This window comes from uncultured Oscillibacter sp. (assembly GCF_947654275.1).
Classification (GTDB): Bacteria; Bacillota; Clostridia; order Oscillospirales; family Oscillospiraceae; genus Oscillibacter.
This window is the reverse complement of record NZ_CANTJS010000018.1, coordinates 1-55156: the sequence shown is the minus strand read 5'-3', so window position 1 is coordinate 55156 and position 55156 is coordinate 1. Positions and strand designations below refer to the sequence as shown.

At 62.3% G+C, this 55156-nt stretch carries 58 protein-coding genes, 2 tRNA genes and 1 other annotated feature; of the genes, 30 read left to right on the top strand and 30 right to left on the bottom strand.

Translation table 11 applies throughout. The features are described 5' to 3' along the window. The first annotated feature begins 293 nt into the window (after positions 1-293). Together Q0063_RS06775 and glyA are read left to right on the top strand one after the other, a co-directional pair. A complete protein-coding gene (locus Q0063_RS06775) occupies positions 294-4220 on the top strand; it encodes a UvrD-helicase domain-containing protein (protein ID WP_297871213.1) in 3927 nt (1308 codons plus the stop codon). A 224-nt stretch (positions 4221-4444) separates the two neighbouring features. After that, positions 4445-5623, top strand: a complete 1179-nt coding sequence (glyA, locus tag Q0063_RS06770) for a serine hydroxymethyltransferase (protein ID WP_297871212.1) — start codon at positions 4445-4447, stop codon at positions 5621-5623. A gap of 241 nt (positions 5624-5864) precedes the next feature. Here glyA and Q0063_RS06765 read toward each other — a convergent pair. From Q0063_RS06765 to rpsF, 4 genes are all read right to left on the bottom strand, one after another. Further along, positions 5865-5938, bottom strand: a tRNA-Gly gene (locus tag Q0063_RS06765). 252 nt (positions 5939-6190) lie between these two features. Continuing rightward, positions 6191-6442: a 30S ribosomal protein S18 gene (rpsR, locus tag Q0063_RS06760; protein ID WP_297871211.1), complete on the bottom strand. Its 252-nt coding sequence runs from the start codon at positions 6440-6442 to the stop codon at positions 6191-6193. Between the two features lie 128 nt (positions 6443-6570). Beyond that, positions 6571-7035, bottom strand: coding sequence for a single-stranded DNA-binding protein (locus Q0063_RS06755; RefSeq protein ID WP_297871210.1), 465 nt, complete (start codon positions 7033-7035; stop codon positions 6571-6573). 12 nt (positions 7036-7047) lie between these two features. Beyond that, positions 7048-7344: a 30S ribosomal protein S6 gene (gene rpsF / locus Q0063_RS06750; protein WP_297871209.1), complete on the bottom strand. Its 297-nt coding sequence runs from the start codon at positions 7342-7344 to the stop codon at positions 7048-7050. A 363-nt stretch (positions 7345-7707) separates the two neighbouring features. On the opposite strand from rpsF, the gene Q0063_RS06745 reads away from it, so the two are divergent. The 4 genes from Q0063_RS06745 (at position 7708) to Q0063_RS06730 (ending at position 10839) form a co-directional block, all read left to right on the top strand. After that, a complete protein-coding gene (locus tag Q0063_RS06745) occupies positions 7708-8952 on the top strand; it encodes a glycerate kinase (protein WP_297871208.1) in 1245 nt (414 codons plus the stop codon). A gap of 402 nt (positions 8953-9354) precedes the next feature. Then, positions 9355-9428, top strand: a tRNA-Gln gene (locus Q0063_RS06740). Positions 9429-9685: 257 nt separating this feature from the next. Continuing rightward, the gene (locus Q0063_RS06735; protein ID WP_297871207.1) at positions 9686-10222 is read left to right on the top strand and encodes an O-acetyl-ADP-ribose deacetylase; all 537 of its coding nucleotides are present in this window, start codon (positions 9686-9688) and stop codon (positions 10220-10222) included. Next, positions 10219-10839, top strand: a complete 621-nt coding sequence (locus Q0063_RS06730; protein WP_297871206.1) for an alpha/beta fold hydrolase — start codon at positions 10219-10221, stop codon at positions 10837-10839. Before Q0063_RS06735 ends, Q0063_RS06730 begins: the two co-directional genes overlap by 4 nt. Before the next feature lie 259 nt (positions 10840-11098). Here the strand turns inward: Q0063_RS06730 and atpC are convergent, their stop codons facing one another. From atpC to sfsA, 8 genes are all read right to left on the bottom strand, one after another. Beyond that, entirely contained in the window at positions 11099-11509 is a 411-nt protein-coding gene (gene atpC / locus Q0063_RS06725) for an ATP synthase F1 subunit epsilon (RefSeq protein ID WP_297871205.1), read from the bottom strand. Beyond that, positions 11509-12912 (bottom strand): F0F1 ATP synthase subunit beta, encoded by a 1404-nt coding sequence (gene atpD / locus Q0063_RS06720; RefSeq protein WP_297871204.1) that lies wholly within the window; start codon positions 12910-12912, stop codon positions 11509-11511. The genes atpC and atpD overlap by 1 nt, the downstream gene beginning before the upstream one ends. A 6-nt stretch (positions 12913-12918) precedes the next feature. Then, positions 12919-13809: an ATP synthase F1 subunit gamma gene (atpG, locus tag Q0063_RS06715; RefSeq protein ID WP_297871203.1), complete on the bottom strand. Its 891-nt coding sequence runs from the start codon at positions 13807-13809 to the stop codon at positions 12919-12921. 1 nt (position 13810) lies between these two features. Next, positions 13811-15571: a F0F1 ATP synthase subunit alpha gene (gene atpA, locus Q0063_RS06710; protein WP_297871202.1), complete on the bottom strand. Its 1761-nt coding sequence runs from the start codon at positions 15569-15571 to the stop codon at positions 13811-13813. Further along, entirely contained in the window at positions 15558-16046 is a 489-nt protein-coding gene (locus tag Q0063_RS06705) for an ATP synthase F0 subunit B (protein ID WP_297871201.1), read from the bottom strand. Before Q0063_RS06705 ends, atpA begins: the two co-directional genes overlap by 14 nt. A 14-nt stretch (positions 16047-16060) precedes the next feature. Continuing rightward, entirely contained in the window at positions 16061-16282 is a 222-nt protein-coding gene (locus Q0063_RS14720) for an ATP synthase F0 subunit C (RefSeq protein ID WP_367180345.1), read from the bottom strand. Between the two features lie 188 nt (positions 16283-16470). Next, a complete protein-coding gene (locus tag Q0063_RS06695) occupies positions 16471-17268 on the bottom strand; it encodes a F0F1 ATP synthase subunit A (RefSeq protein WP_297871199.1) in 798 nt (265 codons plus the stop codon). Positions 17269-17653: 385 nt separating this feature from the next. Then, complete coding sequence (gene sfsA, locus Q0063_RS06690; RefSeq protein ID WP_297871198.1) at positions 17654-18334, bottom strand: DNA/RNA nuclease SfsA; 681 nt, start codon at positions 18332-18334, stop codon at positions 17654-17656. Between the two features lie 268 nt (positions 18335-18602). On the opposite strand from sfsA, the gene Q0063_RS06685 reads away from it, so the two are divergent. The 13 genes from Q0063_RS06685 (at position 18603) to Q0063_RS06625 (ending at position 28077) form a co-directional block, all read left to right on the top strand. Beyond that, positions 18603-18863, top strand: coding sequence for an OadG family protein (locus tag Q0063_RS06685; RefSeq protein WP_297871197.1), 261 nt, complete (start codon positions 18603-18605; stop codon positions 18861-18863). 37 nt (positions 18864-18900) lie between these two features. Further along, a complete protein-coding gene (locus Q0063_RS06680; RefSeq protein ID WP_297871196.1) occupies positions 18901-19242 on the top strand; it encodes an acetyl-CoA carboxylase biotin carboxyl carrier protein subunit in 342 nt (113 codons plus the stop codon). A gap of 18 nt (positions 19243-19260) precedes the next feature. Continuing rightward, positions 19261-20523, top strand: coding sequence for a sodium ion-translocating decarboxylase subunit beta (locus Q0063_RS06675; protein WP_297871195.1), 1263 nt, complete (start codon positions 19261-19263; stop codon positions 20521-20523). A 21-nt stretch (positions 20524-20544) separates the two neighbouring features. Next, on the top strand, positions 20545-22005 hold the full coding sequence (locus tag Q0063_RS06670; protein WP_297871194.1) for a pyruvate carboxylase subunit B: 1461 nt from the start codon (positions 20545-20547) through the stop codon (positions 22003-22005). 159 nt (positions 22006-22164) lie between these two features. Then, the gene (locus Q0063_RS06665) at positions 22165-22530 is read left to right on the top strand and encodes a hypothetical protein (RefSeq protein ID WP_297871193.1); all 366 of its coding nucleotides are present in this window, start codon (positions 22165-22167) and stop codon (positions 22528-22530) included. A 207-nt stretch (positions 22531-22737) separates the two neighbouring features. Beyond that, positions 22738-23142 (top strand): DUF4259 domain-containing protein, encoded by a 405-nt coding sequence (locus tag Q0063_RS06660; protein WP_297871192.1) that lies wholly within the window; start codon positions 22738-22740, stop codon positions 23140-23142. Between the two features lie 366 nt (positions 23143-23508). Then, a complete protein-coding gene (gene epsC / locus Q0063_RS06655) occupies positions 23509-24168 on the top strand; it encodes a serine O-acetyltransferase EpsC (protein ID WP_297871191.1) in 660 nt (219 codons plus the stop codon). A 34-nt stretch (positions 24169-24202) separates the two neighbouring features. Further along, entirely contained in the window at positions 24203-24583 is a 381-nt protein-coding gene (locus Q0063_RS06650) for a VOC family protein (protein ID WP_297871190.1), read from the top strand. Between the two features lie 24 nt (positions 24584-24607). After that, complete coding sequence (locus Q0063_RS06645) at positions 24608-25255, top strand: hypothetical protein (protein ID WP_297871189.1); 648 nt, start codon at positions 24608-24610, stop codon at positions 25253-25255. Between the two features lie 83 nt (positions 25256-25338). Beyond that, a complete protein-coding gene (cysS, locus tag Q0063_RS06640) occupies positions 25339-26781 on the top strand; it encodes a cysteine--tRNA ligase (protein WP_297871188.1) in 1443 nt (480 codons plus the stop codon). Positions 26782-27000: 219 nt separating this feature from the next. Then, positions 27001-27234 (top strand): helix-turn-helix transcriptional regulator, encoded by a 234-nt coding sequence (locus Q0063_RS06635; RefSeq protein WP_297871187.1) that lies wholly within the window; start codon positions 27001-27003, stop codon positions 27232-27234. Next, on the top strand, positions 27218-27640 hold the full coding sequence (locus Q0063_RS06630; RefSeq protein ID WP_297871186.1) for a hypothetical protein: 423 nt from the start codon (positions 27218-27220) through the stop codon (positions 27638-27640). Before Q0063_RS06635 ends, Q0063_RS06630 begins: the two co-directional genes overlap by 17 nt. Before the next feature lie 17 nt (positions 27641-27657). Further along, on the top strand, positions 27658-28077 hold the full coding sequence (locus Q0063_RS06625) for a hypothetical protein (protein WP_297871185.1): 420 nt from the start codon (positions 27658-27660) through the stop codon (positions 28075-28077). 73 nt (positions 28078-28150) lie between these two features. Here the strand turns inward: Q0063_RS06625 and Q0063_RS06620 are convergent, their stop codons facing one another. After that, positions 28151-28681: a hypothetical protein gene (locus Q0063_RS06620; RefSeq protein WP_297871184.1), complete on the bottom strand. Its 531-nt coding sequence runs from the start codon at positions 28679-28681 to the stop codon at positions 28151-28153. Between the two features lie 157 nt (positions 28682-28838). On the opposite strand from Q0063_RS06620, the gene Q0063_RS06615 reads away from it, so the two are divergent. Further along, positions 28839-29045: a helix-turn-helix domain-containing protein gene (locus Q0063_RS06615; RefSeq protein ID WP_297871183.1), complete on the top strand. Its 207-nt coding sequence runs from the start codon at positions 28839-28841 to the stop codon at positions 29043-29045. 49 nt (positions 29046-29094) lie between these two features. On the opposite strand, the gene Q0063_RS06610 is transcribed toward Q0063_RS06615, so the two are convergent. The 8 genes from Q0063_RS06610 to Q0063_RS06575 all read right to left on the bottom strand — a co-directional run bounded on the left by Q0063_RS06610 (position 29095) and on the right by Q0063_RS06575 (position 38105). Continuing rightward, positions 29095-30606 (bottom strand): IMP dehydrogenase, encoded by a 1512-nt coding sequence (locus Q0063_RS06610; protein WP_297871216.1) that lies wholly within the window; start codon positions 30604-30606, stop codon positions 29095-29097. Between the two features lie 134 nt (positions 30607-30740). Beyond that, on the bottom strand, positions 30741-31916 hold the full coding sequence (locus tag Q0063_RS06605; RefSeq protein WP_297871182.1) for an SMI1/KNR4 family protein: 1176 nt from the start codon (positions 31914-31916) through the stop codon (positions 30741-30743). A 7-nt stretch (positions 31917-31923) separates the two neighbouring features. After that, entirely contained in the window at positions 31924-33045 is a 1122-nt protein-coding gene (locus tag Q0063_RS06600; protein WP_297871181.1) for a DUF2185 domain-containing protein, read from the bottom strand. Between the two features lie 30 nt (positions 33046-33075). After that, entirely contained in the window at positions 33076-33801 is a 726-nt protein-coding gene (locus Q0063_RS06595; protein WP_297871180.1) for a GntR family transcriptional regulator, read from the bottom strand. Between the two features lie 170 nt (positions 33802-33971). Continuing rightward, positions 33972-35057 (bottom strand): G5 and 3D domain-containing protein, encoded by a 1086-nt coding sequence (locus Q0063_RS06590; RefSeq protein WP_297871179.1) that lies wholly within the window; start codon positions 35055-35057, stop codon positions 33972-33974. 656 nt (positions 35058-35713) lie between these two features. Continuing rightward, positions 35714-36436 (bottom strand): amino acid ABC transporter ATP-binding protein, encoded by a 723-nt coding sequence (locus Q0063_RS06585; RefSeq protein WP_297871178.1) that lies wholly within the window; start codon positions 36434-36436, stop codon positions 35714-35716. Beyond that, complete coding sequence (locus Q0063_RS06580) at positions 36423-37154, bottom strand: amino acid ABC transporter permease (protein ID WP_297871177.1); 732 nt, start codon at positions 37152-37154, stop codon at positions 36423-36425. The genes Q0063_RS06585 and Q0063_RS06580 overlap by 14 nt, the downstream gene beginning before the upstream one ends. A gap of 87 nt (positions 37155-37241) precedes the next feature. Then, positions 37242-38105, bottom strand: a complete 864-nt coding sequence (locus Q0063_RS06575) for a transporter substrate-binding domain-containing protein (protein WP_297871176.1) — start codon at positions 38103-38105, stop codon at positions 37242-37244. Between the two features lie 373 nt (positions 38106-38478). After that, positions 38479-38823 (top strand) — a binding site (T-box leader). A 139-nt stretch (positions 38824-38962) separates the two neighbouring features. Here Q0063_RS06575 and Q0063_RS06570 point away from each other — a divergent pair. From Q0063_RS06570 to Q0063_RS06560, 3 genes are all read left to right on the top strand, one after another. After that, positions 38963-39628 (top strand): methionine synthase, encoded by a 666-nt coding sequence (locus Q0063_RS06570; protein WP_297871175.1) that lies wholly within the window; start codon positions 38963-38965, stop codon positions 39626-39628. A gap of 43 nt (positions 39629-39671) precedes the next feature. Further along, positions 39672-42056: a homocysteine S-methyltransferase family protein gene (locus tag Q0063_RS06565; RefSeq protein ID WP_297871215.1), complete on the top strand. Its 2385-nt coding sequence runs from the start codon at positions 39672-39674 to the stop codon at positions 42054-42056. A gap of 171 nt (positions 42057-42227) precedes the next feature. Further along, positions 42228-44012 carry a bifunctional homocysteine S-methyltransferase/methylenetetrahydrofolate reductase gene (locus Q0063_RS06560; RefSeq protein WP_297871174.1) on the top strand — a complete coding sequence of 595 codons (1785 nt, stop codon included), beginning with the start codon at positions 42228-42230 and terminating at the stop codon, positions 44010-44012. Between the two features lie 71 nt (positions 44013-44083). Here the strand turns inward: Q0063_RS06560 and Q0063_RS06555 are convergent, their stop codons facing one another. The 6 genes from Q0063_RS06555 to Q0063_RS06530 all read right to left on the bottom strand — a co-directional run bounded on the left by Q0063_RS06555 (position 44084) and on the right by Q0063_RS06530 (position 46998). Continuing rightward, positions 44084-44593, bottom strand: a complete 510-nt coding sequence (locus Q0063_RS06555) for a hypothetical protein (protein ID WP_297871173.1) — start codon at positions 44591-44593, stop codon at positions 44084-44086. After that, positions 44568-44981 (bottom strand): hypothetical protein, encoded by a 414-nt coding sequence (locus tag Q0063_RS06550; RefSeq protein ID WP_297871172.1) that lies wholly within the window; start codon positions 44979-44981, stop codon positions 44568-44570. The genes Q0063_RS06555 and Q0063_RS06550 overlap by 26 nt, the downstream gene beginning before the upstream one ends. 362 nt (positions 44982-45343) lie before the next feature. Continuing rightward, positions 45344-45748 carry a 30S ribosomal protein S9 gene (gene rpsI / locus Q0063_RS06545; protein ID WP_297871171.1) on the bottom strand — a complete coding sequence of 135 codons (405 nt, stop codon included), beginning with the start codon at positions 45746-45748 and terminating at the stop codon, positions 45344-45346. Positions 45749-45762: 14 nt separating this feature from the next. Next, the gene (rplM, locus tag Q0063_RS06540; protein WP_297871170.1) at positions 45763-46194 is read right to left on the bottom strand and encodes a 50S ribosomal protein L13; all 432 of its coding nucleotides are present in this window, start codon (positions 46192-46194) and stop codon (positions 45763-45765) included. Between the two features lie 277 nt (positions 46195-46471). Further along, positions 46472-46735, bottom strand: a complete 264-nt coding sequence (locus Q0063_RS06535) for a pro-sigmaK processing inhibitor BofA family protein (RefSeq protein WP_297871169.1) — start codon at positions 46733-46735, stop codon at positions 46472-46474. Continuing rightward, positions 46726-46998, bottom strand: coding sequence for a DUF2508 family protein (locus Q0063_RS06530; RefSeq protein WP_297871168.1), 273 nt, complete (start codon positions 46996-46998; stop codon positions 46726-46728). Before Q0063_RS06530 ends, Q0063_RS06535 begins: the two co-directional genes overlap by 10 nt. A gap of 89 nt (positions 46999-47087) precedes the next feature. On the opposite strand from Q0063_RS06530, the gene Q0063_RS06525 reads away from it, so the two are divergent. The 4 genes from Q0063_RS06525 to Q0063_RS06510 all read left to right on the top strand — a co-directional run bounded on the left by Q0063_RS06525 (position 47088) and on the right by Q0063_RS06510 (position 49760). Beyond that, the gene (locus Q0063_RS06525; protein ID WP_297871214.1) at positions 47088-47531 is read left to right on the top strand and encodes a nucleoside deaminase; all 444 of its coding nucleotides are present in this window, start codon (positions 47088-47090) and stop codon (positions 47529-47531) included. A 752-nt stretch (positions 47532-48283) separates the two neighbouring features. Next, the gene (locus Q0063_RS06520; protein WP_297871167.1) at positions 48284-48589 is read left to right on the top strand and encodes an STAS domain-containing protein; all 306 of its coding nucleotides are present in this window, start codon (positions 48284-48286) and stop codon (positions 48587-48589) included. Positions 48590-48609: 20 nt separating this feature from the next. Then, positions 48610-49059, top strand: a complete 450-nt coding sequence (gene spoIIAB, locus Q0063_RS06515; protein ID WP_297871166.1) for an anti-sigma F factor — start codon at positions 48610-48612, stop codon at positions 49057-49059. Next, a complete protein-coding gene (locus Q0063_RS06510; RefSeq protein WP_297871165.1) occupies positions 49056-49760 on the top strand; it encodes a sigma-70 family RNA polymerase sigma factor in 705 nt (234 codons plus the stop codon). Before spoIIAB ends, Q0063_RS06510 begins: the two co-directional genes overlap by 4 nt. On the opposite strand, the gene Q0063_RS06505 is transcribed toward Q0063_RS06510, so the two are convergent. From Q0063_RS06505 to Q0063_RS06495, 3 genes are all read right to left on the bottom strand, one after another. Then, complete coding sequence (locus tag Q0063_RS06505) at positions 49648-50538, bottom strand: TIGR03915 family putative DNA repair protein (RefSeq protein ID WP_297871164.1); 891 nt, start codon at positions 50536-50538, stop codon at positions 49648-49650. The two genes, Q0063_RS06510 and Q0063_RS06505, sit on opposite strands and share 113 nt — an antisense overlap. A 701-nt stretch (positions 50539-51239) precedes the next feature. Beyond that, the gene (locus Q0063_RS06500) at positions 51240-52505 is read right to left on the bottom strand and encodes a putative DNA modification/repair radical SAM protein (protein ID WP_297871163.1); all 1266 of its coding nucleotides are present in this window, start codon (positions 52503-52505) and stop codon (positions 51240-51242) included. After that, entirely contained in the window at positions 52484-52711 is a 228-nt protein-coding gene (locus Q0063_RS06495; RefSeq protein WP_297871162.1) for a hypothetical protein, read from the bottom strand. Before Q0063_RS06495 ends, Q0063_RS06500 begins: the two co-directional genes overlap by 22 nt. Before the next feature lie 177 nt (positions 52712-52888). On the opposite strand from Q0063_RS06495, the gene dusB reads away from it, so the two are divergent. The 3 genes from dusB to Q0063_RS06480 all read left to right on the top strand — a co-directional run. Continuing rightward, positions 52889-53890, top strand: coding sequence for a tRNA dihydrouridine synthase DusB (dusB, locus tag Q0063_RS06490; RefSeq protein ID WP_297871161.1), 1002 nt, complete (start codon positions 52889-52891; stop codon positions 53888-53890). After that, a complete protein-coding gene (locus tag Q0063_RS06485; protein ID WP_297871160.1) occupies positions 53884-54513 on the top strand; it encodes an RNA polymerase sigma factor in 630 nt (209 codons plus the stop codon). Before dusB ends, Q0063_RS06485 begins: the two co-directional genes overlap by 7 nt. Beyond that, a partial coding sequence (locus Q0063_RS06480; RefSeq protein ID WP_297871159.1) for an anti-sigma factor occupies positions 54510-55156 on the top strand: 647 nt, incomplete at its 3' end. The genes Q0063_RS06485 and Q0063_RS06480, both read left to right, overlap by 4 nt.

The window sequence follows — 55156 nt, the reverse complement described above, 5'->3', positions numbered from 1 at the left end:
CGGGAAGGGGCGCGGGAAGGGGCGCGGGAAGGGGCGCGGGAAGGGGCGCGGGAAGCGGCGCGGGAAGGGGCGCGGGAAGAGGCGCGGGAAGGGGCGCAGGAAGGGCCTCGGGAAGCCCGTTACCGGAGCCGCCGGTCTCCCGAAAGCGGCCCGTCTCCTGATTCCATGGGCGGAAGGAGACGGCCCATGGCGTCCCCATGGTTGCGCCGGGGCGGAAAGGGTGCTATACTCAAGGGGACACAGGCATCATTCCGAAAAAGAGACGGCAGTCAGGCCGTACCAAGGAGGAACGGATGGACGAAACACGCATGAATCAAACGCGGCAAAACGAACAGGAAGGCAGGACGCCCCCTCGGGCGCTGTGGGCGTACCTGGCCCGCTCCCTGCCCCAGAACGCCTACCTGATGGAAAGCTCCTATATGGCAAGGCTGACGCCCTGCATGGAGGGCCGGGCGGACAGGGAGGAGCTGGAGGCCCGGCACATGGAGGCGCTGAGACGCTATAACCAGGCGGCGCAGGCGGAGCTGGAGCGCTATTTCCAGGCCCTTAACGCCGCCTCGGAGGGCGGCGGGTTCAGCCCCGACCCCCACCAGCTGAAAATGGTGGCGGTGGACGAGAACTGCTGCCTGGTGATTGCCGGAGCGGGCACGGGCAAGAGCTCCACTCTGGCGGCCACCGTCCGGAACCTGCTGGACCGGGGAACCCGGGCCCCGGACGGCCCGGACCTGACGGAGGCGAAAGAGGAGCTGTTCCGGCTTGCCCGGGAGCTGGGAGCCCAGCTGGAGACGCCGCCGCCCTTCACGCCGGTGGAGCCGGAGGAAATTCTGGTCCTCTCCTACAGCAATAAGGCCGTCCAGGACCTGAAGGATAAGTTTGCCGGCCCGCCCTTCGGGATTCCTGTCGCCGTCCGGGGGAGCGGTGGCGTCACGGTTTCCACCTTCCACAGTCTGGGCAACGCCATTCTGACCCGGGCGGGGCGGCTTACAGCCGGCGTCAACAACGGCGAGCTGCGCCCGGACAACGGAAAGAAGGAGGACCGGCAGGGACTGCCCCAGGAGGTCATCGACTTTTTTAAGGAGACCTATCTGAAGGACGCCGGGTGGACGGACCGCCTGCTGCTGTTTTTTGCCCAGACCTTCGGCTCCCCCGGCGTGCCCAGGGAGGGCACCCTTTACGACTATCTGCTGGAGGCGGCGAAACAGGAGCTGGTGAGCCGGGTGAACCGGCAGGAGAGCGCCCGGCGGAACCGCCGCCGCTGGCGGACCATTCAGGGGGAGATGGTCCGGTCCTTTCAGGAGGGAGTGATTGCCGATTTCCTGTATGAAAACGGCGTCGCCTATCACTATGAACCGCTGTATCTGGACCGGCAGGGCAATCCGGTTACCATCGGCAGGAGCAGGAAATATTACACGCCGGACTTTCTGCTGACCCGGCCCTCCGACGGAGAGCGCTTCTACTATGAGCACTTCGGCGTGATTGCGGACCGGCCCGGCCCGGAGGAGACGAGCGCCCAGAGGCGCTACCGGGCGGAGGCCCGGGAGAAAATGAGCTTTGCGGCGGACCAGGAACGGGAGCTGCTCTGTACCTACGGGCAGTATCAGCAGGGGGGCAGTCTCCTGAGCCACCTGAGGACGATGCTGCTGGACCACGGCTTTGAGCTGGCGGACCGCACCGAAGAGGAGCTTCTCGGTCAGCTGGCCGAGCGGCGGGCGGAGGCGGCGGTGAAGCGCTTCACGGACCTGCTGTGGGACTTCATCAGCGCCTATGATAACAGGGGCTTCGGTGAAGACCAGTATGACCGGTGGCTCCAGCCTGTGGAGACCCAGGGAGCCGTGAAAAACGAGCGGACCCGGCTGTTTTTGGAAATCTGCCGGGAGTGCCACAGGCGCTACCGGGCCTATCTGTCGGACAGCGCCAAGATTGACTTCGCGAAAATGATCTCCGGCGCCGCCGCCCTCCTGAGGAACCGCCGGAAGGCGGGGGCGGCCCCCGAGGCGCTGGGACTGCGGTATCAGTACATCTTCGTGGATGAGTACCAGGATATTTCCAAGGGCCGTTCCGAGCTGCTGAACGCCCTGCGGACATTCTGCGGCGCGCGGCTGATGGCAATTGGAGACGATTGGCAGTCGATTTACGCTTTTTCCGGCTCCGACGTCAGGCTGTTCACCGGCTTCCTGGAGGAGATGGGGGAACGGGGCAGAGGAGCGGCGGAGCTGGACGGCCTGACGCTGGAAATCACCTACCGCAATCCCCAGAGCCTCATCGACCTGGCAGGAAAATTCGTCATGAAGAACAGCCGCCAGATCAGGAAGAACCTGGTTTCCTGCCATTCCGGGGAGGTCACGGACCCGGTGACCGTCTGCCTCTATGAGGAGGGGGACCCGGACATTGAGTTGGGGCGGCTGAAGGAGACGGAGCAGACGGAAGAGGAGACGGGGGGCCTCGAAGACCTGGCCCGGGAAGCGGCCCAGGAGCGGACCCGGCTGCATATCCGCTCCGCCCTGGAGCATATTCTGGACCGGATATGGAGAGAGGGCCGGGTCCCCGGGAAGCGGCGTGAAATTCTGTTTCTGGGCCGGTATCAGGCCGACGCCGCCACGTATCTGGAGGCCAGCGAGCTGTTCAGCAAAAATGCCGTCAGCTCGGACGGAGAGGGGGAGCGGTGGACGCGGATTGACAGCCCGGAGTTCAACGAGGCCTTTCAGTGTACCTTCCGCACGGTCCACGGGGCCAAGGGCGCTCAGGCGGATTTTGTGATTCTCCTCAACGGACAGGACGACCCCAGATATGGCTTCCCCTCCAAGCGGGAGAACGACCCGGTGCTGTCCCTGGTGCTGCCCCGGGAGGAGGAAGGAGAGGAGGACTGTCCCTATGCCGAGGAACGGCGGCTGTTCTACGTGGCCCTTACCCGCACGAAGGAACGGGTCTGGTGCCTTGCTCCGCTCCGGCATCCGTCGGAATTCCTGGTGGAGCTCAAGGAGATTTCCAGGGAGATGGGCGAAAGGGCCCGGGTGGTGCTGGAGACCCTGACGGAGGAGGACGCCGCGCTTTGGGAGGAAAACGACAACGCGTTTGCGCTCCGGGACGAGGTCCGGAAGACCTATCCGCCCCGCTGCCCCCTCTGCGGAAGCCCCCTCCAGCGCATCGACCAGGTCATGGGCTGGCCCAAGGGCCCTCTGCGGGAACGCCTGTTCTGGAAGCGCCGGGGCAAGTGCGAGCCGGACGAGAGCTTGAGCCGTCTTTTCATCTGCACCGGCGACCAGACGCAGTGCGGCTTTATGACCAACGACCCCGCCGGAGGGACCCTGTCCATTCGAAAGTGCAGCTGTGAGCATGAGGCGGACTGCCGGAAAAGCGACCGGTATTACCGGGTCCGGCACGCCACAAAGTATTTCCTGGCCGCCCCCTGCGAGGACGCCAGGCTGAGCCCCTGGGAGACTTATGCCAGTGAGGAGCTGCCCGGCTGTCTCCGTGCGCCGAAGACAGAGGAGGAGAGCGTCTGCATGGCGGAGGAGGACCTGGTGCTGCGGGCGGCGGCGCGGCTGAACTACCTGCTGGGCTATACCTACGGCGAGACCCGGTTCCTTCATATCTTTCAGCAGGAGGACCCCTCGGCCCGGTTTGGGGAGCATCAGCAGAGCGCTGTGGAGGACCTCCGCCGGAGATTCCCGGAGCTGGTGGAGATGGAGGACCGTCTGGAGCCCGCCCTGACCCGGACCCTGGAAAAGGGCCTGCTGTGCAGCAGCCTGGGTCTGCGTCTGACCCACGCCGGAGTGACGGCCTGCCGGGCCATGATGGTGCTGCGGGCGGTGCAGCAGCTGGAGCGGGAGGTCTACCCCTATGGGAGAAAACGGTTTTTGCAGGTGTTCTGCAAGGACAGCTTTGAGGGCATCACCCCGGACAAGGCGGAGCGCCTGCGGGAGGCCGTGGAGAAATTCCCGGAGCTGGAGGAGATGCGGGCCCTGAAGGAGTGGTCGGTGGGGAGCCTTGTGGACCAGATGAAGGAGCGGGGTCTGCTCCGGACCAGCGATGACCAATATGAGGTATTGAAATCCGCTAAACACGCGCCGGTGTGGCCGCCTATGGCGTTGTTTCAGGGGGATCTCGTGACTCATCCGGAGCACGGAAACGGGACGGTGGTCTCCCGGTTTTCCGAGAACGGCTATACATATATGACGATAGACTACGAAACCGCCGGACGGCAGATATTCAAATACTGAGGGACCGGCCGCCCGTCCTTCCGGGCGGCTGGTTTCTTCTTTGGATTGTCCGTATATTGCGGACAATCGTCTTTAAAAACAAAGAAAGCGGTTTTGCTTCCCTTCAAATTTGTTCACAATCCCAGTGCTTTTTTCCGCCATTCACCTTGGAATTCCGGAAAAGATATGCTAAGATGTTGAACGTTGAGACAAAGAAAACGACCGCGTAACGGGAGGATACAGGAATGCAGTCAAAGGTATTTGAAATCATTGAGAAAGAACAGGAGCGGCAGGCCCACACCATCGAGCTGATTGCCAGCGAGAACTTTGTCAGCGAGAACGTACTGCGGGCGGTGGGGTCCTGCCTGACCAATAAATACAGCGAAGGCTACCCCGCGGAGCGCCCCGCCGGCAACCGGGGACGGTATTACGGCGGCTGTGAGAATGTGGACGTGCTGGAGCAGTACTGCTGCGAGATGTGGCAGAAGGTTTTCCACACGGACTATCACGTGAACGTCCAGCCCCACAGCGGCGCGTCCGCCAATCTTGCGGCCTATATGAGCGTGCTGAAGCCCGGCGACACCATTCTGGCCATGAGTCTGGACAACGGCGGACACCTGACCCACGGTTCCCCGGTGAATTTCAGCGGCCGTCTGTTCAACATGGTGTTCTACGATGTGGACGCCTCCGGCCGCATCGACATGGAGGACGTGCGGAAAAAGGCGGAGGACTGCAAGCCTGCTCTGATTCTGGCCGGCGCTTCCGCCTACAGCCGGATTCTGGACTTCCGGACCTTCGCGGACATCGCTCAGAGCTGCGGGGCTTATTTCATGGTGGACATGGCCCACATCGCCGGTCTGGTGGCGGCGGGGGACCATCCCTCTCCCTTCGGCCTGGCCGACATCATCACCACCACCACGCACAAGACGCTGCGGGGCCCCCGGGGCGGACTGATTTTCTGCAGGCCGGAGCTGGCCCGGAAGATTGACAGCGGCGTATTCCCCGGCACCCAGGGCGGTCCCCTCCAGCATGTCATCGCCGGCAAGGCCGTGGCCGCCGAGGAGGCCTGTGATCCCTCCTTCGCGGAGTATATCCACAATGTGGTGAAGAACTGCCGGGCCATGTGTGATGAATTCATTGCCATGGGCTACCACGTGGTCACCGGCGGCACGGACAACCACCTCTTCCTGCTGGACCTGACAGATACCGGCCTCACCGGCAAAGAGGTTCAGAACGAGCTGGACAGGCACGGAATCACCCTGAATAAGAACTGCGTCCCCGGCGAGACCCGTTCCCCTCAGCAGGCCTCCGGCGTGCGGGTCGGCACCGCGGCTATGACCACCAAGGGGTATACCGAGGAGGATTTTGTCCGGGTGGCCCACCGGATTGACGAGATCATTCAGGCCATGCGGCAGGCTAAGTGACGCCTGCCGAACGGATAGGAAGGGGAAAGCCCCCACCGGGAGATTTTTGATGAGATGAGAGAGACAGCCGCATGACGCAGTAGCGTCATGCGGCTGTTTTTGAGGCCCGGGGGCTAACGGCTTTGATGTACTCGTGACATCTACGCCGTCGTCCGGGGCGCGGCGGAACGCAAAAAAATTCCCGCCACAGTGCAGTTTTCGCCGCAAGGCGGAAACGAAACAGTGGTGGGAATTTCTGAGCTGGAGCAGGGTACGGGAGTCGAACCCGCCTCACATGCTTGGGAAGCACGGGTACTACCGATGTACTAACCCTGCCAATCAACGGCCTCCTCGAGGCCTTGCCTGTAGAACTTATTATAATCGGAACACGGGAAAAAATCAAGCCCTTTTTGCGGTTTTCTCTTTTTTCGTTTTTCGCTTTTTCGGATTCCTCTCAAAATGTATCGAAAAGGTTTCGAAAAGGCTTCGAAAAGACTTCAAAAATGCTCAAAACAGCCCGGCTCCGTTTACGTCAGGAACAGACGCCGGTCCGCCTTGGGGAAGACGGACCGGCGCGGAACCAGTTACTCAGTCGGTGACGTAGGGCAGCAGCGCGATCTGACGGGCGCGCTTGATGGCCTCAGTCAGCTGACGCTGATGCATGGCGCAGGTGCCGGTGGTCCGGCGGGGCAGAATCTTGGCCCGCTCAGAGATGAACCGGCGCAGCTTCGCGGCGTCCTTATAGTCAATGTGCTCGCACTTCTCGGCGCAGAACTGACAAACCTTGCGCCGTTTGCCCCGGTTGGGCCGTGCGGGCCGTGCTTCACGATCATAAGCCATGAGTTGTTTCCTCCTTTATAAAGATGGCGTCCCAAGCCCCTTCGGCCCGGCGGACACTTCCTCCGCCGCCCGGCATGCCGGGGGACGCGGGCAGCGGGTCCCGAAAACGGGGCCCGGTTCAGTTTTGCTCAGAACGGCAGCTCGCCGTCCTCCTCGTTGACCTCGGAGAAGTCCGTGGACTCGCTGCGGGAGGCGGAACTGTGTCCGGAACCGCTGTAGGCGGGCGCGGGCGAACCGTAGGGCGGAGGAGAACCGTAGTCTCCGCCGCTGTCGCGCTTGGAGTCACCGAAATAGATATTATCGGCCACTACCTCGGCGCTTCTCCGCTTGCCGCCTTCCCGATCCGTCCAGTCGCGGATCTGCAGACGGCCTTCCACCACGGCCATGCGGCCCTTGGTGAAATACTTGCTGACAAATTCCGCGGTGCCGCGCCAGGCCACCACGTCAATAAAGTCGGTTTCCTTTTCGCCGCTCTGGGACTTGTAATCCCGGTCCACGGCCAGGGAAAAGGACGTAACCGCGGTGCCGTTCTGTGTGCGGCGCAGCTCCGGGTCACGGGTCAGGCGGCCCATGATGAATATTTTGTTCAGCATTGGGAGTCCTCCTTATTCACCTTTGCAGACGATCAGAGAACGCATGATACCGTCGGTAATTCCGAGAACACGGTCCAGCTCCTTGGGGAAGGACGGCTCGCTGGTGAAGCTCATCAGCACATAGTAACCGTCGTTCTTGTAGTCGATGGGATAGGCGAGACGGCGGGCGCCCCACTCCTCCACCTCCACGGCGGAGCCATGCTGCTCGGCCAGGGTCTGGAACTTCGCCACGGTGGCGGCGATGCCCTCCTCACCCTGTGCGGGGTCGATGATATATACGACCTCATAATTGGCAGTAACCTTTGCCATATTTGCACCTCCTTTTGGACAAATGGCCCTCATCTCTCATGAGAGCAAGGATTTTCGCCTGCAAACTGCAAGCCCTATTATTATATCGAAATTTTGGAAAATGTCAAGAAAAAGCTCAGGAAAAACTTAAATTATTTTCTGCTCCGGCGGATGGGACATATTTCAGGGAAAATGGACGGGGGATGCCGGGAGAGAAGCGGGACGGACAGCGTTCGGCGGCTGCGCGCAGGCCTTTGGGCCCCGGAGAGAGGCGGACTTGTGATTTAAAAATTATTCGGATTTTATATTGTACTTTTTATACACAAGAGCTAATATATGAGGTGAAGCGATTGCGTTTGAAGCAATCAGAAAGGGGATGTGATTTTGAATCAGAACTTACGGGAGGACGCGGACCGGATCATTTCCGCCAGCCTGAGGGCCGTTCTGCCTGACGAAGCGGTGCGGCGGGCCCTGGCGGATTTTCGTCCCTCCGGGGGGCGGACGCTGCTGGTGGCCGCGGGCAAAGCCGCGTGGCAGATGGCCAAAGCCGCCGTGGACGCGTTGGGTCAGGTGGACGGCGGCGTGGTCGTGACCAAATACGGCCATTCCATGGGGGAAATCCCCGACGTCCGCTGCTGCGAGGCCGGTCATCCGGTACCCGATGAGAACAGCTTTCATGCCACGGAACAGGCCCTGGAGCTGGTGACGGGTCTGACGGCGGAGGATTCCGTGCTGTTCCTCCTCTCCGGCGGCGGCAGCGCCCTGTTTGAGCGACCCCTGATTTCCGGGGAGGAGCTCCAGAACATCACAAAACAGCTCTTGGCCTCCGGGGCGGACATCGTGGAGATGAATACCATCCGCAAGCGGCTCAGCGGCGTGAAGGGCGGGCGTTTTGCCCAGGCCTGCGCCCCGGCGCAGGTGTTCAGTGTGGTGCTCAGCGACATTCTGGGGGATCCTCTGGATATGATTGCCAGCGGCCCGGCCTGCCCGGATACATCCACCTGCCGGCAGGCCCAGGCCGTCGCGGAAAAATACAACCTGCGCCTGTCCGCCCAGGCCCGCGCGCTGCTGGGGAAGGAAACACCCAAGGAGCTGCCCAACGTCGTCACCCGGATTACCGGCAGCGTCCGGGAGCTCTGCGCCGCCGCCGAAAAACAGTGCCGGATTCTGGGCTATGAACCGGTTCTGCTGACGGACCGGCTTTGCTGCGAGGCCCGGGAGGCCGGGAGCTTTCTGGCCAGTATCGTGAAAACCCATGCCGGGTCAGGGCGGAAGCTGGCCTTCATCGCCGGCGGCGAGACGGTGGTCCACCTCACCGGAACGGGTCTGGGGGGCCGGAACCAGGAGCTGGCTTTGTCCGCGGCTCCCGGCATCGCCGGAATTCCCGGGGCGGCGGTATTTTCCGTAGGCAGCGACGGAACGGACGGCCCCACCGACGCCGCCGGGGGCTACGTGGACGGCGGGACGCTGGCGGCGCTGAAGGACAAAGGGCTGGATGTGTTCGGCGTCCTGGGGGAGAATGACGCCTATCATGCCCTGAAGGCGGTGGAGGGTCTGGTGATGACCGGCCCCACCGGCACCAATGTCAACGATGTGGCTGTGGCCCTGCTGAACGCGGCGGGGACCTGACCGGAGGAATTGGCTGGAAGCTTGGAAGGGTCCGGGCCCGCCGCCTGCACCCGAGGGGCGGCGGGCGGCGTTTCGGCGGCGGCGAAAGCAGAAACGGAGCGGGGAAGTGCTTTTTCCCCGGCGCCCGGCGTGATGGAGCGGCGTTGATTCGGGAGGCGGAAGCGGCCAGGGGGGGAGTGCACCAACGGCGTCTGTTCCCCATAAATGAACCCCACCGGCGGCCAGGGAAAAAGCAGGAAAAAGCCCGGGAAAAGCCCGGGAAAAGCCCGGGAAAAAGTATGGAAAAAAGCCTGAGAAAAAAACAGGAAAAAACCAGAAAAAAATTTAAAAAAGGGGTTGACAAAACAGGTTTTTTTTGTATAATAATATCTGTTCGCTGCGGTAATTAAGCGGCAGGAACACAGCGGGTTTGTGTAAAGGTAGCACAGCAGACTCTGACTCTGTATGTGAGGGTTCGAATCCTTCACCCGCTGCCAGCAAAGGACCGTCGAAAGGCTTGATGAAAAAGGTCTTTCGGCGGTTCTTCTTTTTGCTCCGCAGGGCGGAGCTTGTCAAATGAAAGCATTTTAGCGGCGGAAAGGGCAGGGAAGCCGCCGGGGGCGGATTCCCTGCCGAACCACGGTTCAAAAGCGGAAAGGCCCCGGTCAAGACGCTTTTCCGGCGGGAGACGCCCTGTTTGCCGCCTGCCTTTTCCGGAATACCAGCGCCATCAAACAGGAAAGAAGGGTTGTCAATGGAGCGCTTTTCCATCGTTGTAGGGGATATCACCTGTTCGGATGCAGAGGCCATTGTCAACGCCGCCAACACCACCTTGCTGGGGGGCAGCGGCGTGGACGGGGCGATTCACCGGGCCGCAGGGCCCCAGCTGCTGGCGGAATGCCGGACTCTGGGAGGCTGCGAGACGGGACAGGCAAAAATCACCGGCGGCTTCCGCCTTCCGGCAAAGTATGTGATTCATACGCCGGGGCCCATCTGGCGGGGCGGCGGCCAGGGGGAGGCGGCTCTGCTGGCCTCCTGCTACCGGTCCTGTCTGACGCTGGCGGCGGAGCGGGGAATCAGGTCGGTGGATTTCCCGTCTATTTCCACCGGGGTCTACGGCTATCCCATGGCGCAGGCCGCCTCGGTGGCCCTGAAGGCCATCATGGAGTTCCTGGCGGACCACCAGCTGCCCCAAAGGGTGCGGATGGTCTGCCATACCGAGAGCGCCGCCGCCGTCTACCGGCAGACCTATAATATGTGGTACGCCGGGGAGAAGGGGAAACGGCTGTGACGGGCCGCCTGGTGTGCCTCCACGGCCTGGGCCAGGGGCCGGAGAGCTGGGAGGCGGTTCTGACTCATTTAGAAAAGGAGGCGCTGTGCCCCAGTCTGCCGGAGCTGGCGGGGGAAGCGCGGTTTACAGACCTCTATCAGGCCTTTGAGGGGCTCTGCGGGACCTTGCCGGGGTCCCTCCGCCTCTGCGGCCTGTCCCTGGGCGGCGTGCTGGCCCTGGAATATGCCAAGGGCCACCCGGAGCGGGTGGAGTCCCTGGTGCTTATCGGCACGCCGCTGGAGATTCCCAGAGGGCTGCTGGGGCTTCAGAGTCTGGTGTTCCGCCTGATGCCTGCCAAGGCCTTCCGGGGGACTGGCTTTTCAAAACAGGCCATGATTTCCCTGACGGCCTCCATGGCGGACCTTGATTTGCGGGCGGGGCTGGAACGGGTGCGCTGTCCCGTTTTGTCCCTCTGCGGGGAGCGTGACCGGACCAACTGGAGGGCCGCCCAGGCGTTGGGCCGGAGTCTTCCCCAGGCGGTTCTCCGTCAGGTGCCGGGGGCGGGCCACGAGGTCAACCGGGACGCGCCGGAGGCCCTGGCCGCCTTGCTGAGGGATTTTTATGAACAGCAGGGCTGAAGGATGCTCAGAAGAGATTCCGTTGCGTTTCGCCGGCGGACCGTCGGCGCAGGCGGGAGCTGCGGGCAGAAAAGGACTGTTTTCCATGTGGAAAACAGTCCTTTTTGATGTTTGGGATTCCCTCGAACAATGGCGGATGGCGGACCGAGCCGTCCGGTTCTGCCGGTCTTTCGCTGGTTTGCCCTGATGTTCGGGGTGAGATGCCTTGCCTGGCGGGAAAAAGACCGCTCAGACAGCGTTCAACGATTGTGAATACATCTTAGTCCAGCCCTTGGGATTTGACCCGCAGCCGGTTCAGAGCCCGGGCCAGAGAGGCCTGGGCAATCTGATATTCCTGCCGGCTCCTCTTTTGCAGAAGGGCCTCCCGGGCCTCGTCGGCCTCCCGCTGGGCCCGGACGGCGTCGATCTCCTCGGGCCGCTCGGCGGAGTCCACCAGCACCAGCACGTCGTTGTGCTCCACCTTCACCATGCCGGGGGACACCGCCGCCAGCCGCACCGGCTCCCCCGGTATCTGATAGCGCAGGGTGCCGGGCTGGACGGCGGCAATCATGCTGGCGTGGTGGGCCAGAATGCCCTGTTCCCCGTCGGTGGTGGGGATGGTCAGGCTGACGCAGGGCCCCTCGTAAAAGGTCCGGTCCGCCGCCAGAATGTGCACCCGGAAGGTCTCCATTATAATCCCTCCGCTTCCAGCCGTTTGGCCTTCTCCACCACGTCCTGCCAGGAGCCCACATTGTAAAAGGCGGCTTCCGGATACTGGTCCAGCTCGCCGTCCACCAGCTTCTCGAAGCTGTCCAGAGTGTCCTTCAGGGGCACGTAGATGCCGGGAAGGCCGGTGAATTTCTCCGCCACATGGGTGGGCTGGGCGAAAAAGCGCTGGAGCCGCCGGGCCCGGGCCACAATGCGCCGGTCCGCGTCGCTGAGCTCATCCATGCCCAGAATGGCGATGATGTCCTGGAGCTCCATGTATTTTTCCAGAATTTCCTGGGCCCGCCGGGCGATGCGGTAGTGCCGCTGGCCCACTACGTCGGCCTCCAGAATCCGGGAGGAGGAGGCCAGGGGGTCCACAGCCGGGTAAATGCCCTGCTCGGAGATTTTCCGGCTCAGAACGGTGGTGGCGTCCAGGTGGGCGAAGGTGGTGGCGGTGGCGGGGTCCGTCAGGTCGTCGGCGGGGACATAGACCGCCTGCACGGAGGTGACGGAGCCGTCCTGTGTGGAGGTAATCCGCTCCTGAAGCTCCCCCATCTCGTTGGCAAGGGTGGGCTGATAGCCCACGGCGGAGGGCATCCGCCCCAGGAGGGTGGACACCTCGCTGCCCGCCTGGACAAAGCGGAAGATGTTGTCGATGAACAGCAGCACGTCCTTGTGCTCCCTGTCCCGGAAGTGCTCCGCCATGGTCAGGCCCGACAGGGCCACCCGCATCCGGACGCCGGGGGACTCGTTCATCTGGCCGAAGACCAGGGCGGTCTTGTCGGACACGCCGCTCTCCCGCATCTCGTGCCAGAGGTCGTTGCCCTCTCTGGAGCGCTCGCCTACGCCGGTGAAGATGGAATAGCCGCCGTGCTCCATGGCCACGTTGTGAATCAGCTCTTGAATCAGCACAGTCTTGCCCACGCCTGCGCCGCCGAAGAGGCCGATTTTGCCGCCTCTGGGATAGGGCTCCAGCAGGTCGATGACCTTGATGCCCGTCTCCAGGATTTCCACAGCCGGGCACTGCTCTTCAAAGGAGGGCGGGCGGCGGTAGATGCTCTGGACCGGGGTATCCTCGGGCAGCGGGCCGCCGCCGTCGATGGGCTGGCCCAGAACGTTGAACATCCGGCCCAGGGTGGCCCGGCCCACAGGAACCTGAATGGTGTGGCCGGGGACGTCCACCGCCAGCCCCCGGGCCAAGCCCTCGCTGGGGGAGAGCATGATGCAGCGGACGGTATTCCGTCCAATGTGCTGGGCGACCTCCATCACCCGGATCACGCCGTCCTTTTCCACGGTCAGCTCCTCCCGCAGGCGGGGGAGCGCGCCGCTCTGGATCTCCACGTCAATGACGGGGCCGGAGATCTGTACAATAATACCTCTTTCCAAAACTCCTTACCTGTCCTTTCTCTGCCGCTGGGCCCTGGCTCCGGCGGAGACCTCGGTGATCTCCTGGGTGATGGCCGACTGGCGGACCTGATTGTACCGGCGGGACAGCTCTCCCAGCAGCTTTTCCGCGTTCTGGTTGGCGCTGTCCATGGCCGTCATGCGGGCGTTTTGCTCACAGCAGAAGCTGTCGATCAGGGCGCTGTAGATAAAGCCGGATACATAGCTGGGCATCATGCTGTTCAGCACCGTCCGCGGGTCGGGGAGAAACTCAAAGGGCTCCGTCACCGGCTGCTCGCCGGTGTCGGAAAAATAGGTCCGGTGAAAGGGCAGGAGCCGGGTGGTGCGGGCCTGGAAGCTCATGGCGCTCTCCATGTCGGTGTATACGATGTAGATTTTCTTCAGCTCCCCCCGGTCGAACCTGTTCAGCAGCAGGGCGCTGATTTCCCTGGCCCGGGACATGGTGGGATTCTGGGCGGTGTAGAGGAAGCTGTGTTCCATGGGGATGTTCCGCTGGGCGAAATAGCGCCGCCCATACTCCCCCACGACGAAGAGCTTCAGGTCCGGGTGCTGCTCCAGCAGCTTCAGCGCCTCCCGGATGGCGTTCTGGTTGTAAGAGCCCGCCAGACCCTTGTCGGCGGTGATGACCAGGCAGCCGCAGGGTCCTTCCAGAGGAGGGGCGCCGGCGGCGGGGTAAAAATAGTGGCTGTCCACATTGTTTACCGTGCGGAAGATTCGCTTGATCTCCCCCCGCAGGGCCTCGAAATAGGGGCGGGTGTTATCCAGCTCCGTCCGGGCCCGGCGGAGCTTGGTGGAGGCGATCAGATACATGGCGTTTGTGATTTTCCGGGTTTCCTGGACGCTCTCGATATGGGTCTTGATCTCCTTTGTTCCCGCCATGTCACGCGCCTCGCTTCCCGCCGGACCGGTAATCTTCCAAATAGCTCCGGGCCAGCTCCGTAATCTCCTCCCGGTCCTCGCCGGAAAGCAGTCCCGTCATGTCAATCCGGCGGCAGAGGTCCGGGGCGGCTTCCTCCATGCGGGCCAGCAGGCCGGAGCGGAAGCCCTCCAGGTCCTCCAGAGGGATGTCCTGCATCACATGGCTCAGGGCGGACACCAGGATGATGACCTGCTGGTGCTGGGAGAACGGGGCGTACTGAGGCTGGCGCAGCAGGCGCATCAGCCCCTGCCCATAGGTGAGCTGGCGCTTGGTGGCGTCGTCCAGATCGCTGGAGAACTGGGTGAAGACCTCCATCTCCCGGTACTGGGCCAGCTCCAGCCGCAGCGTGCCGGCGGCGGACTTCATGGCCCTGGTCTGGGCGTCGCCGCCCACCCGGGACACGGAGAGGCCTACGTTGACGGCGGGCCGCTGGCCGGAGAAGAACAGGTCGCTCTCCAGGAAAATCTGTCCGTCGGTGATGGAGATGATATTGGTGGGGATGTAGGCGGACACGTCTCCCGCCTGGGTTTCCACAATGGGCAGAGCCGTCATGCTGCCGCCGCCCAGCTCGTCGGAGAGGTGGGCGGAGCGCTCCAGCAGGCGGGAGTGCAGATAAAACACGTCGCCGGGATAGGCCTCCCGTCCGGGGGAACGCTCCAGCAGCAGGCTCAGAGCCCGGTAGGCAATGGCGTGCTTGCTCAGGTCGTCATAGACAATCAGCACGTCCCGGCCCAGGTGCATGAAGTATTCGCCCAGGGCGCAGCCGGCGTAGGGGGCAATGTATTGCAGCGCCGCCGAGGCCCCGGCGGGGGCGCAGACCACGGTGGTGTACTCCATGGCCCCCCGGCGGCGGAGGTTCTCCACAAGCTGGGCCACGGAGCTGGTTTTCTGGCCGATGGCCACGTAGATGCACACCACGTCCTTGCCCTTCTGGTTCAAAATGGCGTCCACGGCCACGGCGGTTTTGCCCGTCTGCCGGTCGCCGATAATCAGCTCCCGCTGGCCCCGGCCGATGGGGAACATGGAGTCGATGGCAAGCAGGCCCGTCTCCATGGGGGTGTTCACAGGCTGGCGGTCCAGAATGCCGGGGGCCGGCGTCTCAATGGGCCGGCGGTCCTCGGAATGAATGCGGCCCCTGCCGTCCACGGGGATGCCCAGGGCGTCCACAACCCGGCCCAGGAATTCCTCGCCCACCGGCATGCCGGCGGTTTTCAGCGTCCGGCGGACCAGGCTGCCGGCGGTGATTTCCTCGCCGTCTCCAAACAGGATGCAGCTCAGCTCCCCACGGCGCAGGTCCTGGACCATGCCCTTGATTCCGGAGGCGAAGACCAGGATTTCCCCGTACTGGGCATGGTCCAGGCCGCTGACCGTGGCGATTTCTCCGTCCACCGTCAGCACCTCCCCGATTTCCTCGGGCACCACCGCCAGCTCCCAGTCCTCCACGGCCTGGCGCATCAGGGGCAGCAGGCTGTCCTGCCCCGGCTGGATTTGGCGGAGATAGTCCCGGAACTGCCGGACCCGGCCGTCCAGCGTCCAGTCGTAGACGTCGGACCCGGCCTGAAGCCGGAAGCCGGAGCCCATGGATTCATCCTTCTCCCAGTGGAGGGGCACCTTTTTCTGATAGGTCCGGGCAAGGAATTTTTCAAAGCGCTGGAGCTGCTCCTGACTGGGCTCCCTGGCGCTGCGGAGCTCCGCCGTCATGCGGCTTCTAGCGTTCCTCATGCCGTCCTCCCTCCGCGAGATCCAGGAACTGGCTGAAGGGATCCGCCTGTACGGCCAGCTTCCTGGCGGCTTCCGCCGCCAGCTTCCGCAGCTCCTTCTGAGATTCCCGCATCACCCGTTCCCGGCTGTGCTCCGCCTCGGCCTGGGCGTGGGCGATGATCTGCTTCGCCTGGGCCTGGGCCTGGGCCAGCTGCTCTTCGGCGGACTGCTGGACAGCCGCCTGGGCCTTGATCCAGGACTGATGGATTTCCTCCTCGGCCCCGGCCAGCCTGGCCTGGTATTCCGCCTTGATCTGTTCGGCTTCCTGGAGCTTCCCGGCGGCCTGGGCGTCCAGGTCCTTATAGTGGGCTTCCCGCTTCTCCATGAACTGTTTTACGGGCTTGAAGAGCAGGAAGTACAGCCCGCCGGTGAGGATGGCCAGATTCATCCAGTGCAGCAGAATCTGCTGCCAGTCAATATTCAGTGGGATGTTCATGGCTGCCACCTGCCTTACAATACGAAGATGATGAGAATGACCACCAGCAGGGCGTAAATGATGGCCGTCTCAATGAAGACCAGGCCCAGCATCAGCGTGGTGCGGACCTTGCCCTCGGCTTCGGGCTGGCGGGCGATGCTCTCGGCGGACTTGGCGGTGGCGAGGCCCATGCCCACGGCGCCTCCGGCGGCGGCGATGCCCACGGCGATGCCCGCGGCGATGGCCTTCAGGCCGATGGTGTTATCCTCCTCCGTCTGGACGGCGCCGGTCTCCGGCGCGTCCTCAGCGGCCAGAACAGGTGCGGCCAGCGCCAGGGACAGCAGCAGGGCCAGTCCCAGAGCGCACAGGGTTTTTAGGCTGAATATCCGGATAGCTTTCTGGTTCATAGCGGAAACCTCCATATATATGTCTTGTTTGGGACGGCTCAGCCGTGGGAGGGCTCGGAGACCTCGCCGTAGTAGAGGGCCGTCAGCATGGTTAAAACGTAGGTCTGAATCAGGGCGTGGAGCATTGTGAACATCACGCCCACCACCACGGGGAGCACAAAGCTCAGGTGGACAAAGTAGTATACCAGTTCCGTCACCAGCAGGCCGCTGAGCAGGGCGCCGAAGAGACGGAAGCTCATGGAAATGGGCAGGGAGAACTCTTTCAGGGTTTTTCCCACGCCCCTGGCTCCGTTTGCCGTCACGCCGCCGGAGAGGATGACCAGATAGGACAGGGTTCCCAGGGCGATGGCGGCGTTGACATCGGAGAGGGGAGCGGGCAGGGTGACAGGCGTCCCGTGGGTGGTGACGGCCTGGAGTCCCAGCAGCTCGAAGAGGGTTCCCACGAAAATGTACGCGCCGGCGGAAAAAATATAAGCCCCCAGAAAGCCGAAGCGGTGGGGACTGTTGGTTCTGGCCATATGGTCAAATAAGCCTACCGTCTCCTCCAGCAGAAGCTGAAGCTTCCCAGGGACCATCCGGAATCTGGGAATGGCAAAGATTCGGAGGCAGGCGGCGGCCAGAAGCAGAACCGCAGTCACGGTAAAGGCCGAGATCATGCCGGGGTTCACCGTCTTCCATCCGAAAAGACTGATCTGGTTGACATTGTGGAGCACCGCGTCCCGCATGGCCTCCTGCACGCCCTCCGCCCGGCCCGGCGACCCGGTGAGAAGCGCGCCGGCCAGCAGCAGCAGAATCGCCGTCAGCCACAGCGCCAACCCCTTTTTATGCTGTTTCATTACGCACCCCTTTTCTTGACAGCTTGACAGTTCGGATACTGGCACCCATTTTTCACCATGTGTGCCTCTTCAATTATACCAGCCATTTTTTGTCTGTCAATGGCGGCGGCTCTGGAAATTTTTCTCCGGGTCCGTTCCGGTTTGATCCTTAGAGCCTGTTTAAAATCCGGCGGAGTGCCGGATTAGGGCAGATTTTTTCGTCAGGCAAGGCGGTTTGACGCAGGAATCCTGGCGGATTTCAAGTCAAACCAACGCAGCATCGGCGGAAAAAGATGCCCTGTGACGGCGTTTCGATGGATTTTAAACAGGCTCTTAATGGAGTCTTTGCGGAAGGGGGCGGAAAAAGACCGCTCAGACAGCGTTCAACGGTTGTGAATACAGGTTCTTACAGCAGCACCGGCACCGGGGCCCGGAGCGTCAGGCTCTCCGGAGTGACGGCGCAGTCCCAGGCGCACACCCTCACGCCCGCGGCCGCAGCCTCCCGCAGGGCCCGGCCAAAGGCGGGATGGGTCTCGTCGTTGGGGGCGACGCTGCGCATCCCCTCCATCTGAACCACAAAAAAGAGGGTGGCCCCCAGGCCCGCCTCCACCGCCCGCCGGAGCTCCTGGATGTGCTTGACGCCTCGCTCCGTGGGTGCATCGGGGAAGCGCGCCGCGCCGCCCTCCTCCAGGGTGACCCCTTTGACCTCCACCAGATGGAGCCCTCCGGGGGTCTCCAGACAGAAGTCCAGCCGGGAATCTCCGTAGACGTATTCCCGGCGCAGGGCGGTGCAGTCCGGCAGGAAGTTTCCCGCCCCGGCCCACTCGGCAAAAACCCGGTTGGGGGCCTGGGCGTCCATGTTAATCAGCAGGCCGCCCTTGTCCACGGCGATGAGGTCGAAGGCGGTCTTCCGGCGGGGATTGGCGCTCTGCTCCAGATAGACGGAAGCGCCGGGGACCAGCAGCTCCCGGCAGCGGCCTGTGTTTTTGACGTGGACCGTCTGAACGCCCGCCGCCGTCTCCACCTGGGCGATGAAGCGGTTGGGGCGGCAGAGGAAACGGCCCGGGACGACGGTTCGGTAGCGCATGAGAGGGCTCCCTTCGGCAGTTTTTGACGGAAACAGGAGGCGGCGCGGGAAATTTTGTCGGATTCTTAGCGAAGCGGAAAGCCGGCAAAGAATTGCAAACTGTCCCGGTTTTTCCCAGTATATCATAAGATTTCCGGCCTGTCGAGCGCCATTTGGGCGTACCGGCGAGGCCCCCGGAAAAAAGACCGAACTTTTTTTCGGGAAATCATTGTTTTTTTGAAAAAATCTTGTTACAATGCTTTCGATTACATTTTTAGGAGGGAATGAATTGGAATACTCCAGCTTGTTTGTCTGCCTGATGGGCCTGGGCACCGTGTTCTTCGGCCTGATCTGCCTGATTGTCCTGACGATGATTATGGGCAAGATCGTGGGCGGCCACGCGGCTCCCGCCGCGGCTCCGGCTGCCGCCCCTGCCGCTGCCGCGGAGCCCAACCGTCAGGAGCTGGTGGCTGCCATTTCCGCCGCCATCGCGGAGGAACTGGGGACCGACATCACCGGCATCCGTATTCTGTCCATGAAGAAACTGTAAGCGCGCAAGTTAAGATTGAAGAGAAGGAGAAATCAACATGAAAAAGTACAGAGTGACCGTCAATGACACCGCCTATGAAATCCAGCTGGAAGAGATGACCGGCGCGGCTCCCGCGCCTGCCGCCGCCCCCGCTCCGGCCCCCGCCGCCGCCCCCGCTCCCGCAGGCGGCGAGCAGGTGACCTCTCCCATGCCCGGGACCATCCTCAGCGTCAACGTCTCCAACGGCTCCGCCGTGAAAAAGGGCGACGTGCTGATGGTTCTGGAGGCCATGAAGATGGAGAACGAAATCATGTGCCCCCGGGACGGCACCATTGCCTCTGTGAACGTGGCCAAGGGCGCGGCGGTGGAATCCGGCACGCTGCTCTGCGTCATCCAGTAAGGCGCTGGAGGGACACACATGGAAGCTATTCTGGATTTTGTAAACAGCTCGGGATTCGCGCTGTTTGCCCAGGGGGATAACTGGAAGTGCCTGCTGATGCTCATCATCGCCTGCGGCCTTCTCTACCTGGGCATCGTAAAGAAATTTGAGCCCCTGCTGCTGGTGCCCATCGCCTTCGGTATGCTCATCACCAATCTCCCCGGCGCGGAGATGTACCATGAGATTTTCTTCGCCGGCGGACACATTCACTGGGACCTCATCGGCGGAGCCCCCGTCACGGCGGAGTTCCTGGCGGAGCTGAAGGCCGTGGGCGTGTCCGACGCGGTGCTGGCGACGGCCACCGCCGGGAAGTCCATCTCGGCAGGCCTCATCGACATCCTGTATCTGGGCGTGAAGCTGGGCATCTACCCCTGCCTGATTTTCATGGGCGTGGGCGCTATGACCGACTTCGGCCCCCTGATTGCCAACCCCAAGAGCCTGCTGCTGGGCGCTGCTGCTCAGCTGGGCATCTTCATGACCTTCGTGGGCTGCCGGCTGTCCGGCATCTTCACCTCCGCCGAGGCCGGTTCCATCGGCATCATCGGCGGCGCGGACGGCCCCACGGCCATCTACGGCGCCACCAAGCTGGCTCCCCACCTGCTGGGCCCCATCGCCGTGGCGGCTTACAGCTACATGGCTCTGGTGCCTGTGATTCAGCCCCCCATTATGCGCCTGCTGACCACCGAGGCGGAGCGGAAAATCGTCATGAAGCCCCTTCGTCAGGTCACCAAGACCGAGAAGATTATCTTCCCCATCATGGTCGCCATCTTCGTGGCCCTGCTGGTGCCCTCCGCCGCGCCCCTGATTGCCTGCCTGATGCTGGGCAACCTCTTCCGTGAGTGCGGCGTGGTGGAGCGCCTGAGCAAGACCGTGCAGAATGAGCTCATCAACATCGTCACCATCTTCCTGGGCGTGTCCGTGGGCGCAACGGCCACGGGCCGGACCTTCCTCAGCCTCCAGACCATCGCCATCATGGCCATGGGCATCGTGGCCTTCGGCTTCGGTACCGCCGGCGGCGTGGTCCTGGCCAAGTTCATGAACCTCTTCCTGAAGGAGAAGATCAATCCCCTCATCGGCTCCGCCGGTGTGTCCGCCGTGCCCATGGCCGCCCGGGTCTCCCAGGTGGAGGGCCAGAAGGCCAATCCCAGCAACTTCCTGCTGATGCACGCCATGGGACCCAACGTGGCCGGCGTCATCGGCTCTGCCATCGCCGCGGGCGTGATGATCTCCCTGTTCGGCTGATAGATAGGAGGTATTATTGTAATGGCTATGGAATTTTTGTCTAAGAAGCCCCTGTATATCACCGATACCATCCTCCGGGACGCCCACCAGTCCCAGGCGGCCACCCGGATGCGGATTGAAGACATGCTGCCCGCCTGCGAGGTGCTGGACTCCATTGGCTACTGGTCCCTGGAGTGCTGGGGCGGCGCAACCTTCGATTCCTGCATGCGCTTCCTCAACGAGGACCCCTGGGAGCGTCTGCGCAAGCTCCGGAAGGCCCTGCCCAACACCAAGCTGCAGATGCTGTTCCGGGGCCAGAACATCCTGGGCTACAAGCACTACGCCGACGACGTGGTGGACGCCTTCTGCCGCAAGTCCATTGAAAACGGCATCGACATCATCCGGATTTTCGACGCTCTGAACGACGTGCGGAACCTGGAGCAGGCCATCAAGTCCACCAAAAAGTACGGCGGCATGGTGGAGGCCACCCTGTCTTATACCATCTCCCCCATTCACAGCGAAGAGTACTTCGTGAAGCTGGCCAAGGAGCTGGAGCAGATGGGCGCGGATGTGATCTGCGTCAAGGACATGGCAAACCTGCTGCTGCCCATGGACGCTTACGCCCTGATTAAGCGGCTGAAGGAAACCGTCAAAATCCCCATTCACCTGCATACCCACAACACCACCGGCACCGGCGACATGGTGTATCTCATGGCCGCCTATGCCGGCGTGGACATCGTGGACACCGCCCTGAGCCCCCTGGCAAACGGTACGGCCCAGCCCGCTACGGAGTCCCTGGTGGCGACCCTCCAGGGCACCGTCCGGGACACCAAGCTGGACCTGAACAAGATGAGCGAGGCCGCCGCCCACTTCCGGAAGGTGGCCCAGAGGCTCAAGGAGGCCGGTAGCCTGGATCCCAAGGTCCTGAACGTGGACACCAACACCCTGCTCTATCAGGTGCCCGGCGGCATGCTGTCCAACCTGATTTCCCAGCTGAAGCAGGCCAACAAGGAAGAGAAATATTATGATGTGCTGGCGGAGATTCCCCGTGTCCGGAAGGACTTCGGCTATCCCCCGCTGGTGACCCCCACCAGCCAGATTGTCGGCACCCAGGCCGTCATGAACGTGGTGGTGGGCAAGTACAAGACGTTCCCCAAGGAGTCCAAGGGCCTGCTCCGTGGCGAGTACGGCCAAGTTCCCGGCGAGGTCAACGAGGAGGTCCGTGCTCTGGCCGGCATCAAGCCGGAGGAGGTTATCACCTGCCGCCCAGCGGACCTGCTGGAGCCGGAGGTCGAGAAGTACCGGGAGGAGTTCAAGGACATCGCCAAGAGCGATGAGGACGTCCTCTCCCTAGCCCTGTTCCCCCAGGTGGCCCCCAAGTTCCTGGCCTGGCGGGACGGTCCCCACGACGAGCCCGCCGCGCCTGCGGCGGCCCCGGCGGCGAAAGCCGCTCCCGCGGACCCCAACGCGGTCCGGGAGCTGTTTGTGGAGTATAAGGGTTAAATCCAAGCGCCGCCGTACGGTTTCGCGTACGGCGGCGTTTTTCTGAAATTTTTTGCCGTCTGCCATCCCTTGACCGGCAGTTTCTTGGAATGGGAGATTACAAATTGTATTATCAGCTTAATAAAATTGAGATTTGTATTTTAATGGGAGGAAGATATCATGGGCATGGATTTGAGTTTTTGGAGATACAGGGAACATGCCGCGCATGACGATGCGGCTGTATATCAGACGGCGTGCTGTGATGGGGACGTCATGGAGGAATTGGAACTCCTTCCGGTTGATGATATTTTGAAGAAGGTGGCGGCCGTTTTTTCCGACTGGACCATTCAGGACGGAGGCAGGGATTTCGAAAAAGAGGGGTATGGCGCGTTTCAGATTTTTACAACCCCACAAATGGTAAGATTTGATTGTTACAGAATGCAGGGGGCTGATTTGAACGCCCTTATGGATATTTTAATTGACTTTGGCTGCCCGCTGTATGACCCGCAGATTTCAACGAGATTTGATGATTGGACGGACCGGTAGGCGTTCCGGCTGACCGGACGGCGGGCCGGGAGAATGTGGGGTCTGTCCCGCCGTTTCCGCGGGGAAATCCGGCCCTTCTCGGCGCGACGGAGAAAAGGACGCAAAATGGGAGCGTCCGGGCAACAGATGCTTTGCAAAGACTGCCGCCCTCGGCGGCCCGCTGGCAGCAATTATGAAGCTATAGGTTGGAATTCAGGAGGAATTAAAGTGGGCGCATGGAATTATGGCGTGTTTGATGACGATACAGCGTATGATGCTTTGGATGACTTGAAAGCTTCGCAAGAGATTACGACTGATATGGAGAAATATTTTGACGCTGTGATTGGAGCGGAGTATGTCGGTTATGACGAGGGGCATTACGCGCTTGTATCAGCCGCAGTTCTTGATAGCGTGTTTAACGAAACACCATACAGATGTGACGATGAAGATTATTTCAAATGGGTCCATACATTAAAGGGCGTTGATTTGGCTCTACTCAAACAGAAGGCGATAGCGGCGATTGACGCAGTTTTGTCCGATTGCTCTGAGCTGAAAGAGTTGTGGTTGGAAAACAGGGAACTGTATGGTGCGTGGCAGGAAGATAAAATTTCCATGCGGGAAAGGCTTAGATAATAGGCAAGAGCAAACTCCCAAAAAATTTTTGCCGCTTGACACGGCGGGCAAATCCTGCTAATATACTGTGATATCAAGTGAATAGCGTGTTGATCGGAAAGAGTAACAGTCCACCCAAAGAACAGAGAGGGCCCGTCACCGGCTGCAAGCGGGCCTGCGGAGGGAACTGTGAAGTGCGTCCGGGAGCGCGGGGGACTTTGTGCGCCCTCCGCCCGGCCCCCGTTAAGGGCCATGCGCTTGAGTGATAAATGAGAGTGGAACCGCGATTCGTCGCCTCTCGTACCGTTTTGGTACGGGAGGCTTTTTTGGCGCCGTTTTCCGGTCCCGAAGGGACGGCGAACGGTTTCCGGATTCAAGGAGGCATCTATGGCAAAGCATGTGACCCGTCTGGGCGGTCTTTTGGCCGCCTATCAGCGCCGCGACCCGGCGGCGCGAAGCAAGCTGGAGGTATTCCTGCTCTATCCCGGTGTCCACGCCATTCTCTGGCATCGGGTGGCCCACTGGCTCTATCTCCGCCGCCGGTATTTCCTGGCCCGGTGGATTTCCCAGCACGCCCGGAAGAAAACCGGCATTGAGATTCACCCCGGCGCCACCATCGGCCGCCGCCTGGTCATTGACCACGGCATGGGGGTGGTGATTGGCGAGACCACGGAGATTGGGGACGACTGCCTGCTCTACCAGGGCGTAACCCTGGGAGGCACCGGCAAGGACCAGGGGAAGCGGCATCCCACCATCGGGAACAACGTGCTGATTGGCTCCGGGGCCCGGGTGCTGGGGCCCTTCACCGTGGGGGACAACGCCCGCATCGCGGCGGGGGCGGTGGTCCTCAGCGCCGTGCCGCCCAACTGCACCGCCGTGGGCGTTCCCGCCCGGATTGCCCGGATGAACGGGAAACCGGTGTATTATGCCGGCGACGTGGACCAGATTCACGTGCACGACCCTATTATGGAGGAGCTGGAGGCCCTGCGCCGGCAGGTGGAGGAGCTGGAACACAGTCTGACGGATACCCGCAGGCGGCCTGCATAAGCTACAGGAAAAAGCGGAAACAGGAGGGACCGGAATGCTGTTTGACACACTGCACCACGCGGCTATCATCGTCTCGGACTACCAGAGGTCCAGGGCGTTCTACACGGAAACGCTGGGCTTCCCCATTCTCCGGGAGAATTTCCGGGAGGACCGGGGAGACTGGAAGCTGGACCTGCAATTCGGAGACGGGGAGCTGGAGATTTTCGCCATCCCCGGCGCGCCGCCCCGGCCCAGCTATCCCGAGGCCCAGGGCCTGCGGCATCTGGCGTTCCGGGTGGACGATGTGGAGGCGGCGGTCCGGGAGCTGGAGGCCCGGGGGGTGTCCTGCGAGCCCATCCGCCGGGACCCCTATACGGGAGGCCTCATGACCTTTTTCCACGACCCCGACGGCCTGCCCCTGGAGCTCCACGAATGAGCGGGGACGGAAGAGGTGGTTTGCATGGAACTGCGGACGCTGGTCCGGACGCTGTATGGAGTGGAACAGCCTCAGGGCTGCTCTGAGGAAGAGATCGCCGCCGCAAAGGCGCTGTTTGAAGCGGTTCCGGCGGCGGTGGAGGATTTTTGGCGCGGCTTTGGCCATACGCAGCGGCTGAATGATATTCAGGATCACTGGTGCTTTCCGCAGACGCTCCGGGAGGCGCCTGCGGACTGTCTGCCGCTGCTGGACGAAAATCAGTATGTGTGTGAGGCGGCTGTACTTCAAAAGGACTTGTCCCTGCCTGACCCTCCGGTCTACATCCGGAGAGCGGCGGACGGGGAGCCCTGGGAGCCGGCGGTCCCCACGGTCAGCGAATTTCTGGAGGCCGCATTGCTGTATGAAGCCGTTTGGCAGCTGGAGTACAGCCCGGACGCGTTCTATGAGCTGTCTGCCGGGGACATGGAGGTAGTCCGGGCCAGGCTGGAGAAAAGGCCCGCCGTTCTGAAAAACTGGTTTGTCACCGAAACCACTTTTTACAGCAGCCGCCCGGACAACCTGGTGGTCGTCATGGACATGGGCGGCGAATACCAAGGTCTCTACGGCGCTTCCAGCCGGGAGAGCTACGCCGCCCTGCTGGAGGTTATGGAGGGCCTGGGAGACGCAATTTAGATCCAGGCTTTCGACCGCACGGGGACTCTGACAAAATAAAATTTGGGCCGTCCCGGCCCTTACAAAAACGGAGGAAGAACATCATGTATCTGTACAATTCCGCGACCCATAAAAAAGAGGAGTTCAAGACCCACACCCCCGGCCGGGTGGAGATGTACACCTGCGGCCCCACAGTCTATCACTTTGCCCACATCGGCAATCTCCGCAGCTATATCATGGAGGATGTGCTGGAGAAGTATCTCCGGCTCGCCGGCTACGATGTGAACCGGGTCATGAATATCACCGACGTGGGCCACCTTTCCAGCGACGCCGACACCGGAGAGGATAAAATGCTCAAGGGGGCCAAGCGGGAGAACAAAACCGTGCTGGACATTGCAAAGTTCTACACAGACGCCTTTTTTGACGACTGCCGGAAATTGAACATCAAGACCCCCGATGTGGTCCAGCCTGCCACCGGCTGTATTGATGAGTATATCAAAATTATCTCCAAGCTGGTGGAAACCGGCTATGCCTATCTCGCCGGAGGCAACGTGTATTTCGACACCTCTAAACTCAGCCGGTATTATATTTTCAACGACCACGACGAAGACGATCTGGCCGTGGGCGTCCGGGAGGGCGTGGAGGAGGACGCCAACAAGCGGAATAAAAACGACTTCGTCCTCTGGTTCACCAAGTCCAAATTTGAGGACCAGGCCCTGAAATGGGATTCCCCCTGGGGCGTGGGCTATCCCGGCTGGCACATCGAGTGCTCCGGCATCTCCATGAAGTACAACGGAGAATTTCTGGATCTCCACTGCGGCGGCGTGGACAACGCCTTTCCACACCACACCAACGAGATCGCCCAGTCTGAGAGCTACCTGGGCCACCCCTGGTGCCCCCACTGGTTCCATGTCCACCACCTCAATGACCCGGCAGGGAAGATGTCCAAGTCCAAGGGGGAATTCCTGACCGTCTCCCTGCTGGAGAAAAAGGGCTATGACCCCCTGGCTTACCGCTGGTTCTGCCTCCAGAGCCACTACCGCAAGACCCTGCTCTTCACCTGGGAGAATCTGGACAACGCCGCCGCCGCTTACACGAAGCTGCTGAACCGCATCGCCGCCCTGAAGCCCGAGGGCGAGGTGGACCAGGCGGTATTTGACGAGTACCGGGCAAAATTCCTCCAGCAGGTGGGCAACGACCTGAATACCTCCATGGCGGTGACGGCGGTCTTTGACGCGCTGAAGGCAAAGACCGGCGACGCCACCAGGCTGGCCATCATCGGGGAGTTCGACAAGGTGCTGTCCCTGAGCCTGCTGGAAAAGGCGGCGGCCATCCGGGAGAAGGCCGCCCAGGCCACCACCGCCGGCGGCGGGGACTATGTGGTCACCGGCGAGGGCGACCCGGCCATTGACGCGCTGGTGCTCCAGCGCTACGAGGCCAAAAAGGCGAAGAACTTTGCCGAGGCGGACCGCATCCGGGACGAGCTGAAGGCCCAGGGCGTCGAGATTACCGACGTCAAGGGCGGCGCCTCCTGGAAGAGAGCGTGAGAAGCAAAAAGAGCGCGCCTCTGTCGAAAGACAGGGGCGCGCTTCTTGCCATGGGGGCGGGGAAAGGCTGCCGCCGCTTCCGTCAGAACGGCGTCAAACCACCTGCGGCGGGTCCTGTGTGAAGGGAGCTTCATATTTTCTCTTGACAAGGGACTGAAATGGTGATAAACTGAAGCTGGCTTCACGTGAAACAAGCTTCATATCAGAAAGAAGGTGCATATGAAAACCAGGGTGAAAGAGCTGCGCTCCGCCGCGGGCATGACCCAGCAGCAGCTGGCGGAGCGGGTCCATGTTTCCTCCCGGACCATCATCTCCATTGAGAAGGGGCAGTACAGCCCTTCTCTGATGCTGGCCTACCGCATGGCGGAGATCTTTGGGGTAACGGTGGAGGAGCTTTGCTGTCTCAGAGAAAACCGGGAACAGGAGGACCGGATTTATGAACATTTACCATAAGAAAAACTTTGTCATCGGACTTGTGCTGCTGGGCATGGGCGTCTGCTGTCTGGTTTATGTTTTCCGGGCGGAGATTATAGACCTGGGCTGGGTCTATGTGATGGCGGTGAGCCTGATTGGAGGCACGGCGTGTGTTGTCCGCAGTCTGTCCAGGGAAAAGGCCCGGTCCGACCGTCTGAAGGAGCTGGACGAGCGGAACCGGGCCAATCTGCAAAGGGCCAAAAGCATGGCCCTTGACCTGATCTCCTGGGGCGGACTGGCGGCGGCGCTGATACTGGCGTTTCTGGGCCGGGAGGAGAGTGGCCCTGGACCGATGTCCTATGTCGGGGCGGGCCTGTTTTTCGCCAGCGCCTTCGGCTTTATCGCGCAGTCGCTGGCGTGGCTGTATCTGGACCGGCATTCGTAATCATGAAAGGAACTGCAATGAAGATTTATCATAAGAAAAATTTTAAATTCGGCCTGTGGGCCCTGTTTCTGGCGGCTTTGAACCTGGCGCTGAGTCTGGTGCGGGGCAACTTCGACTGGAAGGACGGGGCGCTGGCTGCCCTGCTGCTGCTTCTGGGCGGAGCCGGTATTATCCGGAGCCTCTCTCTTAAGTGGTCCCGGGCGGACAGGCTGGAGGAGCAGGACGAGCGGAATCAGCTGGTGAAGCTGAAATCCAGAAGCCAGGCGTACCATATCAGCCAGTTTGCCTTCCTGGCGGCGGAGCTGGTCCTGATTGCCTGGGGAAAGACGACGGGGCAGGAGACGCTGATTTACGCGGGCATGGGGCTGATGGCGGCGTTCTTCATCTCCCTGATTGCGGATTTCTTCACCTGGGTGTATTACGACGAGCATACCTGAGAAAAAAGCAAAAGAGCAAAAAAGCAGGCAAAAAGGACTCCGCCGGAGACGGCGGAGTCCTCTTTTCCGGTTTTCAGTCGCCCTCCCGGCGGAAGCCCAGGCCGTCCCGGATGTGGCGGCAGTCGGCATGGTCGAAGCCATACACAAAATCCCGGATGGGCAGGGTGCGCTGAAAAGTTCCCTTGCGGTACAGCCAGAGGACGGCGGAGTTCTGGAGAGCCTCCTTGAGGTCCGCGCCCCGTTCCGGGCTGCCCTCGTCAAAATAGACGTCCTTCAAATCGTTGTAGGGGACCCGCTTCCCGTTCAGCACACAGCCCCGCTCATAAAAGCGGGCGCTGCCGCCGCCCTTCTTGGGAAATTCCTCCAGCAGGTCGCCAAATTCAGCGTCAGGCGCGCCTGCGGCCCGGGGCCAGGGCCATTCCAGCACCGTCTGCCCGCCGTGGCGCTGGCGCTGGGCCTCCGCGCTGGCCCGGCGCTCCCCGCTCTGCTTCTTCCAGCCCCGGAACAGAGCGATTATGAACACGATGGCCACGATGGGCAGGAGGATCACCAAAGCAATTCCCAGGATTCCAAATACAACTCCGATACTCAATGCGCTGTTCATTTTGTATGTACTCCTCTTCTCAAATGTTTTTCCAGCCGCCTGTACACAGTCCCGCAATTCCAGTAAATTCTACACCAGTTCAGGCGTAATGTCAATACATCAATTCTGATGTATGAAAAAATAAACTCCTGCAATACTGAGCGAAGGAGTGCAGGGGATGAAAGAGTATTACGAGATTCTGCGGGAACTGCGGGAGGACCACGATTACAGCCAGCAGCAGATTGCTGAGGTTCTGAATACCACGCAGCAGGTCTATTCCCGCTATGAACGCGGCATCAATGAACTGCCGGTGCGGCATCTAAAGGCCCTGTGCCAGTTCTACCGTGTCAGCGCCGACTATGTGCTGGGCCTGTCCCACCGCTGAAAAAAGGGCCGCCGGACTCCCTGCCCGGCGGCCGCCTCACGTTCTTGAATCAGTTCCGTCCAACCGCGCCGGCGGAGTCCTTCAGCAGCACGTCGTGAGCGCCGCCCTCCACAATGGAGACGGAGGAGACCAGGGTCAGCTTGGCCTTCTCCCGCAGCTCCGGAATGGTCAGAGCGCCGCAGTTGCACATGGTGGAGCGGATTTTTGCCAGGGTGGTGGCCATACCGTCGGACAGGGCGCCGGCATAGGGCACATAGGAGTCCACGCCCTCCTCAAAGGAGAGCTTCGCCGCGCCGCCCAGGTCGTAGCGCTGCCAGTTCCGGGCCCGGGCGCTGCCCTCGCCCCAGTATTCTTTCATATAGCTGCCGCCAATGAGAATCTTGCTGGTGGGGGACTCGTCAAACCGGGAGAAGTACCGGCCCAGCATGCAGAAGTCCGCCCCCATGGCCAGGGCCAGGGTGATGTGGTAATCCTGGACAATGCCGCCGTCGGCGCAGATGGGGACATAGACGCCGGTCTCCTCGAAATACCGGTCCCGCTCCGCCGCCACGTCGATGACCGCGGTGGCCTGGCCCCGGCCGATGCCCTTGGTTTCCCGGGTGATGCAGATGGAGCCGCCGCCGATGCCGATTTTCACGAAATCCGCTCCGGCGTCCGCCAGGAAGCGGAAGCCCTCGCCGTCCACCACGTTGCCTGCGCCCACCTTTACCGTGTCGCCGTAGCGCTCCCGAATCCACTTCAGCGTCCGGGCCTGCCACTCGGAATAGCCCTCAGAGGAGTCGATGACCAGCACGTCCACGCCGGCCTCCACCAGGGCGGGGACCCGGGTTTCGTAGTCCCGGGTGTTGATGCCCGCGCCCACGACATAGCGCTTCTGGCTGTCCAGCAGCTCCAGAGGGTTGCCCTTGTGAGAGTCGTAGTCCTTCCGGAAGACGAAGCTGACAAGCCTCTGGTCCGCCGAGACGATGGGCAGGGCGTTGAGCTTCCGGTCCCAGATGATGTCGTTGGCCTCCTTCAGGCTGGTGCCCTCGGGGGCGTAGATGAGCTTTTCAAAGGGGGTCATGAAGTCCGTCACCGGCGTGGCGGGGTCCATGCGGCTGACCCGGTAGTCCCGGCTGGTCACCAGACCCACCAGCTTCCCGTCCGCCGTGCCGTCCTCGGTGACGGCCATGGTGGAGTGTCCGGTCCGCTCCTTCAGGGACAGCACATCTGCCAGGGTGTCGCTGGCGCGGAGATTGGAGTCGCTGGAGACAAAGCCGGCCTTGTAGTTTTTCACCCGGCGGACCATGTCCGCCTGCTGCTCCACGGGCTGGGAGACGAAGATGAAGGCAATGCCGCCCTCTTTCGCCAGGCCGATGCCCATCTGCTCGCCGGAGACTGCCTGCATGACGGCGGAGACCATGGGCACGTTCATGGTCAGGGGGCACGCCTCGCCCTTCCTGAACTTCACCACCGGGGTTTTCAGGGACACGTTGGCGGGAATGCACTCGGCGGAGGAGTAGCCGGGGACCAGCAGATATTCGCTGAACGTGTGAGAGGGCTCGGGGAAGAAATAAGCCATGAGGGCCACCTCGTTTCTCATGAATTTTTCCCAATAGTATACATCTTTCAGGCGGGCTTGTCACCTGTTTTTTTCATCAATGCCCGGGAAATTCAGAATTTCTTTTTGGACGCTTTGCCGGGACGGGGCCCGGGTCAGTCGCCGCCAGGCAGGAAATCGTATTCGTTTTCCATCAGCATGTCCAGATAGCCGTCAAAGCTGTCCGCAATCACCGCCAGCTGGTCCGGGTCATGGAGCCAGCGGACCACCTGGCCGGGAGTTCCCTGCTCCGACGGGGAGAAGTCCAGAAAGAGCCGGGAGGAACCGCCGTTGTTCCGGCAGTCGGCAAAGTGGAGCCAGCGGAGGCCGCCGGGCTCACGGGCGATTTTTTCGTCCACCGGGACGTCATCGTATTCCCGGCGGATGAGGGACCCGCACCGGCGCAGGAACCCGCCGTCGGTGTCGATGATCTGCCGGGCGGACAGGAGGTAATAGGGATATTCCTCCAGGTCGGAGCCCAGGAAGGCGAGAAGGGTCTTCTCACCGGGCCGGTACTCCCGGCAGTATGTGCCGTCCGCGAAGCGCAGAAGGGTCTCCAGACCGGCGGGGAGCTCCGGATACAGGGTTTTCAGCGCCGTCAGATCCGCCTCGCTGACGCCATGCGCCGCGGCGGCGAAGGCCTCCCACTGCCCATCCTCGTCCTCATGGGCTTCCCGAAGACCGTCGATGTAGCGGCGGGCCAGCTTCCGGCTTCGAAGGGCCAGGAAGCCGGAGAAAATTTCCTCCAGAAACGCCTGGAAGCTGTCCGCCACCGGCTTCATGTGGGCCAGCAGGGTTTCCCGGCCGGCGTCCTCCTCCAGGCCGAAGAGAATTTCGTGGTCAATCTCCATGAGAGGACAGCGGTCCTCGTCGGGCATATTCTCCAGGTCGACGCAGCGGAGGTATGCACCGCCATGGTCCCAGCCGAAGGGCAGGAAGCCTGCCCGGACCAAAGCGGGGTTCCAGGCATTCAGGATGGAGTCAAAGGGCTTGTCCGGCAGCTGCTGCCCCAGCTCCAGATCCCGGAAGTCGTGACAGCGGGTGGAGAGGAAGGTCCGCACCAGACCGGGCAGGGGGAGCCCGATTTGTTTCTCCAGGGCGTCCAGGTCCGCCGCCGTCACCCGGGAGGGGATCAGCTTCCACTTGTACCAGCCGCTTTCATCTGCCAGGCCCGCCCGCATCTCCTCCGGCACGCCGGGGGAGCGAAGGCAGATGGGGGCGTGTTTCTCCAGCTCCCTGTACAGGGCTTCAAAGCCCTGCCTGATGAATGCGGTCTGTTCCGCGGAGGTCATCACAGGCTCACTCCGGAAGGTCGAAGGGCTCCGGCTGGAAAACCCCGTTTTCGTCCCGTGCAAAGGCGCTGCGGCAGGGAGCCGTCAGCAGGGATACCACATCAGGGTCGAAGTTGCACACGCTGTTCAGGTCCGCCACCTCCGTGTGGCTGATGTCGGCAATATAGTCCTCGCTCTCATCGCCGGAGAAGAAGCGCCACCCGCTGTCCGGGAAGCCCGGTTCCGGGTCCTCCCGATAGCACCAGCCCACCCTGCAGCCGTCCACGGAAATGCGGTCCGTGACAAAGCAGCCGTTGGGCCCGTCCCAGTCGGGGAGATACATCTTCATTTCCGCGGGCCACAGGCGATAGTCTTTCCGCCGCTTGGGGGCGTACCACAGGCCGCCGCCCCAGGCATTCTTGTCCGCCAGCAGGGTGCACACCAGACGCATCCAGAGGCTTTCGCTCTCCTGAAGGGCCGGCAGCTCCGCGCCCTGGCGGAAATCCCAGTACAGAGCCCCGCAGACCAGGCTGGCGGAGAATTCCTCCCAGCTGTGGAAGGCCTGGGCCTCCGTGATCCAGTGCTCTGCCAGCTCGTCGAACTCCTCCCGGTTCAAAAGGCCGCAGGCCAGCCCCGCCCGCAGGTGGCCCATGCATTCGCTGATGTCCCAGGCCAGATAGCCCAGGTGGCCCACCAGCTCATAAAACTGGGCGGAGAAATCCCGGGCCACGGTGAAAAAGCTGGGGCCGTCCTTGGTCAGGGGCGTGGGGTCGAAGGGAGGCCGGTCCTCCCAGAAGCCCTCGAAATCCAGATAGTTGTTGTGACAGCAGAGCTGCTTTTGGCAGAATTCCAGAAGGCTCTCCTTGTCGGAGATGCCGAAGACCTGCTTCAGATGGGCCCTGCAGAGGTCGGCGTCCAGGGGGGAGGCGCAGCGGGGCAGGGTGGTGAAAAAGTCGGGGCCGGAGCTGTCCGGACCGGGAAGGCCGGGGGTTTTCCGCAGAGCGGGGACGCCGGCCAGCAGGGACAGAAACTGGTCCCGTTGGCAGGGGGTCCGGGCGGGGCGGGCTCCGTCGTCGGACAGGAGCTCGCGGATGGGGGCGTCGAGGCCGGTATCATAGGGGTTGAAGTCCTTTAAAGCGGAGCGTTCCATCAGTCACATTCCTTTCTGTTCAGTCCGTTGTCAGAGTTTTTTACGCAGAACCGTGTGGCGGAAAATGCCGTCGGCAAAGTATTCTGTGGAGCAGAACACCGGTCTGCCGTCAATGTCGTAGTCCACTTCCTCCATTTGCAGCAGCGGTGTGCCGGGAGGGATCTGGAAGATCTCCGCTAAGGCGGAATCTGCCGCCGCCGCCCGCAGGTCCGTCAGATCCAGATAGGGATAGACGCCGCAGAAGCGCTGGAGGAAGTGGAAAATGGGCAGCTTCAGGTCCTCAGGGGTATAGCCGTCCTTGGCCAGGGCCTTTTCCAGTACGTCCTCGCAGTAAATGGCGGGCCGTCCGTCGGCGGTGCAGAGCCGGGCCACCCGGATGACCGGCGTGCCCGGGGGAATGCGGAGCTGACCGGCGATTTTCTGGTCGGCCAGGTCCTCGGACATTCGGATATAGGCCACCGCCGGGGTGAAGCCGCTTTGACGAATCATGTCCAGAAACTCGATTTCGATGTCCATGCGGGTCTGGACATTCAGAACATGGCGGTTGATGATGGTGCCCACGCCGTGGCGGCGGGTGATGAAGCCCTCCCGCTCCAGGGAGGCCAGCACATCCCGCAGCTGGGTGCGGCTGATGCCCAGCTTGACGGCCAAGACGCTTTCCCGGGGGAGCCGTGAGGCCTCGGCGTACGCGCCGCTCTTCATGTCGGACAGCAGCTGGGCGCGGATGGCCTTGTCTCGGATTGGATGGCTGTTCATTCCGTTTGCCTCCCAGTCAAAAATGAAAAATGATAGGTCATACCAATAAAGTCTACCCTATATTGTATCTGCTTCCGGCTCGGAGCGCAAGAGTTTTTTTCCGCTTCAGGCGGGTCCGGCGTCAAAAAAAGGAAACGGCCTCCCGGCTTTCGCCGGGAGGCGGATGTGCGTCAGACCAGGATATAGACCGTGCAGCCTCTGCGGCCGAACTGGATGCATTCGTTGTAGGTGTCGTAGTACAGGTCGACCTTGTTGCCCCGAACGCCGGTATCCTCGGCTACGGCCAGACCGTAGACAATGCCGCCGTCGGCCACAATATACATCCGGGTGCCCAGGGGGATGACGCTTTTGTCCACAGCCACGGTGCCCACATGGACGGCGGTGCCGGAGGCGGTGCGGGTGCCCACGCCGCCGTGACCGGCGGTGTAGGCCGTGGCGGTCATGGAGCGGACGCCGGAGTAGTTCAGTACCGTGCCGTCCTTCAGATAGAGGGTGCCGCTGCCGTCGGCGTTTTCCTCTTTCCGGGCGATGGCGCTGACGGAGTTCACCACAGCGCCGGAGGAGCCGGACTCGCCGGAGGAAGAAGAGCCGGGAGCGGGGGCGGGCTTGGCGGTGCCGTATTCCACTACCCGGTCCCGGGCGGTGGTGTCCAGCTGCTCCACGAACTGGCGGGAAAGCTCCTGGCCGTTGGACCAGGTGACCTCGTAGACCGAGGAGCGGACGCCGTCGGCCCCCTCGTCCGTCACCTGCTCCGTGCCCTCAGGGAGCTTGGGATTGGGGACCCGGACGGTTTCCCGGGTGACCTTCTCCGTCACGTGCTCATAATAGGCGATGTCGGAGGAGACCGTCAGCTCCACGCCGGAGGCGGAGAGATTGACGCCTACCATTTCCAAAGGCCCCGGGGTCAGACGGAGACGGCCCAGCAGGGTGGTGACGCTCTCCCGGCGGGACAGCAGGGTCCGGGTCTCCCCCTCGTGGCGGATGGTGACGGGGGTGTCCTCTGCCAGGGTGATGTCATAGCCCCGGCTGCCGTTGGACAGGGAAATCAGCTGAGAGGAAATGTCGGGCTTTTCCTCGCGGTCCTGGTCCAGAATGATGGCGCCGTCCTCCGTCCCTGTGATGATATACAGGGAGTCGGCCCAGCCGGTGGCGGCCAGACTGGTGACAATCACCACGGCAAAGGAAAACAGCATCGTCCGGCAGCGCCGCCAGAGCTCATTCGGGCGCCTCTCATATGTCTGCGTATATGTGTTCAAAACCATAACCTCCTGGCGGGGGCGCTGTGTGAACAGACCCCCGGGTGTTCAGATTCCCCATGCCCGCTCTTTTAAGGGGGCAGGGGAGGATGGCGCGCCGGTTCCGCCGGGTGCTCCACAGAGCGGACCGAAGGCGGAACGAACGACTTGTAACTTTTGTTACCATCCTGAAAACTGTCCACAGTATACACCCGACTCCCACTTTTGTCAAGTAATTTGGGCTCCGGACGGGGGATGTTCCCCACTTTTGACGGTTTTGGACAGGATATGACTGGAAAGACCTGGGGCGGAGAAAACAAAAGGGTAACAAAACGGTAACGCAAATCGCAGAAAATGATGGAAATTTACAAGCGCCGGACCCCGGGAGCCCGGCGGAAGGGACCGGGCTCGGTCATGGGGAACCGGCCGCGAGGAGGACATGAACTGCGGGCCGGAGAAAAGGGAAACCCGGCGGCGTCCACGCTGTGGGAACGCCGCCGGGCCGGAAGCTGGGAGCCTGTATTCACAATCGCTGAACGCCGTCTGAGCGGTTTTTTCCTGTCATACTGCGCCGCTTTCCCTTGCCATACGTCGGTATGGCTGCGGGCGCGAACGATCTCCTTGTCTGACGGGGAAAATCCCCGTCCATCCGGCATCCCCGGTTATGAATACAGCTTCTAAAGAACCTTTTCCAGGAAGGATTTCAGCCGTTCACTTTTGGGATGGGTGAAGAATTCAGCGGGTTCATTCTGCTCGATGATGTGGCCGCCGTCCATAAACAGCACCCGGCTGCCCACCTCCCGGGCGAAGCCCATTTCGTGGGTGACCACCGCCATGGTCATGCCCTCCCGGGCCAGCTCCTTCATGACGTCCAGCACCTCGCCCACCATCTCGGGGTCCAGGGCGGAGGTGGGCTCGTCGAAGAGCATGACCTTGGGCTTCATGGCCAGGGCCCGGACAATGGCAATGCGCTGCTTCTGCCCGCCGGAGAGCTGATTGGGATAGGCTTCGGCCTTGTCCTCCAGCCCCACCCGGTGGAGCAGGGCCTTGGCGGTCTGGTCCGCCTCCTCCTGCTTCATCAGCCCGGTGCGGACCGGGGCCAGGGTGATGTTCTTCTGAATGGTCATGTTGGGAAACAGGTTGAAGTGCTGGAACACCATGCCCATCTGCTGGCGAATCTGGTCGATTTTCACCTTGGGGTCGGTGATCTCCGTGCCCTGGAAGGTGATGGAGCCGCCGGTAGGGGTCTCCAGCAGGTTCAGGCAGCGGAGGAAGGTGGACTTGCCGGAGCCGGAGGGCCCGATGATGACCACTTTTTCCCCGGGGAAGATGTGTTCGCTGATGTTGTCCAGCACCAGGTGATCCCCAAAGGATTTGTACAGGTTCTTAACGTCGATCACTTTCCCGCAGCCTCCTTTCCAGTTTTCCCTGGAGCCAGGTGAAGACGATGACAACGGCTAAGTACATGGCGGCGATGCCCAGAAGCGGGGGCATGTAGTCGAAGGTCCGGCCGCCGATGGTGCTGGCGTAGTAGAGCATTTCCGCGCCGCCGATGGCCTGGGCCAGGGAGGTGTCTTTGAACAGGGTGATGAACTCGTTGCCCAGAGAGGGGAGAATGGCCTTGAAGGCCTGGGGAATGATGATGAAGCGCATGGTGTCGAAATAATTGAGGCCCAGGGACCGGCCCGCCTCAGACTGACCGGCGTCCACGCTCATGAGGCCGCCCCGTATAATTTCGGCCACATATGCCCCGGAGTTGACGCCCAGGCCGATAAAGGCCACCAGAACCTTGTTGCGCTGGGAGGGGAAGATGACGAAGGTCCAGATGAACAGCTGCACCAGCATGGGGGTGCCCCGGATGACGGTGGTGTAAATCTGGCAGAGGACGTTCAGAATGCTCAGCACGGGGTTTCTCCGTCCGATGCGCTGCTGGTCATGGGCAGAGCGGACGACGGCCACAATCAGGCCCAGCAGCACGCCGAAAATCAGTGCGATCACCGTCAGCTCCAGGGTTGTCCCCAGACCCTGAAGGTAGAGCTTCCAGCGGTCGCCTTCGATAAAGGCCCTGTACAGCCGGGGACCGATCAGGTCCCTCCAGTTCTCAAAGGATTGGAACATGGGGGCCTCCTTTCTCTTTCTGAATCATTTGAGCACGGAACCGGGAAAAAAGGGCGGCCTGGAAGGCCGCCCTTCTCAGGGAGTAGCTTATTCAGCGACGATATACTTGTCCACGATGTCCTGGAAGGTGCCGTCAGCTTTCAGCTCGGCCATGGCGGCGTTGACGGCCTCCAGCAGGGCGGTGTTGCCCTTGGCAAAGCCGATGGCGTAGTCCTCCACGGCGAACTCGGTGTCCAGAATCTCCAGGCTGGGATTCTCCGCCACAAAAGCCTTGGCGGGCTCGTTGTCGATGACCACCGCGTCCACCTGGCCGTTGACCAGGGCCATGACCGCCAGGGCGCCGGTATCGTAGGCGGTGACATGGTCCTCGCCGTAGCCGCCGTTCTCCGGGGAGTCGGAGCAGTAGATATAACCGGTGGTGGCCTTCTGAGTGCCGATCATCGCGGCGCTGGCCAGGTCGTCAATGGACTGGACGGCAGGGGAGTCCTTTTGGACGATGACCACCTGAACGCCGGTGGCGTAGCTGTCGGAGAAATCCATGACCTCCAGCCGGTCGTCTGTGACGGTGATGCCCGCCATGGCGATGTCGCTCTGTCCGGTCTGGACGGCGGTGAGGGCCGCGTCAAAGCCCATGTCGTCCACCACCAATTCCAATCCCAGCTTCCTGGCGATGGCGTCCGCCACCTCCACGTCGATGCCCTCGAAGCCGCCGGCGTCGGTGGTCATCTCATAGGGAGGGAAGGCGGCGTTGGTGGACATATGGAGTTTGCCCTCTTCCACGGTGGTGAAGGAGGCGCTGCCGGAATCCCCGGCGGCATCGCCGGAACCGGCGTCGGAGGAGGCGGGAGGCGTGGTCCCGGCATCATTGCCGGAGCCGCTGTCCTTGCCGCCGCAGGCGGCCAGGGAGAGGACCATTGCCAGCGCCAGCAGGCAGGTCAGAAACTTTTTCATCTTCAAAACTTCCTTTTCCAATCAGATTTTTTTAGATTCGGCACGCTGTGGAAGAGGAAAGGATTTCCTCTTCAAGCTTGCGGATACCTTACCACGACCGTTCCGCTTTGTCAATACTTTTCCAGGAAAAAGTGAATAATTATTTGCCTTTTTTCTCGGGAAAACCAAAAATGACGGGTATAAAGCGGAACAAACACCGGTTTATTGTGGAAATCCACCAACGAGAAATGAATATTAAAATGAATATACAGATTGGCGCCCGGAGGGAGCTTCCGGGGCGTCTCTTCCGCTGCAAAACGCGGGCCGCTTTTCATGGCCTCCTTCGATTTCACAGTTGACATTTGGGGGAGAGCTGTTCTATAATACGGCTTTGTGAAGCGCTATGAAGGAAAGAGTACCCTGGTTTTCACCCACAGAGAGCCTCCGGAAGCTGGAAAGGAGGCGGGAACGGAGCCGGGGGAACATGGCTCCGGAGCGGCGCGCCCCAGCGGTTCCGCCTGCGCGGCGGGAGGTCAGGGCGCGACGGGACCGCCCGTTACAGCGGAGGATTTTTTGTGCTTTTTTGTTTTTGTGTTTTTTTGTTTCGCGTTTTTCCGGTCTGTGCCTCGGAAGCTGAGGGCGCGAAGCACAGGGAGGAGCACAGGAGATCCGGGAGAGGCCCTGCCGGGACGGCGGGACGAAAAGAAGTGGTACCACGGGTTTGACGCTCGTCTTCTGTTTTACAGAAGGCGTTTTTTTTGGCTTCTGGCGGCCCGCTGATTTTCATGGACTGCCGGGGCTGCCGTTTTCGGAAGAAGTGATTGGAGCCCTGGCCCTTTGCCGGGACAGGCGACATTAAATTGTAAGGGGGAAGAGATATGCTGAGGCCTGATGCTGACGAGGCCCTGCGCTATCTGGGGATACCGGAGCCGCCGGAGGACCTGCGGCGGCGGGCCGGTGAGGCCGGAGAGGCCCTGGCCGGTCTGGTCCAGCCCCGCTATACCTACCGGGTCTGCGGTCTGGAGCGCCGGGAGGAGGGATTCCTGCTGGCGGGGACCGGCGTGCTGCTCACCGGGAGCACCGCCGCCCGGATGCTGGCGGACTGCCGCCAGGCGGCGCTGCTGGCCTGTACCCTGGGAGCCCGGTTTGATTTGAAGCTGCTGGCCCTCCAGGCCAGAGACATGGCGGAGGCCGCCCTTTGGGACGCCTGCGGCAGCGCTCTGGCAGAGGCGGGCTGCGATGCGGCGGAGGCGGAGATTGCCGCCCGGTTTCCGGAGCTGTTTTTGACGGACCGGTTCAGCCCCGGCTATGGAGATCTGCCCCTGACGCTCCAGCCGGACATCTGCGCCGCGCTGGACGCCGGCCGGCGGCTGGGCGTCCACGTTTCGGAGAGTCTTTTGATGAACCCCGTCAAAACCGTCACGGCGGTGATCGGTCTGTCGGAGCGGCCCCAGGCGGCCCGAATCCGGGGCTGTGCGTACTGCCAAATGCGGGAGACCTGTCAATTGAGAAAGGGAGGAATACGCTGTGGAACAGAGAATTGAGACCCGTCCCCAGGGGGAGAGCGGGAAAGCCTGCCTGAAGGAGATGCTTGCCCAAACGTCCTTCCTTCTGCTGGACGGCGGCATGGGCACGGTGCTCCAGCAGAAGGGGCTGACGCCGGGGGGCGTCCCTGAGCTGCTGAACCTGACCAATCCGGAGCTGATCCGCTCTGTCCACCGGGATTACATCGACGCCGGGAGCCGGGTGGTCTACACCAATACCTTCGGGGCCAACAGCCTGAAGCTGGCCCGGGCCGGGGCGGATACGGCGTCTGTGGTCTCCGCCGCCGTAGCCATCGCCCGGGAGGCGGCGGGGGACACGGGGACCCTGACGGCTCTGGATGTGGGGCCCCTGGGGGAGCTGTTGGAGCCCATGGGGAGCCTGCCCTTTGAGCGGGCCTGTGAGCTGTTTCGGGAGATGATTGCCGCGGGCACAGCGGCGGGAGCGGATCTCATCGTCATTGAGACCATGACGGACCTGCAGGAGGCCCGGGCGGCGCTGCTGGCGGCAAAGGAATGCAGCTCTCTGCCGGTATTTGTCACCATGTCCTTTGACGAGACCGGCAGGACCTTCACCGGATGCACGGCGGTGTCCATGGCCCGGACCCTGGAGGGCCTGGGGGCCGACGCCGTGGGCCTGAACTGCTCTCTGGGACCGGATAAGCTGGCGCCCCTGCTGCGGGAGGTCTGTGAGAACACCCGCCTGCCGGTGATTGCCAAGCCCAACGCCGGACTGCCGGACCCGGTGGACGGCCGCTATGACATGGGGCCGGAGGATTTTGTTCAGGCGATGCTGGCCTGTGTGGAGGCGGGGGCCTCCATCGTCGGCGGCTGCTGCGGCACCTCGCCGGACTATATCCGCCGGCTGAAGGAAGCCCTGACCGGGCGAAGGGCCGCCCCCCGCCGGTACGCCGGGGGCAGCTTCCTCTGCACGCCGGTGTGCCCCCTGACCATCGACGGGGTGCGGGTGGTGGGCGAGCGGGTCAACCCCACCGGGAAAAAGCGCTTTCAGCAGGCCCTGCTGGAAAATGATCTGGACTATATTCTGGATGTGGCTGTGGAACAGGAGGAGGCCGGGGCCCACATTCTGGATGTGAACGTGGGATTCCCCGGCGTGGATGAGGCGGCCATGCTGCCCCAGGTGGTGAAAAAGCTGCAAAGCGCCGTGTCCGTGCCCCTCCAGCTGGACTCGTCCAACCCCGACGCCCTGGAGGCGGGCCTGCGGGTGTACTGCGGCAAGGCGTCGGTCAACTCTGTCAACGGTGAGCCCGAGGTGCTGGAACGGGTTCTGCCCATTGTGAAGAAGTACGGCGCCGCCGTGGTGGGCCTGACCATGGACAAGCAGGGCATTCCCCAGACGGCGGAGGGCCGGGTGGCCATTGCCCGGCGCATTCTGGACGCGGCCCTGGCCTACGGCATCCCCAGGGAAGACGTGTGGATTGACTGCCTGACCCTCACCATCTCCGCCCAGCAGGACCAGGCGCAGGAGACATTGAAGGCGGTGCGGGCCGTCCGGGAGGAATTGGGGCTTCAAACCCTGCTGGGGGTGTCCAACATCTCCTTCGGCCTTCCCAACCGGCCTCTGATTACCCGGAGCTTCCTGACCCAGGCCCTGGGGGCGGGGCTGACCCTGCCCATTATCAATCCCAATCAGAGGGAGATGCTGGACGCCGTCAGCGCCTTCCGGGTGCTCTCCGGCGAGGATTCCCAGTGCCGGGATTATATCGAGCGCTTCGCCGGCGTGACGGTGCGGACGGAGGTTGTTTCCTCCGGAGCGCCGGCCCCGTCCTCTGCCGGAGAGGGGGGCAAGAGCCTGGAGTCCGCCATTTTGAAGGGACTGAAGGCCGACGCCGGCCGTCTGGCCCGGGAGGCCCTCGCCTCCGGTGAGGCGGACGAGCTGAGCCTTGTGGAGGCCCACCTGATTCCCGCCCTGGACCGGGTGGGAGACGGCTATGAGAAGGGCACGGTGTTCCTGCCCCAGCTCCTCAGCGCCGCCCAGGCGGCCCAGGCGGTATTCGAGGTCATCCGGAGCTCCATAGCCGCCAAGGGCGGCGCGCCGGTGAAAAAGGGGACGCTGATCGTTGCCACCGTCCAGGGGGACATCCACGACATCGGAAAGAACATCGTGAAAACCGTGCTGGAAAACTATGGCTATGAGGTGCTGGACCTGGGCCGGGACGTGCCTCCGGAGACCGTGGTGGAGGCGGCGGAGCGCCGGAGGGTGCGTCTGGTGGGCCTGTCCGCCCTGATGACCACCACCCTTCCCGCCATGGAGGAGACGGTGCGGCAGCTGAAAGCCCTGCCGGAGCCGCCGGTGGTGTTTGTGGGCGGCGCGGTGGTAACGCCGGACTACGCCGGGCGCATCGGAGCGGACTATTATGCCAGGGACGCCCGGCAGTCGGTGGAAATCGCAAAAGAGGTGCTGGGATGATGAAGGAAATCCGCAGGGAGCTGGAGCAGCTTGAGAACGCAAACAAGCCGCCGGTGACTGACGGCAGGAGAGAGGTGCCGGGACAATGAAGGACATCCGCAAAGAGCTGGAGCAGCAAAAAAGCGCAAACAAGCCGCCGGTGGCTGACGGCAGGAGAGAGGTGCCGGGACAATGAAGGACATCCGCAAAGAGCTGGAGCAGCAAAAAAGCGCAAACAAGCCGCTGCTGTTTGACGGCGGCATGGGGACCTATTTTGCGTCCCTGCCGGGGCGGATGGATGAGCGCTGCGAGACGGCCAGCCTGACCCGGCCCGGGGAGATCGCCGCCATTCACCGTGCCTATCTGGAGGCGGGCTGCCGCTGCATCAAGACCAATACCTTCACCGTGGGGGCGGATATGGCCGACGGGCAGACGGACCGGGCGGCCCGGATGATCGAAGCGGCCTCCCGTCTGGCGCTGGAGGCGGCGGAGCCCTATGGGGCGCATGTGTTCGCGGACATCGGTTCCGCTCCGGCGGGCCGGGAGCTGAGCCGGGTGGAGAACTACCGCCGTCAGGCGGACCTGTTCCTGGCCCAGGGCATCCGCTGTTTTCTGCTGGAGACGCTGATCTCCGACGAGGGCGTGGCGGAGTTTGCCCGGTATCTGAAGGAGCGAAGCCCCGAGTCTTTCCTGATTGTCTCCTACGCGGTGAACTTCGACGGCATCACCCGTGAGGGCTGTTCCGGAAAGGCGCTGCTGCGGAACACGGCGGCCCTGGCGGATGTGGACGCCGTGGGCTTCAACTGCGTGTCCGGCCCCAAGCATCTGCTGGAGTACATCCGGAAGCTGGACCTGGAGGGGATTACCCTCTCGGTGATGCCCAACGCCGGTTATCCCACCGTCATTGACCGCCGGACGGTGTTCGAGGAAGCGCCGGAGTACTTCGGCCAGAAGCTGGCCCAGATTGCCCACGCCGGCGCTGCCATCATCGGCGGCTGCTGCGGCACCACCCCCGCTCACATCGCCAAAGCCGCGGCGGCTCTGGCTGCGCCGCCCCGGATTACCTATGCGCCCCGGCCCGTCAAGCCGCCGGAGCCCAGGCCCCTGCCCCGGGAGAACTCCCTGGCGGCCAAGTTGGACGCCGGGAAGAGGGTGACGGCGGTGGAGCTGGACCCGCCGGTGGACGATGAGATCGGTTTTTTTGAGGAGGGCGTCCGGGCTCTGCGCGACGCGGGGGCCGACGCCGTGACCATTGCGGACTGCCCCATCGGCCGGCCCCGGGCGGACAGCTGCCTGCTGGCCTGCAAGGTCAAACGGGAGCTGGGCATGGAGCCCCTGCCCCATATGACCTGCCGGGACCGGAACCTGAACGCCACCAAGGCCCTGCTGCTGGGACTGTCCATCGAGGGCGTCCATAATGTTCTGCTGGTCACCGGGGACCCCATCCCAGCGGAGGACCGCAGCGAGGTGAAAAGCGTGTTCAACTTCAATTCCCGGAAGCTGATCCGCTATGTCAGCAGCCTCAACGAGTCCGCCCTGCGGACGCCCTTCCGGATTTTCGGCGCGCTGAATCTCAATGCCCGGAATTTTGACGCCCAGCTCCGGACGGCTCAGGAAAAGGAGGCGGCGGGCGTCTCCGGATTCCTGACCCAGCCGGTTTTGTCCGCCGAGGCGCTGGAGAATCTGAAACGGGCCCGGCGGGAGCTGAAGGGCAGCATTTTGGGGGGCATTTATCCGGTGGTCAGCCACCGCAACGCCTGCTTCCTGAAAAACGAGATTGCCGGAATGCGCATCTGCAATGAGATTGTGGCGCTCTATGAGGATAAGGAACGGGAGGAGGCGGAGGACCTGGCGGTTCGGATTTCCACGGAAATTGCCGGAGAAATCGCCCCCTATACCGACGGACTGTATCTCATGACGCCCTTTAAGCGGGTGGCGCTGATGAAGCGCATTTTGCGGGAAGTCATCAGACCCTAGAGCCTGTTTTAAAACAGCCTCAGCCAACAGATAAAGACCGGAGAAGCGGCGGGCTTCTTCGGTCTTTTTGGTTATGTCTGATGCCGGCGGCTCAGCCGCTCCAGAAGACGGCGCAGAGGCTGGAACAGGACCAGGGCCAGGGCGAAGTTTCCCGCCCCGTGGAGCAGGTCCATGGGGATTCCGGCTGTCCACCAGCTCAGGGCGGCGGCCCAGCCGCCTGCCGCCCAGTATACCGGCGCACACAGCCCGCCGAACAGCAGGCCGAAGCAGCCGGAGAGCAGGGCCCAGCCAAGAGGGGCTTCCATGTGCCGCAGACACCGGGCGGCGGCGAAGAGCAGGAGCCAGATATAGAGATAGGAGATGTTCCAGAGCCCCGGTCCCCAGACCATGAATTCCAGAAATATGTACAGATACACGGCCCACAGCCCCCGCCAGCCGAAGCAAGCCGCCAGCAGCATCACCAGCAGGGAGACAGGCTCGATGTTGGGCAGCTGGGCCATGGCCATTTTCAGGGAGAACATCATCGCTCCCAGCAGCCCGAAGAGGACCGGACGCTCAGCCGGTGGTGTAGACCCAGCCATAGACGCCTCCGTCCTCCAGCGGCACACTGTCCGCGCCGGTCTCCGCGTCCTCGCCGCCGCAAGTCAGCCGCCACCAGCCGCCGTCCGCGGCATAGTCCGCCGTCTCGCCGTCCACAGTGTCTACAAACAGGCCATAGGCGCTGTCGCTGCCGGAAATCAGGCCCTCCCGGGTCAGCAGCTCCCCCAGATAGGCAAGGTCCGTCTGATAGGTGAATTCCGCCTGGGTGCCGTCGCTGTGGACGACCTCCACCGTCACGGTTTTGACGCCCTCCGCCGGTTCGGGGCGGGTGAAGCGCCAAAGGGCGAACAGGGCCAGCGCCAGGACGCAGACCAGGACGGCGGCGGTCCGGAGCTGCGGCGGCTGCTTTGAGGCATTAGGGTGATTCATAGGGTTTCCTCCTGATGATTGAATGGACATTCGGCGGCAAAAAAGCGCGCCCCGGTCAAGGGCGCGCTTAAAAGACGGAGGCGGATTCCGCTCCGGTCGATTCGCGCGCCTTCGGCTCCGGCAAAGGCTGCCGCTTTCTTCCGCGTGTCTGACTTGCTCTCCTGAGGGGAGAGATCACAGTGACCGGCTCGCCGGGCTTCACACCCGATTCCGCGTTCCACACCTGTGGGCGAAGAAAAGCGCTGTATTTGTATTGAAAACCATGAAATCCTGTCTGAACAGCCGGGGTTTCCGCTGTTTTCGGCTTCCAGCCCGGGGAAAAACCCCGGAACCGTTGCGGCTCCGGGGTTTTGCGGAAAAAATCAGCGCTTGGAGAACTGAGGAGCCCGGCGGGCGGCCTTGAGACCGTACTTCTTGCGCTCCTTCATACGGGGATCGCGGGTGAGGAAGCCGGCCTTCTTCAGAATGGGGCGGTTATCCTCGCTGGCCAGCAGCAGGGCGCGGGCAATGCCGTGGCGCAGAGCGCCGGCCTGGCCGGAGACGCCGCCGCCGGAAACGGTGGCGACAATGTCCATCTTGCCGGTGCAGCCGGTGGCCTCCAGGGGCTGACGGACTACCATTTTCAGGGTCTCCAGACCGAAATACTCGTCGATATCCCGGCCATTGATGGTGATGGAACCGGTGCCGTTGGGGAACAGGTGCACCCGGGCCACGGAGGACTTCCGGCGGCCGGTGCCGTACAGATAGGGCTTCTTAGACTGATACATACGCTTTTTCCTCCTTATTCGGCGTCCAGGGCGATGGGCTTCTGAGCGTGCTGCTCATACTCGGCGCCGGCGTAGATGTGCAGCCGCTTCAGGGAGTCCTTGGCCACGGTGTTCTTGGGCATCATGCCGCGGACGGCGACCCGCATGGCAACCTCGGGCTTCTCCTGCATCAGGATGCGGTAAGGGGTTTCCTTGAGACCGCCCACCCATCCGGAGTGGGTGCGGTAAATCTTCTGAACACCCTTTTTCCCGGTGAGAACGGCTTTGCCGGCGTTGATGATGATGACATTGTCTCCGCAGTCGGCGTGGGGCGTAAAGGTGGGCTTGGTTTTGCCGCGCAGCAGGTCCGCGGCCCGGACGGCGGTTTTGCCCAGGGGCTTGCCGGCGGCGTCCAGGATGTACCACTTGCGCTCAATGTTGGCCTTATTTGCCATAAAAGTGGACATGGTCTTTCCTCCGTAGATTTTAATTATAGAGTGATGGTATGCTTCCGCTTTACAAAGTGCGGGGTTCGGGTTACAATCACAGCAAGGTTATTTATACCACACGGGCCCGGGCCTGTCAACACAAAAAACAGTTATCCCCATAAAAACTCGGGATAACTCCTGTTTTCTGCGGAAATCTCTTGAATGCTGGATTTCATTTTCGTTTTCTGAATAAAAAAGCGGAGCGGTTTCCCGCTCCGTGCGCCGGTGCTTTCTAATGAGAGGACGGTATGTATCCCTAAATAACCCAGCGGACCAGCAGCAAAAGCACAAAGCCCGGCAGGCCCAGGATCCCGATAATCAGGGCGTTCCACAGGTTCAGACCCAGGGTGACGCCGGTGAACGCCGCCGTCAGGTTGACCGCCCAGAGCGCCAGAAACCCCAGCAGGGTATTCAGCAGCAGCTTCAGCGCCAGCTTCAGCGGCGTGCTGAATACCCGCAGCAGGGCAATGAGGAAGAAGCCCGCCAGCAGGCCGGCAATGATTTTCTGGTTCAAATCCATGCGGCGTTTCCCTCCAGTGCGGCGGCAGCCAGCGTTTCGGGGCTCCGCTCCTTGATGGCCCGGATCAGATAGTTGCAGCGTGCCTTGACGGCGTTGATCTGATAGACGCAGGATTCCACCAGCTCCGGGTCCACAGCCTGGTCAAACTGGCGGTAGGCCAGAGCCAGCTCCCCCTGCGCCAGACGCAGCTCGTCGTGAAGGGCGGTCAGCTCCGGGTCGGGTCTGGACTTCTTATAAATTTTGGAAAAAGGCGTGCTTTTCATGGCGTTGTCCCTCCTGCTATAGATGTATGGCAAGTTTGGACAAATATTCCAGTTTTCAAACAGGAGGTTGTCTTGTGCGGGAAGATTTTATGAGACAGGCCCTTGCCCTGGCCGAAGAGGCCGGACGGTCGGGGGAAATCCCCGTGGGCTGCGTCGTCGTCCGGGGGGACGAGGTGGTTGGCCGGGGCCGAAACCGGCGGGAGGAGACCCGTTTCGCCGCCTCCCACGCTGAAATGGAGGCCATTGCCCAGGCCAACGGGACCCTGGGCTCCTGGCGGCTGGAGGACTGTGAGCTCTATGTGACGCTGGAGCCCTGTCCCATGTGCGCCGGGGCCATTTTGAACGCCCGGATCAAACGGGTCTGGTACGGTGCGCGAGACCCAGCCTTTGGCGCCTGCGGAGGGGTGATGAACCTGTTTATGGAGGATTTCCCTCACTGTCCGGCCCTGGTGGGCGGCATCCTGGAGGAGGAATGCCGGCAGGTGCTGTCGGAATTTTTCAGGGACATCCGGCAGAACAGAAGGTTGACATAAAATTCGGGGATAACCAATGAGATTTAAGACTTTTGTAACAACTGAGGCTGGTTTCCTTAACAACTTCCCTGTATTGTAGAATCTGCAAGAGACAAAACTTCTTTTCATCCAATCTTCCAAACAGGGCAGGGGCCGGTCGCAAGACCGGCCCCTGCCCTGTTTCTGGGAACCTGTATTCATAACCATTGCACGCCGTCCGGCCGGTCTTTTTTCCACCATACTGCGTCGGTTTCCCTTGCAATCCGTCAGTATGGCTGCGGGCGCGAAAGATTTACTTGTCTGACGGGAAAATTCCTCGCCCATCCGGCATCCCCCGGCTATGAATACGGGTTCTGAGTTTCCGGGCGTGCCGGACTCCGGCGCCTTGGAGGGATGCCGGCGGAAGGAGGCGGGGGTCCGCCTCTGATTTTATGGACATCCTATGGATTTCGACAGAAAGCAGGCGGCGGACGTGCTATGATACCGTCAGCACAGCTGAACAAAATTCATTGGATTTTGTATAGAACAACGCCGTGAAACGGTGCGGCGGGCCCCATGCGGGGGCCCCTGGGCCGGACCGCCCGGGCCTCACGCACCCGCCGGCTGAAAGCGCTTTTGCCTGCTTTGGCCGGCCATATCACAGACGCACAAAACAGGGACAGGCCCCCGGCGGAGGCCTTTTGAGACAGGCGGTATTAAAATTCTTATGACTACGTGACTACATGATTACATAATTATATGATTCAATAGGGAAAGGCATGGAGGGTAAAAGCATGGAAATCCAGACGAAAACCGTGGACCGGAATCTGCTGCTGGAGCTGAGCGGAGAGCTGGACCACCAGGGGGCCCGGAGCGCCCTGCGGGAGCTGGAGCTGGCGGTGGACGCGGCTCTGCCCCATCATCTGGTGTTGGACCTGGGGGGCGTGACCTTTATGGACAGCTCCGGGATAGCCCTGATTCTGCGGGCTCAACAGCGGATGCGCCTGCTGGACGGCGGCCTGCTGGTGCGGAATGTGCCCGCCCAGGCCCGGCGGGTTTTGGATGCCGCCGGAATCAGCCGGCTGGTAACCATCAAGTAACAGGTAAGGAGGTTTACATAATGAGGACAAAAGCGGTCAACGAGGTGACCATGGCCTTTCTGAGCCGGAGCTGCAACGAGAGCTTTATCCGCTCCGCCGCAGCCTGCTTCGCCGCCCAGATGGACCCCACGCTCAACGAGCTGGAGGACATCAAAACCGCCGTCAGCGAGGCGGTGACCAACGCCATCGTCCACGGTTATCCGGACACGGTGGGACAGGTGGTGGTGAAGCTCCGGATTTGGCCGGACAACGTGCTGGAGCTGACGGTACGGGACCATGGCCGGGGCATTCCGGATGTGGAGAAGGCCCGGCAGCCCATGTTTACCACCGGGGGAGAGGAGCGCAGCGGCATGGGATTTACCATTATGGAGAGCTTTATGGACCGGGTCACGGTGCGGTCCAGTCTGGGCCGGGGAACAACGGTGGCAATGCGGAAGCGGCTGACGCCCCGGCTGAAAACGGTGAAATGAGCGCCGCGCTGGAGCTGCTGCGGGCGGCCCAACAGGGAGACCGGGAGGCCTGCGAGCAGGCGGTGATTGAAAACAACGGCCTGATCTGGAGCGTGGTCCGGAGGTACTATGGCCGGGGAGTGGAGCCGGACGACCTGTATCAGCTGGGCTGTTTGGGCTTTCTGAAAGCGGTGCAGGGCTTCGACTTTGAATATGGCACCTGCTTTTCCACCTACGCCGTGCCCAAAATCGCCGGGGAAATCCGCCGGTTTCTCCGGGATGACGGGGCGCTGAAGGTGGGCCGGGGCATCCGGGAGCGGGCGCAGACCCTGTACAGCGCCCGGGAGCGGCTGCGGCATGAGCTGGGCCGGGAACCGGCGCTTTCGGAGCTGTCGGAGGCCACAGGCCTGGAGCCGGAGGAGATCGCCCAGACGGACCTGGCCACAGACGCCCCGGAATCCCTCCAGCAGGAGACGGCGGACGGCCTGACGCTGGAGGGGACTCTGGGCTCCGTGGCTCCGGAGGAGGGCATGGTGGAGCGGATCGCCCTCCGGGAGGCCATCGACCAGCTGCCGGAGAAGGAGCGGATGACGATTCTGCTCCGTTATTTCAAGGGTCTGACGCAGGAGCGGACGGCCCGTGTGCTGGGGGTTTCTCAGGTGCAGGTTTCCAGGCTGGAACGCCGGGGGCTCCAACGGCTGCGGGAGAGCTTTGAGCCCTGAGAGCCGGCGGCGCGGAGGGGGTCCGGACGGGCCGGAAATAATCGGCCTGCTGGAACTCCGTCATGGTCCCCCAATAGCGCTTAGGCATGTTGGACATGCGGAGACGGGGATTTTCCCGCTCCCGAATGGCTATTGTGTCATAAAACCGCTTCCAGAGAAGGCGGTAACGGGCTTCCGTCTCGTCCGGCGGGGCCATTTGGAAATCCGCCAGGGGCCGGATGACCGCTTGACCGCCGGCGTAAAACAGGGCTTCTTTGTGGGTGCGGTCGTAGAGGAAAAAGGTCTCGTTGTGCATCCGGGCCTGGAAGTGGCCGCCCAGCACCGGCAGAACCCGGTTCTTCGGCTGGATTTCCCCGCCCAATACGCCTCCCATCTCCGAGAAGCGGACAAAGCCCTTTAGAAGATGGACCTCGCCGTTCAGATGCTGGACGGCGCGGATGACCGGGTAGAGGGTTTCGTCGGAGCGGTTCCGGAGAAAGGCCGGGCCCTCCTCCAGGAGCTTGGCCGTCAGGCGGTACAGGTGCAGCTCCTTTTCCGGCAGACAGGTCAGCAGTCCCCGCCGCAGCAGCACTGCCGCCTCGGGGGACAGGGCGGACACCCTGCGCAGCACGCGGGCGCTGTGGGCGGGGTTGGTTTCAACCGTCCGGACGGGAAACAGGGACGGTTCCGCATCCTCGCCGCAGAAAAAAGCGGCGGGGATTTCTTTATACCGGTAGATGTCGAAGATGCAGGAGAGAAAGCCCTGGAAACTGCCGTCATAGCAATAGACTGCTTCCATGGCTATCTCTCCGGCGGGGGCGCGGCGGGGCGGCCCGGTTTGCGGAAGGCGTGCCGGTTCGGGCGCTCCGTGCCCGGAGCCTGCGGAAATCCACAGGCGGACTCCGGCGGCGCGTCGGAGGCAGGGGCTCCCTTCCGCGTGGCTCGGCAGGACGGAAACTGCGCTTCGTCTCCATAGGGGACCCCGGTCCGGCGGCACGGGTCCGCCGGGCCGCTGGGGATGCGCCGGAGACGACCCGGGAGGCCCGGGAAACCGGCGGAGCTTTGGGCGGCGTTCTGTGCCGCACTTTGAATCAGGGGCCCCTTTGGAAGCCCCTCAGCTTCGGCGGTTCTGTTCCGCCGGGCGCTTCTGCCGGAGGGGCTGTGCCTGCCGGGATGCTCCGGTCCGGCGGCGGGATGGGCTGCGTCCCGGAGCCGGGGGGAGCTCAGAAGCGGAAAGTAAGGAAAAGAAGGAAAAAAAGGAAAATGAGCCTGTTTTTTCATGGGGATCCTTTCTGCGCCGGGACCGGCGGAAGCAGGGGCGGGCCCATGGGAGGGCGTGTCCGTTCACGCGTTTCATCAGGAGGATGAGGCGCAGGGGGCAGGCGCTGTCCCGTTTTCGGAAGCTGCAGGCTCCCGGGAGACGGGCCCCTGCATAAAATTTCTAAATGGGATACTCCCCGTATGGGACAGCCGCCGGAGCGGGGAGGGATTTTTCGGGTTTCAGGCCGGGGTGTCAAACAGGGACAGCTGCTCCATGGCCTCCGACGGCAGGGGCTTCTCGGCAGCGGCCAGCGCCCGAAGCAGACTGTCGGGAGTGAAGCGGACGCCCTCCGCCATCTGGCCGGAGGCTGTCAGGAAATACTGGGCCCGCTTCATGACGACGCCCAGTTTTTTCAGGCTGTCAACATGGAGAGGGCCCGTCCGCCGGGCGCTGAGGATGCGCCGGGCGGAGGTGAGGCCGATGCCGGGGACCCGCAGCAGGCTTTCGTAGTCCGCACGGTTGACCTCAATGGGAAACTGCTCCAGGTGGGCCAGGGCCCAGCTGCATTTGGGGTCTACCCGTGTGTCAAAGTCCCGGTGGGCCTCGTCCAGCAGTTCGTCTGCCCGGAAGCCATAGAAGCGCAGCAGCCAGTCCGCCTGATAGAGCCGGTGTTCCCGCAGCAGAGGCGGCTTGACGTCTCTGGCGGGCAGCAGGGCGTGTTCCGTCACCGGAACATAGGCAGAATAGAACACGCGTTTGAGGCTGTACCGGTCATAGAGGGCCTGGGTCAGCCGGAGGATGTGGAAATCGCTGTCGGCGGTGGCCCCGACAATCAGCTGGGTGCTCTGGCCCGCCGGGGCGAAGCGGGGGGCGTGGCGGTATTTTACCAGCTCTTCCCGGCTCTGCCGGTTTCGGGTCTGAATCTGCCGCATGGGGGCCAGGATGGCCCCCTTTGTCTTGTCCGGGGCCAGGGTCTTCAGACCCGCCTCGGAGGGCAGCTCGATATTGACGCTGAGACGGTCCGCCAGAAAGCCCAGCTGCTCCACCAGCTCCGGCGACGTGCCGGGGATGGCCTTGGCGTGAATGTATCCATTGAAGCGCCAGCCTTCCCGCAGGAGACGGAGGGTGCGGATCATCAGCTCCGTGGTGTAGTCGGGACTGCGGTAGACCCCGGAGGAGAGAAACAGACCTTCGATATAATTCCGCCGGTAGAAATTGATGGTCAGGTCCGCCAGCTCCTCGGGGGTGAAGGCGGCCCGCTTCGCCTCGTTGCTCCGGCGGTTGACGCAGTATTTGCAGTCGTACACACACCGGTTGGTCATCAGGACCTTCAGCAGAGTGACACAGCGCCCGTCGGCGGAAAAGGTGTGGCAGCAGCCCGCCATGGAGGTGGAGGTGTTGCCGATCATGCCCTTTTTTGCGGTCCGGGCGCCGCCGCTGGAGGTACAGGCGGCGTCATATTTGGCGGCGTCGGTGAGAATGGTCAGCTTTTCCAGAACGTCCATCGCTCCGACCTCCACTGATTCCAATGATTCCAAAGGGCTTCGGCGGTTTTCAGTGCCGCCGGAGACAGGCGGAGAATCCCCCGCCGGCGGGCCGCCATGTGGTGGGTGGCGCGGGAGGGGCGCTCGATGACGTCGATGACGCGGAAGAGCTGCGCGGTGAGAAACGCGATGCCTACCATAGTCAGAAAAAGTGTCCAGCCGGTCATGAGAGGGACCTCCTTTGAAAGGATATAGAAACTTTGTTCGATTGTCATTATAAATCGAACAACCGTTCTTGTCAAGAGGGCTGGGATTTTTTCTTTGAGGGTCAAGAGGTTGGACTTTTTCAAAAAAGCGTGTTATGATGGAATCCACGACAGAGAATGATGTAAAGGAGACCGGCGATGAAGATAGGAACGGTAGAGATTTCCGGAAGGCTGGCGCTGGCCCCCATGGCCGGCGTTACCGACGCCGCGTTCCGGCAGATCTGCTCCGAGCAGGGGGCGGACTATACCTGTACGGAACTGATTTCCTCCAAGGCGCTGTGTTATCACGACAGGAAGACCTTCGGCCTTCTGCGTCAGTTTCCGGGGGAGCACCCCTCCGCGGTGCAGATATTTGGAAGCGACCCGGTCTGCATGGCGGAGGCCGCCCAGATTGCCATAGAGTATACCGGGGCGGATGTGCTGGACCTCAATATGGGGTGTCCGATGGGAAAGATTGTGAACAACGGCGACGGCGCGGCGCTGATGCGGGACCCGGAGAAGGCCGGGCGCATTGTGGAGGCCGTGGTGAAGGCGGTGTCCGTTCCGGTGACAGCGAAGTTCCGCCGGGGCTGGGACATGGGGAGCTGCAACTGCGTGGAGTTTGCCCGGGTGCTGGAGCAGGCGGGTGTCTCCGCTGTGGCGGTCCACGGGCGGACCCGGGCTCAGGTGTACAGCGGTCAGGCGGACTGGAACTGCATCCGGGCGGTGAAGGAAGCGGTGTCCGTCCCGGTGATCGCCAACGGCGACATCTGGAAGCCGGAGGATGCCGCCCGGATTTTGCAGCACACCAAGGCGGATATGGCCATGGTGGGCCGGGGCTGTTTTGGGAATCCCTGGCTGTTCCGGCAGGCAAGGGCTGTGCTGGAGGGCCGTCCCATGCCGCCGCTGCCGCCTCTGGCGGAGCGCTGCGAAACCGCTGTCCGTCAGATTGAGCTGGCGGCGGCGGACAAGGGGGAGCGGGCGGCGGTGCTGGAGGCCCGGCGGCATTACTGCTGGTATCTCAAGGGTGTGCCCCATTCCGGGTATTATAAGGAGAAGATTGTGCAGATGAATACGCTGGAGGACGTATATCAGGTGACCAGGGGAATCTGCCGGGACCTGAGAGACGCCCCGGAACGGGGAGGGGCGGGACCGTGCTGAAGGATTTTCAGGAGGCAAAATGGCTGGCTGCCGCCGCTCAGGGAGATCAGGAGGCCTTCGGGGAACTGGTGCGGCTCTATGAAAAACGGGTGCTGGCCCTGACGCTGCGGATGTGCGGGAATCCCGAGGACGCCGCCGAGGCGGCACAGGAGGCCTTTTTGGCGGCCTGGCAGGGACTGAGGTCCTTTCGGGGGGACAGCGCCTTTTCAACATGGCTGTATCGCCTGGCGTCCAATGCCTGCGTGGACCTGCTGCGCCGGGAGGGGCGGCGGCGGGGCATGGCGTCGCTGGACGACGAGGAGCTGAACCTGGACCTGCCCGCGCCGACGCCCACGCCTCAGGAGGCGGTGGAGCGCCGGGAGCTGGGAGAGCGGATTGAGGCGGGACTCCGGGCCCTGCCGCCGGAATACCGGTCGGTACTGGTGCTGCGGGAGATTCAGCAGCTGCGCTATGAGGAAATCGCGCAGGCCCTGGACCTGGATGTGGGCACGGTGAAATCCCGCATCAGCCGGGGCCGGAAGCGGCTGAGAGGTTTTTTGCTGGAGGACGGGAACTTTTTGCCCGCCGCTGCGTCTAAAGAAACAGGTAAGCCCCAAAAAACAGGAGAGGAGGGCCGGAAATGACCTGTTGTGAAGAATATGCGGCCTTGCTGGACCTGTTTGTGGACGGGGAACTGGCAACGGAGGAAATGACGCGGGTCCGGAGCCACCTGGAGACCTGTCCCGGCTGCCGGTCCTATGTGGACGACGTTTTGGCGATTCGGGCCGCCTTCCCCGGGGTGGAAGATACCGAGGTGCCGGAGGGATTCGCTGAGAGCGTCATGGAACGCATCCGGGCAGATGCGGCGGCGGGAGAGCTGAAGGACCGGAAAGATCGGAAAAACAGCCGGCGGCGCTGGGCCGGGACCCTGACGGCTCTGGCGGCCTGCTTTGCTGTGGCGCTGCTGGTGCAGGGCGTGCCCCAGGATGCAAACGATGGCGCGGCCCCTGCCGGGGATGTGGCTCCGGCGCTTTATGAAGCCGGTGCGCCTGAGGCGCAGTCGAGAACAGGCGGCACGAATGACATGGAAGCAGCTCCGGCGGAACCGTCGGAATCGCCGGTGCAGGCCCGTACCACAAGCGGCGGGGAGCGGCCGGAGATGTCTGGCTTTGCGGCGGATGAAGACGGTCAAAGCAATAGCGGTAAACGATATAATAGTAGTATAGAGCAAAACGAAGAAGAGGGGGCGGCTGCCGGGGTAGATTCCGCTGCGGCGGACCGGACAGC

Coding starts and splice junctions, on each gene's coding strand:
- Q0063_RS06775 (WP_297871213.1), top strand. CDS start 294: ATGGACGAAACACGCATGAATCAAACGCGGCAAAACGAACAGGAAGGC.
- glyA (WP_297871212.1), top strand. CDS start 4,445: ATGCAGTCAAAGGTATTTGAAATCATTGAGAAAGAACAGGAGCGGCAG.
- rpsR (WP_297871211.1), bottom strand. CDS start 6,442: ATGGCTTATGATCGTGAAGCACGGCCCGCACGGCCCAACCGGGGCAAA.
- Q0063_RS06755 (WP_297871210.1), bottom strand. CDS start 7,035: ATGCTGAACAAAATATTCATCATGGGCCGCCTGACCCGTGACCCGGAG.
- rpsF (WP_297871209.1), bottom strand. CDS start 7,344: ATGGCAAAGGTTACTGCCAATTATGAGGTCGTATATATCATCGACCCC.
- Q0063_RS06735 (WP_297871207.1), top strand. CDS start 9,686: ATGGAGCGCTTTTCCATCGTTGTAGGGGATATCACCTGTTCGGATGCA.
- atpC (WP_297871205.1), bottom strand. CDS start 11,509: ATGGAGACCTTCCGGGTGCACATTCTGGCGGCGGACCGGACCTTTTAC.
- atpG (WP_297871203.1), bottom strand. CDS start 13,809: ATGGCGGGAACAAAGGAGATCAAGACCCATATCGAGAGCGTCCAGGAA.
- atpA (WP_297871202.1), bottom strand. CDS start 15,571: ATGAGGAACGCTAGAAGCCGCATGACGGCGGAGCTCCGCAGCGCCAGG.
- Q0063_RS06705 (WP_297871201.1), bottom strand. CDS start 16,046: ATGAACATCCCACTGAATATTGACTGGCAGCAGATTCTGCTGCACTGG.
- Q0063_RS06695 (WP_297871199.1), bottom strand. CDS start 17,268: ATGAAACAGCATAAAAAGGGGTTGGCGCTGTGGCTGACGGCGATTCTG.
- sfsA (WP_297871198.1), bottom strand. CDS start 18,334: ATGCGCTACCGAACCGTCGTCCCGGGCCGTTTCCTCTGCCGCCCCAAC.
- Q0063_RS06680 (WP_297871196.1), top strand. CDS start 18,901: ATGAAAAAGTACAGAGTGACCGTCAATGACACCGCCTATGAAATCCAG.
- Q0063_RS06675 (WP_297871195.1), top strand. CDS start 19,261: ATGGAAGCTATTCTGGATTTTGTAAACAGCTCGGGATTCGCGCTGTTT.
- Q0063_RS06670 (WP_297871194.1), top strand. CDS start 20,545: ATGGCTATGGAATTTTTGTCTAAGAAGCCCCTGTATATCACCGATACC.
- Q0063_RS06665 (WP_297871193.1), top strand. CDS start 22,165: ATGGGCATGGATTTGAGTTTTTGGAGATACAGGGAACATGCCGCGCAT.
- epsC (WP_297871191.1), top strand. CDS start 23,509: ATGGCAAAGCATGTGACCCGTCTGGGCGGTCTTTTGGCCGCCTATCAG.
- Q0063_RS06650 (WP_297871190.1), top strand. CDS start 24,203: ATGCTGTTTGACACACTGCACCACGCGGCTATCATCGTCTCGGACTAC.
- Q0063_RS06645 (WP_297871189.1), top strand. CDS start 24,608: ATGGAACTGCGGACGCTGGTCCGGACGCTGTATGGAGTGGAACAGCCT.
- cysS (WP_297871188.1), top strand. CDS start 25,339: ATGTATCTGTACAATTCCGCGACCCATAAAAAAGAGGAGTTCAAGACC.
- Q0063_RS06635 (WP_297871187.1), top strand. CDS start 27,001: ATGAAAACCAGGGTGAAAGAGCTGCGCTCCGCCGCGGGCATGACCCAG.
- Q0063_RS06630 (WP_297871186.1), top strand. CDS start 27,218: ATGAACATTTACCATAAGAAAAACTTTGTCATCGGACTTGTGCTGCTG.
- Q0063_RS06625 (WP_297871185.1), top strand. CDS start 27,658: ATGAAGATTTATCATAAGAAAAATTTTAAATTCGGCCTGTGGGCCCTG.
- Q0063_RS06620 (WP_297871184.1), bottom strand. CDS start 28,681: ATGAACAGCGCATTGAGTATCGGAGTTGTATTTGGAATCCTGGGAATT.
- Q0063_RS06615 (WP_297871183.1), top strand. CDS start 28,839: ATGAAAGAGTATTACGAGATTCTGCGGGAACTGCGGGAGGACCACGAT.
- Q0063_RS06610 (WP_297871216.1), bottom strand. CDS start 30,606: ATGGCTTATTTCTTCCCCGAGCCCTCTCACACGTTCAGCGAATATCTG.
- Q0063_RS06605 (WP_297871182.1), bottom strand. CDS start 31,916: ATGACCTCCGCGGAACAGACCGCATTCATCAGGCAGGGCTTTGAAGCC.
- Q0063_RS06600 (WP_297871181.1), bottom strand. CDS start 33,045: ATGGAACGCTCCGCTTTAAAGGACTTCAACCCCTATGATACCGGCCTC.
- Q0063_RS06595 (WP_297871180.1), bottom strand. CDS start 33,801: ATGAACAGCCATCCAATCCGAGACAAGGCCATCCGCGCCCAGCTGCTG.
- Q0063_RS06580 (WP_297871177.1), bottom strand. CDS start 37,154: ATGTTCCAATCCTTTGAGAACTGGAGGGACCTGATCGGTCCCCGGCTG.
- Q0063_RS06575 (WP_297871176.1), bottom strand. CDS start 38,105: ATGAAAAAGTTTCTGACCTGCCTGCTGGCGCTGGCAATGGTCCTCTCC.
- Q0063_RS06570 (WP_297871175.1), top strand. CDS start 38,963: ATGCTGAGGCCTGATGCTGACGAGGCCCTGCGCTATCTGGGGATACCG.
- Q0063_RS06565 (WP_297871215.1), top strand. CDS start 39,672: ATGCTTGCCCAAACGTCCTTCCTTCTGCTGGACGGCGGCATGGGCACG.
- Q0063_RS06560 (WP_297871174.1), top strand. CDS start 42,228: ATGAAGGACATCCGCAAAGAGCTGGAGCAGCAAAAAAGCGCAAACAAG.
- Q0063_RS06555 (WP_297871173.1), bottom strand. CDS start 44,593: ATGGCTGGGTCTACACCACCGGCTGAGCGTCCGGTCCTCTTCGGGCTG.
- Q0063_RS06550 (WP_297871172.1), bottom strand. CDS start 44,981: ATGAATCACCCTAATGCCTCAAAGCAGCCGCCGCAGCTCCGGACCGCC.
- rpsI (WP_297871171.1), bottom strand. CDS start 45,748: ATGTATCAGTCTAAGAAGCCCTATCTGTACGGCACCGGCCGCCGGAAG.
- rplM (WP_297871170.1), bottom strand. CDS start 46,194: ATGTCCACTTTTATGGCAAATAAGGCCAACATTGAGCGCAAGTGGTAC.
- Q0063_RS06535 (WP_297871169.1), bottom strand. CDS start 46,735: ATGGATTTGAACCAGAAAATCATTGCCGGCCTGCTGGCGGGCTTCTTC.
- Q0063_RS06530 (WP_297871168.1), bottom strand. CDS start 46,998: ATGAAAAGCACGCCTTTTTCCAAAATTTATAAGAAGTCCAGACCCGAC.
- Q0063_RS06525 (WP_297871214.1), top strand. CDS start 47,088: ATGAGACAGGCCCTTGCCCTGGCCGAAGAGGCCGGACGGTCGGGGGAA.
- Q0063_RS06520 (WP_297871167.1), top strand. CDS start 48,284: ATGGAAATCCAGACGAAAACCGTGGACCGGAATCTGCTGCTGGAGCTG.
- spoIIAB (WP_297871166.1), top strand. CDS start 48,610: ATGAGGACAAAAGCGGTCAACGAGGTGACCATGGCCTTTCTGAGCCGG.
- Q0063_RS06510 (WP_297871165.1), top strand. CDS start 49,056: ATGAGCGCCGCGCTGGAGCTGCTGCGGGCGGCCCAACAGGGAGACCGG.
- Q0063_RS06505 (WP_297871164.1), bottom strand. CDS start 50,538: ATGGAAGCAGTCTATTGCTATGACGGCAGTTTCCAGGGCTTTCTCTCC.
- Q0063_RS06500 (WP_297871163.1), bottom strand. CDS start 52,505: ATGGACGTTCTGGAAAAGCTGACCATTCTCACCGACGCCGCCAAATAT.
- Q0063_RS06495 (WP_297871162.1), bottom strand. CDS start 52,711: ATGACCGGCTGGACACTTTTTCTGACTATGGTAGGCATCGCGTTTCTC.
- dusB (WP_297871161.1), top strand. CDS start 52,889: ATGAAGATAGGAACGGTAGAGATTTCCGGAAGGCTGGCGCTGGCCCCC.